The 56,184-nt window shown below is 39.4% G+C and carries 66 protein-coding genes and 4 pseudogenes (1 of these 70 running past the window's edge); 52 read left to right on the top strand and 18 right to left on the bottom strand.

Features of this window, described 5'->3' with window-relative positions:
- The first annotated feature begins 124 nt into the window (after positions 1-124).
- Together ACLHDF_RS01020 and ACLHDF_RS01015 are read left to right on the top strand one after the other, a co-directional pair.
- Positions 125-1,473 (top strand): annotated as a pseudogene (locus ACLHDF_RS01020) (LLM class flavin-dependent oxidoreductase).
- Entirely contained in the window at positions 1,451-2,635 is a 1,185-nt protein-coding gene (locus tag ACLHDF_RS01015) for an amidohydrolase (protein ID WP_413917195.1), read from the top strand. The pseudogene ACLHDF_RS01020 and the gene ACLHDF_RS01015 overlap by 23 nt, the downstream one beginning before the upstream one ends.
- A 195-nt stretch (positions 2,636-2,830) precedes the next feature.
- Here ACLHDF_RS01015 and ACLHDF_RS01010 read toward each other — a convergent pair whose 3' ends face one another.
- Positions 2,831-3,289: a hypothetical protein gene (locus tag ACLHDF_RS01010; RefSeq protein ID WP_413917194.1), complete on the bottom strand. Its 459-nt coding sequence runs from the start codon at positions 3,287-3,289 to the stop codon at positions 2,831-2,833.
- A 93-nt stretch (positions 3,290-3,382) separates the two neighbouring features.
- Here ACLHDF_RS01010 and ACLHDF_RS01005 point away from each other — a divergent pair.
- Positions 3,383-3,925 (top strand): annotated as a pseudogene (locus ACLHDF_RS01005) (GNAT family N-acetyltransferase).
- 102 nt (positions 3,926-4,027) lie between these two features.
- Here the strand turns inward: ACLHDF_RS01005 and ACLHDF_RS01000 are convergent.
- The 5 genes from ACLHDF_RS01000 to ACLHDF_RS00980 are packed head-to-tail and all read right to left on the bottom strand — an operon-like array spanning position 4,028 to position 9,127.
- Entirely contained in the window at positions 4,028-5,458 is a 1,431-nt protein-coding gene (locus tag ACLHDF_RS01000; RefSeq protein ID WP_413917193.1) for an MFS transporter, read from the bottom strand.
- A 31-nt stretch (positions 5,459-5,489) separates the two neighbouring features.
- A complete protein-coding gene (locus tag ACLHDF_RS00995) occupies positions 5,490-6,425 on the bottom strand; it encodes a TauD/TfdA dioxygenase family protein (protein WP_413917192.1) in 936 nt (311 codons plus the stop codon).
- 13 nt (positions 6,426-6,438) lie between these two features.
- Entirely contained in the window at positions 6,439-7,260 is an 822-nt protein-coding gene (locus ACLHDF_RS00990) for an ABC transporter ATP-binding protein (RefSeq protein ID WP_413917191.1), read from the bottom strand.
- A 54-nt stretch (positions 7,261-7,314) separates the two neighbouring features.
- Positions 7,315-8,316 carry an aliphatic sulfonate ABC transporter substrate-binding protein gene (locus ACLHDF_RS00985; protein ID WP_413917190.1) on the bottom strand — a complete coding sequence of 334 codons (1,002 nt, stop codon included), beginning with the start codon at positions 8,314-8,316 and terminating at the stop codon, positions 7,315-7,317.
- A gap of 22 nt (positions 8,317-8,338) precedes the next feature.
- Complete coding sequence (locus ACLHDF_RS00980; RefSeq protein ID WP_413917189.1) at positions 8,339-9,127, bottom strand: ABC transporter permease subunit; 789 nt, start codon at positions 9,125-9,127, stop codon at positions 8,339-8,341.
- A 482-nt stretch (positions 9,128-9,609) separates the two neighbouring features.
- On the opposite strand from ACLHDF_RS00980, the gene ACLHDF_RS00975 reads away from it, so the two are divergent.
- Positions 9,610-11,208, top strand: a complete 1,599-nt coding sequence (locus ACLHDF_RS00975; protein WP_413917188.1) for an FAD-dependent oxidoreductase — start codon at positions 9,610-9,612, stop codon at positions 11,206-11,208.
- Positions 11,208-11,537, top strand: a complete 330-nt coding sequence (locus ACLHDF_RS00970; protein ID WP_413917187.1) for a 4Fe-4S binding protein — start codon at positions 11,208-11,210, stop codon at positions 11,535-11,537. The genes ACLHDF_RS00975 and ACLHDF_RS00970 overlap by 1 nt, the downstream gene beginning before the upstream one ends.
- A gap of 34 nt (positions 11,538-11,571) precedes the next feature.
- Here ACLHDF_RS00970 and ACLHDF_RS00965 read toward each other — a convergent pair whose 3' ends face one another.
- Complete coding sequence (locus ACLHDF_RS00965) at positions 11,572-12,960, bottom strand: alpha/beta fold hydrolase (protein ID WP_413917186.1); 1,389 nt, start codon at positions 12,958-12,960, stop codon at positions 11,572-11,574.
- Between the two features lie 193 nt (positions 12,961-13,153).
- On the opposite strand from ACLHDF_RS00965, the gene ggt reads away from it, so the two are divergent.
- The 22 genes from ggt (at position 13,154) to gvpU (ending at position 27,276) form a co-directional block, all read left to right on the top strand.
- Positions 13,154-14,764, top strand: coding sequence for a gamma-glutamyltransferase (ggt, locus tag ACLHDF_RS00960; RefSeq protein WP_413917185.1), 1,611 nt, complete (start codon positions 13,154-13,156; stop codon positions 14,762-14,764).
- 288 nt (positions 14,765-15,052) lie between these two features.
- Positions 15,053-15,550, top strand: coding sequence for a CBO0543 family protein (locus ACLHDF_RS00955; protein ID WP_413917184.1), 498 nt, complete (start codon positions 15,053-15,055; stop codon positions 15,548-15,550).
- A 41-nt stretch (positions 15,551-15,591) separates the two neighbouring features.
- Entirely contained in the window at positions 15,592-16,125 is a 534-nt protein-coding gene (locus ACLHDF_RS00950; protein ID WP_413917183.1) for a CBO0543 family protein, read from the top strand.
- A 201-nt stretch (positions 16,126-16,326) separates the two neighbouring features.
- Positions 16,327-16,527, top strand: coding sequence for a hypothetical protein (locus tag ACLHDF_RS00945; protein ID WP_413917182.1), 201 nt, complete (start codon positions 16,327-16,329; stop codon positions 16,525-16,527).
- A gap of 92 nt (positions 16,528-16,619) precedes the next feature.
- Entirely contained in the window at positions 16,620-16,958 is a 339-nt protein-coding gene (locus tag ACLHDF_RS00940; RefSeq protein ID WP_413917181.1) for a zinc ribbon domain-containing protein YjdM, read from the top strand.
- 199 nt (positions 16,959-17,157) lie between these two features.
- Positions 17,158-18,402, top strand: a complete 1,245-nt coding sequence (gltP, locus tag ACLHDF_RS00935; protein WP_413917180.1) for a glutamate-aspartate/proton symporter GltP — start codon at positions 17,158-17,160, stop codon at positions 18,400-18,402.
- Positions 18,403-18,665: 263 nt separating this feature from the next.
- A complete protein-coding gene (locus ACLHDF_RS00930) occupies positions 18,666-19,145 on the top strand; it encodes a DUF2798 domain-containing protein (RefSeq protein ID WP_413917179.1) in 480 nt (159 codons plus the stop codon).
- A gap of 230 nt (positions 19,146-19,375) precedes the next feature.
- Positions 19,376-19,861, top strand: coding sequence for a general stress protein (locus ACLHDF_RS00925; RefSeq protein WP_413917178.1), 486 nt, complete (start codon positions 19,376-19,378; stop codon positions 19,859-19,861).
- 447 nt (positions 19,862-20,308) lie between these two features.
- Complete coding sequence (gene gvpA, locus ACLHDF_RS00920) at positions 20,309-20,569, top strand: gas vesicle structural protein GvpA (protein ID WP_413917177.1); 261 nt, start codon at positions 20,309-20,311, stop codon at positions 20,567-20,569.
- Positions 20,570-20,629: 60 nt separating this feature from the next.
- Positions 20,630-21,106, top strand: coding sequence for a GvpT/GvpP family gas vesicle accessory protein (gene gvpT / locus ACLHDF_RS00915; RefSeq protein ID WP_413917176.1), 477 nt, complete (start codon positions 20,630-20,632; stop codon positions 21,104-21,106).
- Between the two features lie 25 nt (positions 21,107-21,131).
- Positions 21,132-21,614 carry a gas vesicle protein GvpQ gene (gene gvpQ, locus ACLHDF_RS00910; protein ID WP_413917175.1) on the top strand — a complete coding sequence of 161 codons (483 nt, stop codon included), beginning with the start codon at positions 21,132-21,134 and terminating at the stop codon, positions 21,612-21,614.
- Positions 21,615-21,633: 19 nt separating this feature from the next.
- On the top strand, positions 21,634-21,900 hold the full coding sequence (gene gvpJ / locus ACLHDF_RS00905; protein ID WP_013057997.1) for a gas vesicle structural protein GvpA: 267 nt from the start codon (positions 21,634-21,636) through the stop codon (positions 21,898-21,900).
- 75 nt (positions 21,901-21,975) lie between these two features.
- Positions 21,976-22,242 carry a gas vesicle protein GvpO gene (gene gvpO, locus ACLHDF_RS00900; RefSeq protein ID WP_413917174.1) on the top strand — a complete coding sequence of 89 codons (267 nt, stop codon included), beginning with the start codon at positions 21,976-21,978 and terminating at the stop codon, positions 22,240-22,242.
- Positions 22,243-22,270: 28 nt separating this feature from the next.
- A complete protein-coding gene (gene gvpN / locus ACLHDF_RS00895; protein ID WP_413917173.1) occupies positions 22,271-23,197 on the top strand; it encodes a gas vesicle protein GvpN in 927 nt (308 codons plus the stop codon).
- Between the two features lie 14 nt (positions 23,198-23,211).
- The gene (locus ACLHDF_RS00890) at positions 23,212-23,979 is read left to right on the top strand and encodes a GvpL/GvpF family gas vesicle protein (protein WP_413917172.1); all 768 of its coding nucleotides are present in this window, start codon (positions 23,212-23,214) and stop codon (positions 23,977-23,979) included.
- Position 23,980: 1 nt separating this feature from the next.
- Positions 23,981-24,247, top strand: a complete 267-nt coding sequence (locus tag ACLHDF_RS00885) for a gas vesicle protein GvpG (protein ID WP_013057993.1) — start codon at positions 23,981-23,983, stop codon at positions 24,245-24,247.
- On the top strand, positions 24,248-25,057 hold the full coding sequence (locus tag ACLHDF_RS00880; protein WP_413917171.1) for a GvpL/GvpF family gas vesicle protein: 810 nt from the start codon (positions 24,248-24,250) through the stop codon (positions 25,055-25,057).
- Positions 25,058-25,074: 17 nt separating this feature from the next.
- Positions 25,075-25,362, top strand: a complete 288-nt coding sequence (locus ACLHDF_RS00875) for a gas vesicle protein (protein WP_413917170.1) — start codon at positions 25,075-25,077, stop codon at positions 25,360-25,362.
- The gene (locus tag ACLHDF_RS00870; RefSeq protein WP_320518599.1) at positions 25,316-25,600 is read left to right on the top strand and encodes a gas vesicle protein K; all 285 of its coding nucleotides are present in this window, start codon (positions 25,316-25,318) and stop codon (positions 25,598-25,600) included. Before ACLHDF_RS00875 ends, ACLHDF_RS00870 begins: the two co-directional genes overlap by 47 nt.
- Positions 25,601-25,621: 21 nt before the next feature.
- Positions 25,622-25,924: a gas vesicle protein GvpJ gene (gvpJ, locus tag ACLHDF_RS00865; protein WP_413917169.1), complete on the top strand. Its 303-nt coding sequence runs from the start codon at positions 25,622-25,624 to the stop codon at positions 25,922-25,924.
- A gap of 36 nt (positions 25,925-25,960) precedes the next feature.
- Positions 25,961-26,836 (top strand): GvpT/GvpP family gas vesicle accessory protein, encoded by an 876-nt coding sequence (gene gvpT, locus ACLHDF_RS00860; RefSeq protein WP_413917168.1) that lies wholly within the window; start codon positions 25,961-25,963, stop codon positions 26,834-26,836.
- 23 nt (positions 26,837-26,859) lie between these two features.
- Complete coding sequence (gene gvpU, locus ACLHDF_RS00855) at positions 26,860-27,276, top strand: gas vesicle accessory protein GvpU (RefSeq protein ID WP_413917167.1); 417 nt, start codon at positions 26,860-26,862, stop codon at positions 27,274-27,276.
- Positions 27,277-27,306: 30 nt separating this feature from the next.
- On the opposite strand, the gene ACLHDF_RS00850 is transcribed toward gvpU, so the two are convergent.
- Positions 27,307-28,206, bottom strand: a complete 900-nt coding sequence (locus ACLHDF_RS00850; protein WP_413917166.1) for an AraC family transcriptional regulator — start codon at positions 28,204-28,206, stop codon at positions 27,307-27,309.
- Positions 28,207-28,314: 108 nt separating this feature from the next.
- On the opposite strand from ACLHDF_RS00850, the gene ACLHDF_RS00845 reads away from it, so the two are divergent.
- Positions 28,315-29,241, top strand: a complete 927-nt coding sequence (locus tag ACLHDF_RS00845; RefSeq protein ID WP_413917165.1) for an EamA family transporter — start codon at positions 28,315-28,317, stop codon at positions 29,239-29,241.
- Positions 29,242-29,275: 34 nt separating this feature from the next.
- On the opposite strand, the gene ACLHDF_RS00840 is transcribed toward ACLHDF_RS00845, so the two are convergent.
- Positions 29,276-29,491, bottom strand: coding sequence for a hypothetical protein (locus ACLHDF_RS00840; RefSeq protein WP_413917164.1), 216 nt, complete (start codon positions 29,489-29,491; stop codon positions 29,276-29,278).
- A 275-nt stretch (positions 29,492-29,766) separates the two neighbouring features.
- On the opposite strand from ACLHDF_RS00840, the gene ACLHDF_RS00835 reads away from it, so the two are divergent.
- The 3 genes from ACLHDF_RS00835 to ACLHDF_RS00825 all read left to right on the top strand — a co-directional run bounded on the left by ACLHDF_RS00835 (position 29,767) and on the right by ACLHDF_RS00825 (position 31,915).
- Complete coding sequence (locus ACLHDF_RS00835) at positions 29,767-30,702, top strand: aldo/keto reductase (RefSeq protein WP_413917163.1); 936 nt, start codon at positions 29,767-29,769, stop codon at positions 30,700-30,702.
- A 362-nt stretch (positions 30,703-31,064) separates the two neighbouring features.
- Positions 31,065-31,448 (top strand): MerR family transcriptional regulator, encoded by a 384-nt coding sequence (locus ACLHDF_RS00830; RefSeq protein ID WP_413917162.1) that lies wholly within the window; start codon positions 31,065-31,067, stop codon positions 31,446-31,448.
- A 20-nt stretch (positions 31,449-31,468) separates the two neighbouring features.
- Complete coding sequence (locus tag ACLHDF_RS00825) at positions 31,469-31,915, top strand: GNAT family N-acetyltransferase (protein WP_413917161.1); 447 nt, start codon at positions 31,469-31,471, stop codon at positions 31,913-31,915.
- 295 nt (positions 31,916-32,210) lie between these two features.
- Here the strand turns inward: ACLHDF_RS00825 and ACLHDF_RS00820 are convergent, their stop codons facing one another.
- The gene (locus tag ACLHDF_RS00820; protein WP_413917160.1) at positions 32,211-32,354 is read right to left on the bottom strand and encodes a YjcZ family sporulation protein; all 144 of its coding nucleotides are present in this window, start codon (positions 32,352-32,354) and stop codon (positions 32,211-32,213) included.
- A gap of 514 nt (positions 32,355-32,868) precedes the next feature.
- Here ACLHDF_RS00820 and ACLHDF_RS00815 point away from each other — a divergent pair.
- The 4 genes from ACLHDF_RS00815 to ACLHDF_RS00800 all read left to right on the top strand — a co-directional run bounded on the left by ACLHDF_RS00815 (position 32,869) and on the right by ACLHDF_RS00800 (position 35,395).
- On the top strand, positions 32,869-33,177 hold the full coding sequence (locus ACLHDF_RS00815; protein WP_280159216.1) for a hypothetical protein: 309 nt from the start codon (positions 32,869-32,871) through the stop codon (positions 33,175-33,177).
- A gap of 162 nt (positions 33,178-33,339) precedes the next feature.
- The gene (locus tag ACLHDF_RS00810) at positions 33,340-33,528 is read left to right on the top strand and encodes a hypothetical protein (protein ID WP_413917159.1); all 189 of its coding nucleotides are present in this window, start codon (positions 33,340-33,342) and stop codon (positions 33,526-33,528) included.
- Between the two features lie 77 nt (positions 33,529-33,605).
- Positions 33,606-34,151, top strand: coding sequence for a GNAT family N-acetyltransferase (locus ACLHDF_RS00805; RefSeq protein WP_413917158.1), 546 nt, complete (start codon positions 33,606-33,608; stop codon positions 34,149-34,151).
- Between the two features lie 107 nt (positions 34,152-34,258).
- Positions 34,259-35,395, top strand: a complete 1,137-nt coding sequence (locus ACLHDF_RS00800) for an ATP-binding protein (RefSeq protein ID WP_413917157.1) — start codon at positions 34,259-34,261, stop codon at positions 35,393-35,395.
- Between the two features lie 53 nt (positions 35,396-35,448).
- Here ACLHDF_RS00800 and ACLHDF_RS00795 read toward each other — a convergent pair whose 3' ends face one another.
- Positions 35,449-36,222 carry a DUF2628 domain-containing protein gene (locus ACLHDF_RS00795; RefSeq protein ID WP_413917156.1) on the bottom strand — a complete coding sequence of 258 codons (774 nt, stop codon included), beginning with the start codon at positions 36,220-36,222 and terminating at the stop codon, positions 35,449-35,451.
- A 190-nt stretch (positions 36,223-36,412) separates the two neighbouring features.
- Between ACLHDF_RS00795 and ACLHDF_RS00790 the strand changes: the two genes are divergently transcribed.
- From ACLHDF_RS00790 to ACLHDF_RS00710, 17 genes and pseudogenes are all read left to right on the top strand, one after another.
- Positions 36,413-36,748: a hypothetical protein gene (locus tag ACLHDF_RS00790; protein WP_413917155.1), complete on the top strand. Its 336-nt coding sequence runs from the start codon at positions 36,413-36,415 to the stop codon at positions 36,746-36,748.
- A gap of 27 nt (positions 36,749-36,775) precedes the next feature.
- Positions 36,776-37,654: a PhzF family phenazine biosynthesis protein gene (locus tag ACLHDF_RS00785; RefSeq protein WP_413917154.1), complete on the top strand. Its 879-nt coding sequence runs from the start codon at positions 36,776-36,778 to the stop codon at positions 37,652-37,654.
- A gap of 163 nt (positions 37,655-37,817) precedes the next feature.
- Entirely contained in the window at positions 37,818-38,492 is a 675-nt protein-coding gene (locus ACLHDF_RS00780; RefSeq protein WP_413917153.1) for a response regulator transcription factor, read from the top strand.
- Positions 38,489-39,871, top strand: a complete 1,383-nt coding sequence (locus ACLHDF_RS00775) for a sensor histidine kinase (protein WP_413917152.1) — start codon at positions 38,489-38,491, stop codon at positions 39,869-39,871. Before ACLHDF_RS00780 ends, ACLHDF_RS00775 begins: the two co-directional genes overlap by 4 nt.
- Positions 39,872-39,943: 72 nt before the next feature.
- Positions 39,944-41,029, top strand: coding sequence for an ABC transporter permease (locus ACLHDF_RS00770; RefSeq protein WP_413917151.1), 1,086 nt, complete (start codon positions 39,944-39,946; stop codon positions 41,027-41,029).
- Complete coding sequence (locus ACLHDF_RS00765) at positions 41,029-41,724, top strand: ABC transporter ATP-binding protein (protein WP_413917150.1); 696 nt, start codon at positions 41,029-41,031, stop codon at positions 41,722-41,724. Before ACLHDF_RS00770 ends, ACLHDF_RS00765 begins: the two co-directional genes overlap by 1 nt.
- 248 nt (positions 41,725-41,972) lie before the next feature.
- On the top strand, positions 41,973-42,188 hold the full coding sequence (locus tag ACLHDF_RS00760; RefSeq protein WP_413917149.1) for a hypothetical protein: 216 nt from the start codon (positions 41,973-41,975) through the stop codon (positions 42,186-42,188).
- 51 nt (positions 42,189-42,239) lie between these two features.
- Positions 42,240-42,791, top strand: coding sequence for a shikimate kinase (locus tag ACLHDF_RS00755; protein WP_413917148.1), 552 nt, complete (start codon positions 42,240-42,242; stop codon positions 42,789-42,791).
- A 14-nt stretch (positions 42,792-42,805) separates the two neighbouring features.
- Complete coding sequence (locus ACLHDF_RS00750) at positions 42,806-43,195, top strand: VOC family protein (RefSeq protein ID WP_413917147.1); 390 nt, start codon at positions 42,806-42,808, stop codon at positions 43,193-43,195.
- An 84-nt stretch (positions 43,196-43,279) separates the two neighbouring features.
- Positions 43,280-43,878 (top strand): annotated as a pseudogene (locus ACLHDF_RS00745) (GNAT family N-acetyltransferase).
- A 169-nt stretch (positions 43,879-44,047) separates the two neighbouring features.
- Entirely contained in the window at positions 44,048-44,413 is a 366-nt protein-coding gene (locus tag ACLHDF_RS00740; RefSeq protein ID WP_413917146.1) for a hypothetical protein, read from the top strand.
- 452 nt (positions 44,414-44,865) lie between these two features.
- Positions 44,866-46,368, top strand: coding sequence for a glucose-6-phosphate dehydrogenase (gene zwf / locus ACLHDF_RS00735; RefSeq protein ID WP_413917145.1), 1,503 nt, complete (start codon positions 44,866-44,868; stop codon positions 46,366-46,368).
- 15 nt (positions 46,369-46,383) lie between these two features.
- Positions 46,384-47,715: pseudogene (locus ACLHDF_RS00730) on the top strand (transketolase-like TK C-terminal-containing protein); the annotation flags it as partial.
- 42 nt (positions 47,716-47,757) lie between these two features.
- A complete protein-coding gene (gene gnd, locus ACLHDF_RS00725) occupies positions 47,758-48,651 on the top strand; it encodes a phosphogluconate dehydrogenase (NAD(+)-dependent, decarboxylating) (RefSeq protein ID WP_413917144.1) in 894 nt (297 codons plus the stop codon).
- Positions 48,652-48,700: 49 nt separating this feature from the next.
- The gene (fsa, locus tag ACLHDF_RS00720) at positions 48,701-49,369 is read left to right on the top strand and encodes a fructose-6-phosphate aldolase (RefSeq protein WP_413917143.1); all 669 of its coding nucleotides are present in this window, start codon (positions 48,701-48,703) and stop codon (positions 49,367-49,369) included.
- A gap of 81 nt (positions 49,370-49,450) precedes the next feature.
- A complete protein-coding gene (locus ACLHDF_RS00715; RefSeq protein ID WP_413917142.1) occupies positions 49,451-49,936 on the top strand; it encodes a hypothetical protein in 486 nt (161 codons plus the stop codon).
- Positions 49,937-50,263: 327 nt separating this feature from the next.
- On the top strand, positions 50,264-50,854 hold the full coding sequence (locus ACLHDF_RS00710) for a hypothetical protein (protein ID WP_413917141.1): 591 nt from the start codon (positions 50,264-50,266) through the stop codon (positions 50,852-50,854).
- A 38-nt stretch (positions 50,855-50,892) separates the two neighbouring features.
- Here the strand turns inward: ACLHDF_RS00710 and ACLHDF_RS00705 are convergent, their stop codons facing one another.
- The 7 genes from ACLHDF_RS00705 to ACLHDF_RS00675 all read right to left on the bottom strand — a co-directional run.
- On the bottom strand, positions 50,893-51,246 hold the full coding sequence (locus ACLHDF_RS00705; RefSeq protein ID WP_413917140.1) for a DUF1516 family protein: 354 nt from the start codon (positions 51,244-51,246) through the stop codon (positions 50,893-50,895).
- A gap of 139 nt (positions 51,247-51,385) precedes the next feature.
- Positions 51,386-51,808 carry a DNA-entry nuclease gene (locus ACLHDF_RS00700; RefSeq protein WP_413917139.1) on the bottom strand — a complete coding sequence of 141 codons (423 nt, stop codon included), beginning with the start codon at positions 51,806-51,808 and terminating at the stop codon, positions 51,386-51,388.
- 139 nt (positions 51,809-51,947) lie between these two features.
- Positions 51,948-52,412: a FixH family protein gene (locus tag ACLHDF_RS00695; RefSeq protein WP_413917138.1), complete on the bottom strand. Its 465-nt coding sequence runs from the start codon at positions 52,410-52,412 to the stop codon at positions 51,948-51,950.
- Between the two features lie 29 nt (positions 52,413-52,441).
- Complete coding sequence (locus ACLHDF_RS00690) at positions 52,442-53,824, bottom strand: PepSY-associated TM helix domain-containing protein (RefSeq protein WP_413917137.1); 1,383 nt, start codon at positions 53,822-53,824, stop codon at positions 52,442-52,444.
- A gap of 157 nt (positions 53,825-53,981) precedes the next feature.
- On the bottom strand, positions 53,982-54,974 hold the full coding sequence (locus ACLHDF_RS00685; protein ID WP_413917136.1) for a glycerophosphodiester phosphodiesterase family protein: 993 nt from the start codon (positions 54,972-54,974) through the stop codon (positions 53,982-53,984).
- Positions 54,975-55,151: 177 nt separating this feature from the next.
- Positions 55,152-55,793, bottom strand: a complete 642-nt coding sequence (locus ACLHDF_RS00680; RefSeq protein ID WP_413917135.1) for a response regulator — start codon at positions 55,791-55,793, stop codon at positions 55,152-55,154.
- Positions 55,794-56,184 carry the 3' portion of a sensor histidine kinase gene (locus ACLHDF_RS00675; protein WP_413917134.1) on the bottom strand. 431 nt of this gene lie beyond the right edge of the window, so 391 of the gene's 822 nt are visible here — the last part of the coding sequence; its start codon lies beyond the right edge, outside the window; it ends in the stop codon at positions 55,794-55,796.

Below are 56,184 nucleotides of genomic sequence, written 5' to 3'. Positions count from 1 at the left end.
AGAAGTAAACAGCTATTTTCTCTAAATAAATAGCCGTTTAAAAACGATCGACCAGACGACTGGAGATGCTTTGAACAATCAAAGCATCTCTTTTTTATTTGTTATAAAAAGGAGGAAGCATACGTTGAGTGAAAAAAGAAAGCTAAAGATAGGAGCAAATATTAAAGGACTTGGAAATACGACGGATGGATGGAGACATCCAGACGTAGAACCTGATGCAAGCATTAATATTGAGTTTTACAAGAAACAAGCGCGTATATTGGAAAAAGGACTGTTCAGCTTTGTTTTTATTGCGGATGGATTAGCGATATCTGAAAAATCCATTCCTCACTTTTTAAATCGTTTTGAGCCAGTTACGCTTTTATCAGCTCTCGCTGCTTCTACGAATTACATTGGGTTAGTTGGGACGGTTTCAACAAGTTTCAGTGAGCCTTTTACAATCGCTCGTCAGCTCATGTCTCTCGATCATATCAGCGGCGGGCGAGCGGGATGGAACTTAGTTACTTCTCCGCAAGAAGGAGCAGCGCGCAATCACAGCAGAGGATATCTTCCTCTTCACAGCGAACGATACGAAATTGCAAAAGAGCATCTCGACGTAGTAAAAGGGCTGTGGGATTCGTGGGAAGATGATGCTTTTACCTATGAAAAAGAAACCGGTCAGTTTTTTAATCCAAAAAAAATGCATACGCTTGGATTTAAAGGCAAGCATTTTCATGTTCAAGGGCCGTTAAATATTGCTCGTTCAAAACAAGCACATCCGGTTGTGTTTCAAGCTGGTTCATCAGAAAGAGGAAGAGGATTCGGAGCAGAAAATGCGGATGCGATTTATACAAATGCACATACATTAGAAGAAGCACAGGCATTCTATCAAGATATGAAAAATAGAGCAAAAAATCACGGCAGAAACCATGAAGAACTTCTCATTTTTCCAAGTATTGATTTAATTATAGGAGATAGCGAGGAAGATGTAGAAAGAAGATATCAAGAGCTTGCCGCTTTAATTCCAATTGATCATGCCATTACATATCTAGCTCGTTTTTTTGATGATTATGACTTTCATCAATTTGACGTAGACGCACCGTTTCCAGAGTTAGGAGATATCGGAGCAAATGCATTTCAAAGCACCACGAATAAAATTAAACAAGCAGCGGCTACTCGAAAGTTAACGTTAAGACAAGTGGCACTTGATACGATTTTACCTCGTTCACCGTTTTCAGGAACGCCGGAGCACGTAGCGGATGAAATGCAAAATATGAGCAGGAAGCAGCGGATGGATTTGTGCTTCGCCCGTTTACGAGCGAGACGTTTCATCAATTTGTGGAAAAAGTGGTGCCTATTTTACAAGAGCGGAGACTTTACGATACTTCGTATAAAAGCGATACGCTGCGCGGAAATTTAAATCTTTCCGTTCCAGCTAATCGGTATAGTGAAACAAAGGAGGAGTATGTGTATGACAGTCAAATTAATCAGTGAATACAGCGTAACAGAAAGCTTAAAGAAGCAAGTAATTGAGTGGAGAAGACATTTTCATCGTTATCCCGAATTGTCGTTTCAAGAGCACCGAACAGCTCAGTTCGTTGAAGATACGCTGCTTTCGTTTGGGAACTTTGTCATTACGCGTCCTACACCAACAAGCGTGGTGGCTAGATTAGCAGGAAAAGAGCTGGGAAGAGTAGTTGCGATTCGAGCGGATATGGACGCGCTGCCAATTGAAGAAGAAAATACGTTTGCGTTTGCTTCGGGTAACAAAGGCGTGATGCATGCATGCGGACATGACGGTCACACGGCTATTTTGTTAGGAGTAGCCTCTGTTCTTTCTCGGTTAGGAAATGAATTTAAAGGAGAAATTCGCTTGATTTTTCAACATGCAGAAGAGCTGTTGCCTGGAGGAGCGCAGGAGCTTGTCAAAGAAGGCGTAATGGAAGATGTGGATTACGTGATTGGCACGCATCTGAATTCTGGTCTTCCGGTTGGAGAAATCGGGGTACTTGCAGGTCCCATGATGGCTTCACCTGATACGTTTAACATATCAATTAAAGGAAAAGGAGGGCACGCCGCAGCGCCTCATGAAGCAGTTGATGCCATTGTTGTAGGAGCGCAAATCGTGACGAATCTCCAAACCATTGTTTCAAGAACGACTAATCCCATAGATAAATTAGTTGTATCGGTTACGCAATTCCACGGAGGAACTACGCATAATGTACTTCCTGATAAAGTGGAGCTTAACGGTACCGTTCGCAGCTTTGACGCAGCGGTACGAGAAAAAGTTCCGGCACAAATTGACCGAATTGTAAAAGGACTAACCGAAGCTTACGGTGCAGAGTACACTTTTACGTATGAAAAAGGCTATCATCCCGTCATTAATTCCGAAAACGTTACGCGTTTAATTGAAGAAACAGCCATCGAAGTATATGGAAAAGAACGTGTTAAAATGCTGTCTCCTAAAATGGGAGGAGAAGATTTTTCAGCTTACCTGCAGGAAACGGAAGGAGCTTTTTTTAACATCGGAGCCCGAAATGAAGAACAGGGCATCGTATACCCTCATCATCATCCGAAGTTTACAATAGATGAAGCCTCGCTTGAAGTCGGAGTAAAGATGTTTTTGTGCGTAACAGAAAAGCTATTGGCGCGTTAAAAAAGAACAAGAACCTGCTTGGTTCTTGTTCTTTTTTATGGAATCTTACTTTGTATCTTTATAATTCGTCGCAAATCCTGCTGCAATTAAACCAATCAGACCCAGCACTCCCACAATAACGGTCATGACCATTATGCTCACCTCAATCGCTCTTAATAACGCGCTTTCATTTGTTTAATTTTACCATGAGTCTTCCTATGAAAGAAGCTTTTCTTTTAAAGGCTCTAGCTTCTTGAATTTTTTATCATAGCTTTGTCGTTTTAACATGTCATTGGTTATTGCCAGCGCATCTTCTTTACGCCCCGTATACAAGTAGGCTTCAATGACTTCGTCGAATCCCTCAGAGTAAGGAAATTTTTCGTATTTTGCTAGCTTGAATGATGCATCGTAGTGTTTCGTTGATTCTTCATATTGCTTTAGTTTTAAAAGCATACGCCCGTTTGCTAAATGTAAATCAGCTCGTTCTAAATCGGTAAGGGTAGGGAGTTCAATCCCTTGGTTGCGTACATCAAGCGCATCTTCATATCGCTTTTTTTCTTCTAGCTCAAACGCTCTCTCATAAAAATGGCCAAACTTCGTTAACGGTCTTTTTGATTTATAGATTTTATAAATGCCGTATAGGACCAAAAGCAGTAACCAAAGCAACTCATTCAACTCTCTTTCTTCTATTTATGTATAATATTTATAATAAAGTAAATAAAACTTAATTAATAGTTTTAATGAAAGAAAGACGTTTGGAGGTATACGATGGTCATCAGCCAGCAGATTTACCATGTGAAAGGACTTCAGTACATCATTCGTTCAGCTGCCACTAGCGATGCAGACGAATTATCTCACCTGAGAGTTCAGCTAGATGGAGAAACGGAAAACTTAGATCGTGAACCAGGAGAAGGGTATATGGATAAAGCGGAGTTTGAAAAGCTTATTCAACGTGATGCAGAAAGTGAACGAAACTTATTCTTAGTAACGGTTGTACAGAATCGGATTATCGGCTACTCAAGATGCGAAGGTAATGAGCTGAAACGATTTTCGCATAAGGTGGAGTTTGGTGTGTGCGTCGTAAAATAATTTTGGGGATATGGCATCAGCAAAGGTCTTTTACAGCAGTCCATATTGCGGGCAGATCGCGTCGGCATGAAGAAAATGACGCTGAATGTGTTAGGGACCAATAAAAAAGCAATTCGTTTATATGAGAGGTTCGGGTTTGAAGTAGAAAGAATATTAAAAAATGACAAGCTGCTGTCAGACGGCAAGTACTATAACACGGTGGTGATGGGTCGTTTTACATAGCTTTTTACTAGCACTTTTTTTATCAACCTTTAAAGAAAAAACACCTTTAAGCAACTATACTTGAAGGTATTTTTCGTGTTGCTTATTTTACTAAAATGATGGTTAGTGATAGACCTCTCTTTTTTCACTAAAGCTTTTGTTGCTTTCAAATCCTTGTTTTTCTTCTTTTTCGACATCTGTGCCAATAGGCTCCCACTTAATAAGAACCGTTGCAATCAATCCAATAACGGGAACAATCGTAAGGACTAGAAACGTCGTATAGATCCCGCCAATTGAAAGTACAACCGGGAATAAGTAAAAACCTAAAATACTGCCGATACGCGTTGTTCCTTGCCCCCATCCAGAGCCTAGCCCTCTCAGTTCCGTCGGGTAAGAAAGAGTGGCCATCGTCATCCCTTGCGCTCCGGGGCCAAAAGATTGACCGAAAATAAACAAAGCAATAAATAAAATTGGCAGCGCAATAAAATGGGTATCGCCTGTAAGCCCCATCAGGACTAAGCTTAAAGAACAAATGGTATAGCCTGTAATCGCAAGTTTTCTTATGCCGACTTGTTCAGTTAGTCGCGATTGTGTAAAGCCACCAATAATCCCGAATAAATTAAAGAAAAGAGTACCAATAATTGCATAAATTATTTCTTTGCCAAAAATAAGCGTAGAAATGGTTGGGATATAGAAGCCAACTGCAAAGTACTGCATACTTTGAGTGGCCGTAATAATGGAAGCTAAAAATGTTCGAGCCCGATACTTCCCTTGGAAAATCGCTTTGTAAGACAGTTTTTTTGAACGAGATAAAGGTTCTTCTTTTGCACTATTGGCTACTGTGACTTCTATGTCATAGGTTTTCTCTAACACTTTGACCGCTTCTTTAAGCGGAAGATGATGAGCGGCCCACATCGGGCTTTCATCCATGTAGCGGTAGCGTAAAATTAACACGATTAGTGCAGCAACTGCTCCAAATCCTACCGACCAGCGCCAAATGTCTTCGTGCTGCCCCAGCAGATAAAAAGGAAGAACAACAAGCCCAGTAACAGTTGCGGCCACGTACCACAGTGGACACCACAAGTTCACGTATTGGCCTTTTTTCTTTAAATTACTGAACTCAGCAATAAAGCTGAGCGCTACGGGAACATCTAGCCCTACACCTACACCCATTAAAAACCGAAAGATAAATAACCAAACTAGATCAGTCGCTAAAGCAGCGCCAAGAGCTGCGAACACCATAAAAAATAGATCAATTAAAAACATTTTGTTGCGGCCGAATTTGTCGGTGTAATATCCACCTACAGTAGCCCCTAACAAAGCGCCAAAGGCCATAATAGCTGTAAGGCTTCCAAGACCCGCAGGAGAAAGGTTAAATTGTTCCTTTAATTGATCAGCTCCAATCCCGAGACTGGTAAAGTCATAGGCGTCGACAAAAATGCCTCCTAAAGCTACCAAAATGATTTTCCAGCTTTTAGACGTAACTGGATTTGAATTGACAAAGTTGATAATGTCTTGACGCGATTGAATTACATGTGTGTTACTGCTTCTCATTTCTTAACCTCCAATCTGCATGTAACTAATGTTAAAAAGGACAATCGCCAATAATAGCCGCGCGCTCAGCTTTTCGGCTATGCGGATAATAATCCGATACAGCATAATGCTGTGCTGCGCGGTTATCCCAAAAGGCAATTGAATTTGCTTCCCAACGAAACCGTACTTGGTATTCTGGAACATGAGCTTGCCTAAACAAATATTGAAGTAACTGTTCGCCTTCAGAATGTTCTAGACCTACAACATGAGTAGTAAAGGATGAATTGACAAAAAGCGTCTTACGACCTGTTTCAGGATGAGTACGTACAATAGGATGTTCAACCGCTGGAAACTCTCGTTGAAAAGCCTCCAATTCATCTGGTTGTAATAAATGAGCAAAAGATGGAGTGAAGTCATGAATAGCCTTCAAATGTTCAATTTGTTTTTTTATGGACTCAGGTAAGTTGTCATATGCTGCAGCCATATCTGCCCAAAGCGTATCGCCGCCCACAGGAGGCACCTCAATCAATCGAAGTACTGAAGCTTTAGCAGGGTTTTCGCGGAATGTGACGTCTGCATGCCAAACATTTTCAGAGCCTCCCTGTTTCTGATTTCTAGAGAATTGTACAATTTCTTTCGCTTGCTCTTGTGAAGCAGGTTTGTAAAAAGGGTGTACTTCAAGATCCCCCCATAGTTTCGCAAAAGCCAGATGTTGTTCGCTTGTAATTGCTTGATTGCGAAAAAAAAGCACTTTCCATTCTAAAAAAGCCCGATTTAATTCTTCTTGCACTTCTTTTGCAAGAGGCTTGGATAAATCTAGACCTTCGATTTCAGCACCGATGATCGGTGTGAGGGGCTTGATGGAAAAGAAAGTATATGGCTTTTCTTCAACACCATCTGGCAACCGTTTTAACAAACGAGGACCTTCTTTTACCTCGCGATTAGGAAACTGAAGAGGCCGTGGGTAGCTAGAAAGATTATTAGACACTGTGTTCATCTCCTTATGCTTGTTCTCTTATCTTTGAAATGAAAAACTGTCGTAGCTCCATGAACTTTTCGTGATATTGAAAAGTTCCTTCTTCGTAACGTTCCGACTGTAATGGATTTTGCGTATCTAAGACGACTCTTCCGGGCTTTGGGTGCATCACAATGATTCGAGTTGCGAGTTTGAGAGCTTCTTCTACATCATGAGTAATAAAAAAGATGCACTTTTTTGTTTGGTTCCAAATAGTTAATAAATGTTTCTGCATCGCTTCCCGCGTTAGCGCATCAAGAGCACTAAAAGGCTCATCCATTAAAATAACTTTAGGGGCTGTCGCGAGTGTTCGAGCAATGGCTGCTCGCTGCTTCATTCCTCCTGACAACTGGTGGGGAAGTTTTTTAGAGGCAGACTTTAGATCAACCAGCCGCAGGTAATTCGCAACAAGCTGTTTACGTTCTTCTTTGGTGACTCTTTGCATCTTCAATCCAAATTCAATGTTTTTTTCAATAGTCAGCCAAGGAAATAGATTAGGATGCTGAAAAACAACGCCAACGTCTGGATTAGGCTTGGTCTGTGCATATCCATGAATCATGACTGTACCTGTTGTAGGCTGTTGAAAGCCTGCTAGAATATTTAAAAGTGAAGATTTGCCACATCCAGATGGTCCTAATACACAAACAAGCTCATGTTCATATAAAGAGAGATTAATATTTTGTAAGATGAGCTGCTCACGTTTTGTTTGAGCATAAGCGAAATCAACGCTTTTTACATCGACGACTTTAGGCTTATGAACACGTTTAGGTCTTTCTTCAACAGCAACACTAGTTTTCAAATGTATCACTCCTTTTGAACGAGAAAGCATCCCTCGACTGACAGCAAGAGATACTTCCCGCTACTATTTAGAAAAATTGTTTAGCAGTGCTTGTTGATACGTTTTTAAATCGGGAGAAGAAGGAATATCTTTTTGAGCTTCTAGAAAATCTCCTGTATCTTTTAACACATGCGCCAATTTGCTATTAGACTGAAAGTATGCTTTTTGATCTGATTTATTTAGCCAGGTTAGCTGTTGCATCGTTTTTAAGCTTTGTTTTGGTGTTAAGTTCAGTTCTTTAGCCAATAATTCTGCAGATTTTTCTGGATTTTTATGATAATAATTAACAGATTCATTTAAGATAGAAATATATCCTTTCACAACATTCGGATATTTTCTGGCGAAATCCTTATGAACAATTCCGAATTCTCCTGTAATGCTTCCTTGCTTGGCTACTTCTTTGGATGAAATCAACACGCTTCCGTCAGCATGGATTAAATTTGTTTGCAGAGGCTGCCATACATACGCACCGTCAATATCACCGCGATTCCAAGCCGCTAAAATATCGGCAGACTGCATGTCTAATAGTGTGATATTTTCTTTTTTAAGATCAATGTTTTTGTTTTTTAACGCACTTAGTAAGCTGTAGTGGGCCGTTGAGCTAAAAGTAGTGGCGATTTTTTTGCCTTTTAAATCATGTAAAGACTTTATTCCCGCATCTTTTTTTACTACTAAGGCCTCGCTTTCGCCGATAATATCATGTAAATAATATACTTTGTAAGGAAGTTTATTAGCCACTCCTATTGCACCAGGAGGTGTTCCAACGAGTCCAAAGTCAAGGCTTCCTCCCGAAATCGCATTGTTGATATCCCGGCCTGACTCAAATTTAATCCAATTAATTTGAGTGTCTGGATATTTCTTTTCCAATGAGCCGCGGGCTTTTGCTAACAACTCCCCATTCGGTGAAGCTTGATAGCCTAAACGTATTTCTTTGGGTAAATCATTTTCAGAACTAGATGTAGTGCTCGAACAGCCGGAAGCGACTACTATAAAGCATAATAATAAACCAAGTATTCCTTTTTTCATCGATGTTCCTCCTAAGTAAGCTCTATTTTCCTACCCATGAAAAGGCTAAGCGCTGGTAAAAGCGAATAATGCTATCGATAAATATAGCGATCAGACCCATGATAATAATGCCCACAAAAACAATATCACTTCGCATATATTTGCTTGCATCAAGTACCATCCAGCCAATTCCTGAAGTAGCTGCAACCATTTCAGCAGCGACTAACGTTGCATATGTGATTCCAATGGACGTGCGCAACCCTGTCACAATGTCAGGCAGAGCAGATGGAAGAATAATGTGGACAAATACACTGAACTTTGATGCACCTAATGTTAGTGCACCGTTAATTCGGTCCTGCGGCACGCGCTGTACGCTTGCAACTGTTGCGATAAACAGTGGAGCGAAGGCACTTAAAAACAGTAGTGCTACTTTAGATCCTTCATCAATTCCTAACCATAAAACAAGAAGTGCATAGTAAGCTAGGGGAGGAAGCGGGCGGTAAAACTCAATGATCGGATCAAAAATTGCTAATATGTACTTAGAATAGCCGCATGCAATTCCCAGTGGAATAGCTGTAACCAAAGCGAGCAGTAGGGCTGTAAATAGCCGGTACAAGCTTGCAGATAAGTGGGTCACGAGAGAAGTACCCTTATACCCTTCTACTACTAAACTAATAAATGAATGCCAAACGCTTTGAGGCGTAGGCAAAAAAATCGGATCTACCCATTTAAGTGTACTTAGAAGCGTCCAAAGCAAGAGGATCATAATTACACTCAAAAAAGACAGTCCTTTTACTTTAAATGATTTAGCTGCCACCTGCGTGTTTTTCACTTTATCCCTCCTTTTAAAGTTTTGCTAAACGAAAAAGACTCTCATCTATTGAAAAGAATGAGAGCCTCCAGTTGTCTGGTCGGTATTTTTTTAATCCTATATGTTTAGTGAGATTAATTTACCAAAAAATTCATAGAGTTGTCAATAAGAGATAAAAAAACAATCGAAATAAATTCCAAGAATAACATAATCATTGACAATCATAGCATAAACTTTTAATATATAATTAAACAAATTGAATTACTTGGTATTTTGATGCTGTATGAAAAAACGCGCCTACTAGGCAACTGGAGGCCAGACCATTGTGGTGAAACAAATGGACTGGTCTCCTTTTTATATTGAATGCCTGTTATGGAAGCGATGAATTCTGAAACGGAATAGTTAGTATAGATTTAGCAATGAGCAAAATAGTCGATTGGATAATAAGTATTTTCTTAATAAGGTTTTTGAGAGCGCAAACATTTTAAGAGGGGGATCCGTATATGACTGCCGACTTTCATGTTCATACAGATGTATTAATTATTGGAGGAGGCCCTGCTGGTGCATGGGCAGCTCTGCAAGCAGTTAAAGAAGGTGCAAAAGCTGTACTTGTCGATAAAGGATATTGCGGAACGAGCGGAGCAACTGCGCCTTCTGGTACAGGAGTTTGGTATGTAAAGCCTACTTCTGATGAACAGATGACAGCGATGAAAAGCAGGGAAGAACTGAGCGGATATTTAGCAGAAAGAAGTTGGATGAAGCGAGTACTTGATTGTACGTTTGAACAAGTAAATGAATTAGCTCATTTTGGCTATCCATTTCCAATAGATGAAAAAGGAATTTCTCAACGAACGACGCTTCAAGGACCTGAATATATGAGGCTAATGCGGCGTCAGCTTCAAAAAGCAGGCGTGCAGATTTTGGACCATAGCCCTGCACTGGAGCTGCTTGCAGATGAACACGGTGTGGCAGGTGCTTGCGGAATCAATAATCAAACAAAAGAAATATGGAGAGTGGATGCTGCTGCAGTTGTGATTGCAACAGGAGGCTGTGCATTTCTGAGCGGGGCACTCGGTACAAATGTTTTAACAGGGGACGGTTACTTATTAGCTACAGAAGCAGGAGCGTCGCTTTCAGGTATGGAGTTTTCAAATGCTTATTCGATTTCGCCAGCTTTTTCTCCAATCACAAAATCTGCATTTTATAAATGGGCTACATTTTATTATGAAGACGGTACAGTGATTGAAGGAGCCAGTTCTCATAAAGGGCGTTCAATCATTGCCAGAACGTTAATGACCCGGCCTGTTTATGCAAAGCTTGACAAAGCTGATGAAAGTATTCAAAAAGCAATGCGCTTATCACAGCCAAATTTCTTCTTATCCTTTGATCGTCTTCATATGAATCCCTTTACTCAAATGTTTCCGATTACCCTGCGTTTTGAAGGAACTGTTAGAGGAACAGGAGGTATTCACATTACAGACGAAACGTGTAGAACCGACATTCCTGGGCTGTATGCAGCTGGAGATGCTGCAACACGCGAATTAATCTGCGGAGGATTTACGGGAGGAGGCAGCCATAATGCAGCATGGGCTATCTCTTCAGGCTGCTGGTCAGGAAAAGCAGCGGCAGCATTTGCTGTTAAGCAAGGGAGAAATGCCGCAAGCCGACATGCAAAAGGCTTATCAGAAGCGTCAGGAATCACCAAGTCAGTGGCTTCTTCTGATTCAGCTGATATAAAGGAAATGATAACATCGATTCAACGTGAAGTCTTTCCATATGATCGAAACTGGTTCCGTTCAGAAGTAAGACTGCAAGATTCTCTTATGAGGTTAAATGCCGTTTGGAATGAGTTGAAGAATGGAGTGTATGATAAAGAAAGAAATATCGTAAGAAGTCGAGAGATTGTGGCAATGACGGCAACGGCGCGATGGATGTATACAAGTGCGTTAGAAAGAAAGGAAACGCGAGGAATGCACCGGCGTGACGATTTTCCATTTATGGATTCCAAGCAAAACGACCGTATTCTAAGCGGAGGCGTGCAGGAAGTCTGGGCGAGACCCTTAGGTACAAAGCCTTCTAGCCGTGTAAAGGGGGTTATTTAATGATTGAGCTCCTTAGTGAAGACCGGTGTATTAACTGCAATCTTTGTGTATCTGTTTGTCCAACAAATGTCTTTGACCGCTCTCGAATGGGAGGAGCTCCTTCCATAGCCCGTCAATCGGATTGTCAAACTTGCTTTATGTGTGAACTGTATTGTCCGGTAGATGCTTTATATGTGACTCCTTTAGCTGAACAAACTGTTGATGTAGATGAACAGAATGTAATTAATCAGCACCTGCTCGGAAGTTACCGAGAAGCTGTAGGCTGGGGAAAAGGAAGAAAATCCACGGCTTCTTCTGATCAGTCGCATATCATCTTAAATAAGAAATAGACAAAAAAGAGCGGGCAAAGCCGCTCTTTTTCACTTACTTTTGCGTTTCACTAACCCATCTCACAATATCATCAATTACATAAGAAGGAATGTTGGCTGAAACAGCATACTCAGCCGGCGTGCTTTTTTCACCGGTTCCTTCCGTGAAAAAGTGGTTGAGCTTTGGATAAAGTTTAAAAGAAGTGTCGGAACGCTGAGACAAACTTTGCTTCCAACCTGCAAAATCTTCGGTCGTTACTTGATAATCACGCGCTCCTTGTAAAAGAAGCAGCGGCGTGTCCTGAGATTTTGCGACTTCTGCGGGATGCCAGTGAGCTAAGTCATACCAAAAATAAGGAGTTCCAAGCAAGAATTCTTTTGGTGGCTGAGCTGGCGAAAAGCTTGGGTCTTGTAAAATAGCAAACTGCTGCTGAAAAAAAGCAAGCTGCTCTTTCGGAAGCTGATTCAGTGATACCAAATAGGCAGATTGTTCAAGCATTAACTCTGGAAGTGTGCGGCTCGGTGCAGCAAGTAAAACAGAGCCCCGCACGCTTTTGTCCGGCGTTTGATTTAAAATTCGAGGCATCATCATGCCACCTTGACTGTGTCCCAATAAAAAAATATTGCCACTGTCAATGCCTTTTTGTTTCGCTATTGCTTTGACTGCGAGTACGGCATCATCCGTTGTTTCGTCGTCGACGCTTATTTTACTTTCACCGGACATTTTAGCTGTATGTTCGTACGTACGCTTGTTGTAGCGTAGAACAGCGATTCCTTGAGAAGCCAGTCCTGAAGCCAGATCTTGAAACGGCTTTAAGCTCATAAACGTTTCATCTTGATCAGAAGGACCTGACCCATGAATTAAAATGACAACGGGTACATTTTGATGCTTTGAACGTGTTGGAAGAGTGAGCGTTGCTGGAAGTTCGTAAGGTGCTTTGCCAATTGAAAGCTGTTTTTCACTGTAATTCTTAGGAGTGTCATAAGGCGGTGTGGAAAACGAAAAATTGCGCTCATCCGGTATGATTCGCCAATCATCAATTTGACGGTTTTGACTAAATCGAACGGTTAAAGTAGCTGATACGTGTTCAAATTCAATTGGAATTTCTATATTTCGATGAACGGCATTAACTTCATCTTGTACAGCTGTACCAATCTTTTTTACAGGGCCAAACTGAGCCGTCAGAGATGTCCACCACGTTTTTAGGTTTTCTTCGCTCATTTTTGATTGCAGGCTGCGGGAAAAGTAGCGCTTAGCTTCTTTTACTTTTCCGTTCGCTACATTCGTTAAAAATGTATTTGCCCGTTTGTACTCAACTTTTGCTGAGTGATGGGCAGCATTCGCCGCTGCTTCAGCTTGAACAGTTGAAGTGGAAATAGGGAGTACTTGAAGCCCGAGTGCTAAAGAAACAGCGAGTGGAAGGGCAGCTTTTACTTTTTTCATACATCATCCTCCTTGGCGATTCTTGTACTCTATTATTATACCAATTTTAGGTAAAAAAGTTATGTCAATCTGAGATAAAAATAAATCTGCTGCATTATAAATATGGTAAAATAAATAAGTCTGATTATTTAGATAATTAAAAATAAATTCAGGTATTTGACGCACCTAACGTTTAAAAGAGGAGGAACTTTTTGTGAACTATGATCCGGATTATCATCCATATCCATCTTGCCGAGTTCCGGTCTATGCTAAAAAAGGAATGGTATCCACATCTCAGCCGCTCGCAGCGCAGGCAGGTCTTGATATCTTAAAAAAAGGCGGCAATGCAATTGATGCAGCAATCGCGACCGCGGCGAGTCTCACAGTATTAGAGCCTGCGTCAAATGGAATTGGAGGAGACGCGTTTGCACTTGTTTGGACAAATAAGCAGCTGTACGGCCTGAACGCTAGCGGACCTTCTCCGCAGTCCATTTCCGTTGGTGCGCTGAAGGAAAAAGGATACAAAGATATCCCTAAGTATGGCATGATTCCCGTTACGGTTCCCGGTGCTCCGGCTGCTTGGGCTGCTTTGTCAAAGCGATTTGGCAAACTGCCTCTTTCTCAAGTGATGCAGCCTGCCATTCAGTACGCCAAAGAAGGATTTCCATTAGCGCCTACACTCGCTAAACAATGGAAACAAGCATACGATACGTTTAAACGAGTACATAAGAGTGAAGAATTTGAATCATGGTTTCAAACATTTGCACCAAGTGGACAAGCACCAAAAGCAGGAGAGATGTGGTCATCCACTGATCATGCTCGTACGCTTCAGCTCATTGGCGACACAAATGCTGAAGCGTTTTATAAAGGTGAGCTTGCGGATCGTATTGATGCATTAAGTAAAAAATACAGCGGCTTTTTATCAAAGGAAGATTTAGCCGCTTACGAACCGGAGTGGGTGACTCCTATTTCTGCTAACTACCGGGGATATGATGTGTGGGAAATTCCTCCGAACGGTCAAGGGCTTATTGCGTTAATGGCATTAAATATCGTAAAAGGCTTTGAGTTTCAAGAAAAAGATGCCGTGGATACGTATCATAAACAAATAGAAGCGATGAAGCTTGCGTTTGCGGATGGAGAAAAATACATTACAGAAGAAGCAAAAATGAGCGTGCCTGTTAGTGAGCTGCTGTCTGATACATATGCAAGCTATCGCCGCAGTCTTATAGAAGAACATGCCCTTCAGCCTCAAGCGGGAGAGCCTGTTGGAAGCGGAACTGTGTATTTAGCAACCGCTGACGAGGAAGGAAACATGGTTTCATTTATTCAAAGTAATTATATGGGCTTCGGTTCTGGAATCGTCGTGCCAGAAACGGGAATTGCTTTGCAAAACCGCGGTCACAATTTTTCAATGAATCTCAATCACGATAACTGCCTTGCTCCTAATAAAAAAACGTTTCATACCATTATTCCAGGCTTTCTCACCAAAAATAATGAGCCCGTAGGACCGTTTGGCGTGATGGGAGGCTTTATGCAGCCGCAGGGACATATGCAAGTTGTAATGAATACAATTGACTTTCAGCTTCATCCTCAAGCCGCTTTAGACGCCCCAAGATGGCAGTGGAAAAAAGATAAAACGGTGATGGTCGAGCCGGCTTTTCCATTGCATGTAGCACAAGCGCTTGAACGGAAAGGCCATAAGATTGAAGTAGCTGTGGATTCTATGGCATTTGGGCGCGGACAGATTATTTGGAGAGATCCTGAGAGCGGGGTGCTATGCGGAGGAAGTGAATCACGAACGGATGGATTTGTAGCTGGATGGTAACGGTCAAAGTAAACAAAATAGGTGGAGAAAGAAGCCCGTACTGATGAGAGTCGGGCTCTTTTCATGTCTGAACCACATGTATAAATCTTTTCAAAGAACTTAAAACTAAAACAAATATGTACGTATGTAAGGAGAACGTGGACTTACGGATTATGGATGGGGAACTTATATTAGCGTACCTTCATGAATTAGCGCAAGCAACAATCGAGCGTGGTGAGAGCAGCTGCCTTAAACCGTAAATCGACGATAGGTATGCTAACAACACTTGGTGAAAGGAGCGAAAAGGTTATGAGAAATAAAAAGTTTGAAGTGAATTTTTTACGTGTAATGCTGATTATCGCCTTGGGGCTTCTCCCTTTTTTATTTAGAAAACCACCGATTAAGGACTGGCTGCTGGCCTATGTATTTAACGCATTAACAAATGGTATTATTGATAAATTTATTATTACTCACGGCCTTCTTCGATATCCAACTCGCTTGCTGAAAAAACAGTTTAGAATTAATGTGTTGTTCGACTTTTTGCTGTATCCCATAATATCCGTCATGATTAATCAGGCTACGTATTACGATAAAGGGCTAAAAGTTTTATATAAAATTGTGCTCTTTACGATTCCCATGTTTCTTATTGAATTATGGGCTGAAAAACGGACGAAGCTTATCGAATGGAAAACCGGCTGGATGTGGTACCACACCTTTACTAGCGTGACGTTAAAATCCTATCTTAATCGGATGCTGATTGGATGGATTCGAAAAATTGAAAAGAAGCAGAAAGAAATGAAAATATAATAATCCAGATTCTAAAAATAACGTTAGAGAGGTGAATAAAGGTGCATATTTGTGTGCTTCTGTGGCTGATTTTTCAAAATATCCAAAAGAGAACGTGGAAAAAAATTCACGAGCTTTATGCAGGGGTTTTATACGTAAGCTTTTTTAATATTTTTTATTATTTTCTATGTAACGATAAATTGCTTTGGGATTTTAGATCTTCTCATCTTTCATTAAAAGGCCTACGCATTTTACACCTTATGTTCATTACGCCTTTCATGATTTTATCATTCTTAGCCACCTATCCGTCTACACTCGTCAAACAGGTGAAGTATATTGCAAAATGGGTATGCACAGCTTCATTTATAGAATGGATTGGACTGAGGTTCAAGGGCATAACATTTAGGCACGGATGGCATTTAGGATGGTCAGCGCTTATTTATGTAATGATGCTTATCTTTTCGAGGTGGTTTCAAAAAAAGCCTTTTGCAGTCTTGCTGCTATCGGTTTTGGCAACGGTGGTTCTCAGCATTGTTTTTAAAGTTCCCGTAAGCAAAGGGATGCTAAAGCATCCGCTGAAACGAATATTGACTTGACCTTTAAAAAATCCTCCCCTTTTTTCTGTATCTAACTTTTATTATACAATAATTAACATCTGTAAAAAGTCTCAAAAATGCTTTTATTGTGATATAATGGTAATAATTGCATAAATAGATAGAAGTCACGAGTTAACGGCTAGTCAGTATACTTATTTTAGCTTCAAACGAAGAAAGTCTTACAAATAGGAGGAATGAAAAATGGAAATTAATTCATACCTCATTCGGTTTTCATGGATGCTGATGCTGATGTTTGGAGGATTATTTATTATTCGGTATGTAAAAACAGGTGACCTTTTTTTAGATCAGCTTCTTGCCTTTAGTGCAGGTTTTGTTTTGTTGATCGGTTCACTTATTTGGAGGAGAAAACATCATCAGCAAGGAAATAGAAAAGCTTGTTAAATCTATAAAACTGTGACAGTATAAAACAGATAAAAAAAACTTAATCTCGTAATCGTGCTGTCGTTTGCGAGCTGCTGCTGGAGGAAAAGAAAATGGATGTACCTAATTGCCCAAGCTGTCAATCACAGTATACATATAAAGATGGAAACCTGTTCGTCTGCCCGGAGTGTGCGCATGAATGGGGGCAAGATGAAAAAACAGAAAGTGCTGAAGAGCAGCTTACTGTAAAAGATGCAAACGGTAATCTTTTAAAAGATGGAGATTCAGTTACCGTCATCAAAGATTTAAAAGTAAAAGGAAGCTCATCGGTTGTAAAAATCGGAACGAAAGTAAAAAGCATTCGTTTAGTAGAAGGCGATCATAACATCGACTGCAAAATTGACGGATTTGGAGCGATGAGCTTAAAGTCTCAGTTTGTAAAAAAAGCATAAAAATGCAAAAAGCCAGGATGAAGAATAACTTCACCTGGCTTTTTTCTATGGATGTTAACAGATAAGGTGGAATATGTAGACCAATTTGTCTATTTTAGAAGGAATTTAGCTAAATGTCCCGAACTTACATAAAGTGTCTGAGGATTTGGATATTAATGGAATGGACGTCCATTAATGAAGTCAAAGGGGAGGTAGAAATGTGAAAAAGTTTTTAGCGTTTCAAATTTTAATTGCATTAGTAATTGGAGCTGTTATTGGACATTTTTTTCCAGATTTCGGGATGGCTTTAAGGCCGGTAGGCGACGGGTTCATCCGCCTTATTAAAATGATCGTGGTGCCGATTGTCTTTTCAACCATCGTCATAGGTGCTGCGGGAAGCGGCAGTATGAAACAAATGGGGAGTCTAGGGTTAAAGACTATTATTTGGTTCGAAGTGATTACTACCCTTGTGTTGGCGCTGGGACTTCTGTTAGTTAATTTGTTAAAACCCGGAGTAGGACTCGATCTTTCTCATCTTGTTAAAAAAGATATCGGTGAACTGTCTCAGTATACCGACAAAGTCGTGGACTTTAAACAAATGATTTTGAACATTATTCCAACGAACATCATAGATGTAATGGCAAAAAATGATTTGCTGGCCGTTATTTTCTTTGCTATTTTATTTGGTGTTGCAGCTTCGGGAGTTGGTAAAGCATCTGAGCCTGCAATGAAATTTTTTGAATCTACCGCTAAAATTATGTTTAAGTTAACGCAAATTGTAATGGTCACAGCGCCTCTTGGGGTACTAGCGCTAATGGCTGCATCTGTCGGGCAATACGGTATTGCGCTTCTGCTCCCAATGCTCAAGCTGATTGGCACGGTCTTTTTAGGTCTATTTATTATCTTATTTGTTTTATTTCCGCTTGTTGGACTTTTATTCAAATTCAACTATTTTGAAGTGTTAAAAATGATATGGGATTTGTTTCTGATTGCGTTTTCGACGACAAGTACAGAAACGGTTTTGCCTCAGCTGATGGATCGAATGGAGAAGTATGGATGTCCTAAACGAGTCGTATCGTTTGTTATTCCGTCGGGCCTGTCGTTAAATTGTGACGGATCCACCTTGTATTTATCCGTTTCATGCGTCTTTCTAGCACAGGCTTTTAACATCGATATGCCATTAACTCAGCAGTTATTTATGATGCTTATACTAGTGATGACGAGTAAAGGAATTGCGGCTGTTCCGTCAGGTTCTCTTGTCGTTCTTTTAGCAACAGCCAATGCAGTAGGTCTGCCGGCTGAAGGAGTGGCAATTATTGCAGGAGTGGACCGCATCATGGATATGGCAAGAACAGGAGTCAACGTTCCAGGCCACGCCATTGCCTGTATCGTCGTCTCAAAATGGGAAAAAGTATTCCGAACCCAAACACCAATTCCGCCAGGATCTCACACGGAATCTCTATAAAACCAAACCCCGCTTTAGCTCATAAAGCGAGGTTTTTCTATTAACGTTCCAAACATTCATTAATGATGTAGACTAGAGTGGTTTGCCATACTCAGCCCTCCACGAAAAAGTGGAAGCAGCGGCTTACGTTTAGAAAATCCACGATGACTGTTTTTTAGTCACCGTGGATTTTCTAAATAAATGTTCACAAAATGTTCACTTACGAAGAAGGAATACAAAAAGCTATACTAAGCCAAGTGAAAAAAATGAAAAGGATGAGGAACGTGCCAACAACTAAAAAAGAAAGTATGTATTTTGGAATGATGATGTGCGGAGGAATGGTGCTTGTCATGACGATTTATAACATGTTAATAAATGACGTCATCGGACATATCACATTTGCAGAAGGTATTTTTAACTTGGTTATAACATTTGTAGTAGCAATGACTATAGAAACTCTTTTAGTCGGTCCAGTAGCGAAAAAGGTAGCATTTTCACTGCCGTTTGATAAATCTAAACAGTTAAAAGTAGTGCTGATTTTGTCATCATGTATGGTTATCGGAATGGTGCTTTGTATGTCTGTATACGGATTAATTACAATGTCCCTTACGAAAGGTTTGCAGGGAGAGCCGCTTCTTTCAAGCTATGCATTGATTGTTGCTAAAAACTTTATCGTGGCATATCCGCTTCAGCTTCTAATTATGGGGCCTTTAGTTCGCGGATTGTTTGTAAAACTTGTTAAAAAGAATCCGGCGGCTGCTTAAGTCAAAACCCTAAGAACACATATTTTCTTAGGGTTTTGTTATGCAAAGCTGTTCAGTAAGAAGAGAAGAAAATTCACGTAAAGCCGCTGATACAAAGGCATCTTGTGCGTGATGAAAAAAGTCGCTAAATGAAAAGTGATTTGGCGTTATCTATTTAGAAATACTTACTCTCTAAAACGTTTCAAAGCCATACTCTTGGGTACACACAACATTAACGAGGAGGAGATAATATGGAAGCAAAAGCCAAGAATGTTGTCGGGATATATGAAACGGAGCAAGAAGCAATTCATGCCGTAGAGAGTTTAAAACAAGAAGGGTATGCATCAGAAGAAATCTCTATCATCGGTAAACATAAAAAGACCAAAAAAGTTCAGAAAGAAACGAATTCAAAAGCAGAAGGAGCAGCAACTGGAGCTCTTGCCGGAGGTACGCTAGGGAGCTTGAGCGGAATTTTGGCTGGTGCTGGAGCTCTTGCAATACCGGGAATAGGCCCAATAGTGGCGGCTGGACCGATTGTAGCTACATTAACAGGTGCAGCAGCTGGTGCGAGCGTAGGAGGACTGTCAGGTATTTTAGCCAGTATGGGAATTCCAAAACAGCAGGCTGAACAATATAATGATTCAGTCAAAGAAGGCAGCTTGCTTGTTCTAGTAGACAAAACAGATTCAGATTATGATGGAAACCCGAAAGCGCCTTTAACCGGAATGATTTTATAGAGCTTATGATATGTAGTGAACATCTGTCGCCATGCGGCAGATTTTTTTATGCATTGACTTTTCTTATGTAAATTCAAATAACGATAATATTCCATAATAGTAAAAAAATATAAACACTTCGTGGTGAACCGAGCGATAATATGCCTAGAATTATAATGTAATATTATTGTAACAATAATGTATTTATTGTTTTATTTTAGGGCTAGATTCTTGATAAAAGCTTTAAAAATAGGGTTTAGTCAAAAGGTTTATCCATAAATTGACTGTTAATTATTATACGTAGTAGAATAATTTTCTAATTTATTTTTAGGAATTACTTTTTAGCAAATTATTCATGTTTGAATGAAGGCTAAAAAGTATATTTCAAAAGTATGTTTACTTAAAAAGTTAAGCAGGTTGATTAGTAGCATCATTCATTTAGCTAAATTTCGAAAGGAGCTGCTAAAAATGAGTATTCAAAAAAGTACAGATAGTTCTAGTTTGGCAGAAGTGATTGATCGAATTCTCGACAAAGGGATTGTCATCGATGCTTTTGCTCGAGTATCACTCGTAGGAATTGAAATTTTAACGATTGAAGCACGAGTGGTTATTGCAAGTGTGGATACGTGGCTGCGCTACGCAGAAGCCGTAGGGTTATTAACAGACAAAGTCGAGGAAGAAGGGATACCTGGCCGAGCAGATGAGCGAGGTGCAGGGCTTAGCTTTTAAGTCTTTTAATCGTAAGAGAATTCATTAAATAAATACTAATAAAAGAAAAGAGGATGGAACATGACAACAACGGATCAAAATGAAAAACAGCAAAATCAGCAGCAAGAAGAAAAAACACAAAATTCTTTAAATCTTGCCATTTTAGGAGGCGTAGTAGGAGCGGGAATTGGACTTCTTTCAAGTCCACAAACGAGTAAAAAAGTACTCAGCCGTTTAGGGCAATCAGAAATTGTACGTGCGACAGGACAAGAGTTAAGAAGAAATGCCCAGGATATTCTAACGCAGCAAGCGATGGGGGCATTAAGACAGACGGCTACAGGCTATCTTGAAAAAGACAATTTAAGCAAGCTGCTGGCACCTAAAAAGAAAAAAGAAGATGCATCAAATGAACAGGCGGATTCGCAGGAAGAAGTAAGAGGGAGTACGGAAATGGAAACGTCTCAGTACGAAGAGTTAAAAGAAGAAAATAAAAATATGAACGATCAGTTGCAGCGCATTGAAGAGATGCTAAACAAACTCATGGACGCTAAAAAGTAAGATATTCGTCCTGAAGGGGAATTTCATGGATAAAAAAGATGTGGAAAAAGCAGCCTTAAAAGCGGGAAAAAAGATAATCGACTATACGCCTGAACCTGTTAAGGAAAAGGTTAAAGAAAAGGTAGAAGAAAAGGTTAAAGAAAAAGCGAAAGAGAAGTTTGTTGAAAAAACCGAAGGAAAACTGCAGGAAAAAGCAAATGAAGCTTCAGAAAAACTGCAGAAAACAAAAGAGAGAAATGCCAGTAAGGTACACAGCAAAGGGGAAGAAGCAAAAGAAAAGCTTCAAGACGTTTTACTATCAGTGAAGGATAAGCTTAGTGATGTGAAAGAAGCCGGAGAGGACTTTCAAGAAAAAATTTCTTCAGACAATAAAGATGAGTCAAAAAATAAGCGGAAAGTAAAAGGCGTAAATCAGATTAAAAAAGCAACTGATATTAAAAGCTCTACTACTATTAAAAGTTCCAATGATATTAAATCATCTACAGATTTAAAAACAATGGGATCATGAGCGAAAGGAGAAATGGAATATGTCTATTCAAAAAAGTACCAATAGTTCGAGTTTAGCAGAAGTAATTGACCGTATTTTGGACAAAGGAATTGTCATTGATGCTTTTGCAAGAGTATCTGTGGTAGGAATTGAAATTTTAACGATTGAAGCACGAGTGGTTATTGCAAGTGTTGATACGTGGCTGCGCTACGCAGAAGCAGTTGGGCTTCTGCGTGACGACGTAGAAGAAAATGGTCTGCCTGAACGATCAAATTCAAGTGAAGGACAGCCGCGTTTTAGTATTTAATATGAAGAAAAATGGAACCTTCCTTTTTTGAGGCTGGTTCCAGCTTTTAGATATAACTATTGGAGGCTACTAAAGATGGAAATTAAAAAAATTATGCAAGCTGTAAACGACTTTTTCGGTGAACACGTAGCTCCTCCTCATAAAATCACCTCGGTGGAAGCTACTGAAGATGAAGGTTGGAGAGTTATTGTTGAAGTGATTGAAGAACGAGAATATATGAAGAAATACGCCAAAGATGAAATGCTCGGAACATACGAGTGCTTTTTAAATAAAGAAAAAGAAGTCATCTCATTCAAACGACTCGACATCAGATATAGAAGCGCCATTGGCATTGAAGCATAAACGATAAGATGGCAGGAGGAACGTAAAAATGACCGTCTTAACAGACAAAAGGAAAAAAGGCAGTGGAGCTTTTATACAAGATGACGAGACCAAAGAGGTTCTTTCAAGAGCGCTGAGCTATTTAAAATCCGGCTATTCCATTCATTTTACAGGTCCTGCCGGCGGAGGAAAAACTTCTTTAGCGCGAGCGCTTGCTAAAAAGAGAAAGCGCCCGGTGATGCTGATGCACGGCAATCACGAGCTCAACAACAAAGATTTAATTGGAGATTTTACGGGCTATACAAGCAAAAAAGTGATCGACCAGTATGTTCGATCTGTTTATAAAAAAGATGAACAAGTGAGTGAAAACTGGCAGGATGGCCGATTGCTTGAAGCTGTAAAAAATGGTTATACGCTGATTTACGACGAATTTACTCGGTCTAAGCCCGCCACGAATAATATCTTTCTATCGATATTAGAAGAAGGGGTGCTGCCGCTGTATGGAGTAAAAATGACCGATCCTTTTGTGCGCGTGCACCCCGATTTTCGCGTCATCTTCACAAGCAATCCAGCCGAGTATGCTGGGGTATATGATACGCAAGATGCGCTTCTTGACAGGTTAATTACCATGTTTATTGATTATAAAGACATCGACAGAGAGACAGCGATTTTAACAGAAAAAACGAATGTAGAAGAAGAAGAAGCGCGCGTAATTGTAACGCTCGTAGCAAACGTGCGAAACCGCTCTGGAGATGAAAGTAGCAGCGGGCTTAGCCTGCGGGCTTCGCTAATGATCGCTACTCTTGCCGCACAGCAAGACATTGCTATCGATGGAAATGACGAAGATTTTCAAACGTTATGTATGGATATTTTGCGTCATCCGCTTACTAGATGTTTGGGCGAAGAAAATGCAAAAAGCAAAGCCGAAAAAATCATTTTAGAAGAGTGTAAGAATATAGAGATTGAAGAAAAGTAAAGGAGCTTGAAAACATGAGTGAACAGAACGAAACAGGTATTTATATTTTTAGCGCGATTCAAACGAATAAAGACGAAGATTTTGGCTCAGTCGAAGTAGAAGGGACAAAGTCAGAAACGTTTTTAATTCGATACAAAGACGCGGCTATGGTAGCAGCTGAAGTACCGATGAAAATCTATCATCCTAATCGTCAAAATTTAATGATGCATCAAAACGCGGTAGCAGCGATCATGGACAAAAATGATACGGTTATTCCAATCAGCTTTGGCAATGTATTCAAATCAAAAGAAGATGTAAAAGTACTTTTGGAAAACCTTTATCCGCAGTTTGAAAAGCTGTTTCCAGCCATCAAAGGAAAAATTGAAGTTGGTTTAAAAGTAATTGGGAAAAAAGAGTGGCTTGAGAAAAAAGTAAACGAGAATCCTGAACTTGAAAAAGTGTCGGCATCCGTAAAAGGAAAATCAGAAGCAGCCGGTTATTATGAGCGTATTCAGCTTGGGGGCCTTGCTCAAAAAATGTTTACTTCCCTGCAAAAAGAAGTCAAGACAGAGGTGTTCTCTCCGCTTGAAGAAGCAGCAGAAGCAGCAAAAGCAAATGAGCCAACAGGCGAAACGATGCTCTTAAACGCGTCTTTTTTAATTAACCGCGAAGATGAAGCGAAGTTTGATGAAAAAGTGAATGAAGCGCATGAAAACTGGAAAGACAAAGCCGATTTTCATTACAGCGGCCCTTGGCCTGCTTATAATTTTGTGAACATTCGCCTAAAAGTAGAAGAGAAATAACGTGCTGCATAAATTAGTAACCGCACCTATTAACCTTGTAGTGAAAATCGGCGAAAAAGTACAGGAAGAAGCTGATAAACAGCTATACGATCTTCCGACGATTCAACAAAAACTCATTCAGCTTCAAATGATGTTTGAGCTTGGTGAAATTCCGGAGGAAGCGTTTCAAGAAAAAGAAGATGAACTGTTAATGAGGTACGAAATAGCGAAACGCAGAGAAATTGAACAATGGGAAGAGCTAACACAAAAAAGAAATGAGGAATCCTAGATGGGAGAATTACTGTATTTATACGGTTTAATTCCAACAAAAGAAGCAGCATCCACAGAGCCTTTTCCATCTTATAAGGGGTTTGATGGAGAACATTCACTGTACCCAATTACGATCGATCAGGTGACGGCTGTAGTTTCTAAGCTAGATGCTGACACCTATTCAGAAGAAGTGATTCAAGAAAAAATGGAGCAGGATATGAGCTGGCTGCAGGAAAAGGCATTTCATCATCACGAAACGGTAGCCGCTCTGTACGAAGAATTTACGATTATTCCATTAAAATTTTGCACTATCTATAAAAGTGAAGAGAGTTTGCAAGCAGCTGTTGAGATCAGCAAAGAAAAGATAGAGAATTCACTGACGCTGCTTCAAGGAAATGAAGAGTGGAATGTAAAAATTTACTGTGATGATAAAGAGCTAAAAAAACAAATCGGCGAAACGAATGCAAGCGTAAAAGCGAAAAAACAAGAAATTAGTCACTTATCACCCGGAAGACAGTTTTTTGAAAAGAAAAAAATAGATCAGCTGATTGAAAAAGAATTAGAGCTTCACAAAAACAAGGTGTGTGAAGAGGTACATGACAAGCTAAAAGAACTATCACTTTATGACTCTGTTAAAAAGAATTGGGGCAAGGACATAACGGGCGCAGCTGAACAGATGGCGTGGAACAGCGTGTTTCTTCTTCCGTCTCTGCAGATCAATCGTTTTGTAGATGAAATTGAAGAGCTGCAGCAAAAGCTTGAAGAAAAAGGTTGGAAGTTTGAAGTGACGGGACCTTGGCCTCCCTATCATTTTTCCAGCTTTGCGTAAAGTGAGGAATCAAACTCATGTCTCTTAAAGAATCCATGGAGAATAAAGATATTGCTCTTATTGATATTTTAGATGTCATTTTAGATAAAGGAGTCGCCATTAAAGGAGACTTGATCATTTCCATAGCTGGCGTCGATTTAGTGTATTTGGATTTGCGAGTGCTTATTTCTTCGGTTGAAACGCTTGTGCAAGCAAAGGAAGGAAATCGCAAACCGATCACTTCTGAACAATTTGATAAGCAAAAGGAGGAATTAATGGATGCAACCGGTCAGTCAAGCAAATGGACGAATTCACTTGGATCCTGATCAAGCTGAACACGGCTTAGCTCAGCTTGTGATGACAGTTATTGAGCTATTGAGGCAAATTGTTGAACGTCATGCCATGAGGCGGGTGGAGGGTGGAACGTTGACGGATGAACAAATTGAAAACTTAGGAATTGCACTAATGAACTTAGAAGAAAAAATGGACGAGTTGAAAGAGGTGTTCGGTCTGGATGCAGAAGATTTAAATATTGATCTTGGACCGCTAGGCAACCTGCTTTAAGCGGTCAATAGGAGGAACAGTATGGCAGTCGAACATAATATGCAGTCAAGTACGATTGTAGATGTGCTCGAAAAGGTTTTGGATAAAGGAGTCGTTATAGCGGGGGACATCACCGTAGGAATCGCGGATGTCGAGCTGCTGACGATAAAAATACGCTTAATTGTGGCTTCGGTTGATAAAGCAAAAGAAATCGGCATGGACTGGTGGGAAAATGATCCGTACCTCAGTTCAAAAGGAGCTAATAGTAAAGCGCTCGAAGAAGAAAATAAAATGCTGCATGAGCGGTTAAAAGTGCTTGAAGAAAGAATAGAAACGGAAGGTTAAAAACTTTACGCTACTTAAAAAATGGAGGGATTTACAATGGCAACTGAAACAAAATTAGATAACGCACAGGTAGAAAACAAGGAAAATAAAAACGAGGAAAATGTTTCAAAAGAAAAGAACGGGTCAAAAGAAAGCAAAACAACAAGCAGCGGCCCAATCAAACGAGCGGTAGCAGGAGGTATCATCGGCGCAACGATTGGATATGTATCTACTCCTGAAAATCGAAAAAGTCTTCTTGACCGCATTGATACGGACGAATTAAAAAGCAAAGCATCGGATTTAGGATCAAAGGTAAAAGAAAAATCAAAAAGCAGTGTAGCCAGCCTGAAAACATCTGCAGGAAGCTTGTTTAAAAAAGAGAAAGATAAGTCAAAAGATGATGAAGAAAACGTCAATTCTTCTAGTAGCGAAACAGAGGACGATAACGTTCAAGAGTACGATGAGTTAAAAGAAGAAAACCAAACTCTTCAAGATCGTTTATCACAGCTTGAAGAAAAAATGAACATGCTTGTTGAGCTTAGCCTCAATAAAAATCAAGATGAAGAAGCGGAAGATACAGATTCCGACGAAGAAGAGAACGATGAGAACGAAGAAAACGGGCAAGATGAAGAAAACGAAGAAGAAACATCTAAGCCTCGTAAAAAAAATCAAAAAGAAAATGAGCAAGAAGAGGAAGAAGAAAGTGACGAAGACAGCGAGGAAGAAAACGAAGATTCTCGCTCAAGCAAAAAGAATAAAAAAGTAAAAACAGAAGAAGAGGAAGACGAAGACGACGAAAGCGAAGAAAAAAAAGAAACTAAACCAAAAAAATCAACAGCTAAAAAATCAAAAAATACAAAAGCAAAGAAAAACACGGACGAAGAAGATGAAGACGCAACATCTCTTTCTAGCGAAGACGATACAACAGCCTAAGGTATAAAGGAGGAAAGAAATACATGAGTACAGGACCTTCTTTTCCAACTAAAGACAATACGCTTGAATACTTTGTGAAAGCTTCTAATAAACACGGCTTTTCACTTGATATTTCATTAAATGTAAACGGCGCTGTGATTTCCGGTACCATGATTTCAGCAAAAGAATACTTTGATTACTTAAGCGAAACGTTTGAAGAAGGCAGTGAAGTGGCTCAGGCGCTAAGCGAACAATTCTCTTTAGCAAGCGAAGCCAGCGAGTCAAACGGAGAAGCAGAAGCTCATTTTATTCATTTGAAAAATACAAAGATCTACTGCGGAGACAGTAAGTCTACTCCTTCTAAAGGAAAAATCTTTTGGAGAGGGAAAATAGCAGAAGTAGACGGTTTTTTCTTAGGGAAGATTTCTGACACAAAAACGACGAGTAAAAAGAGTTCATAAAAGACGGCGGGGTGATTGTCCCGCCGTTTTTTAGTGATGAGATGAGATGTGCAGCTTCTTTTTTCGATACATGAGCGGAGTCATCTTCATTTCTTTTCGAAACTGATTAATAAAATAGCTGGTACTATTAAATCCTACTTGATAGGCAATGTCTGTCACATTTGCTTCTGCTTGCTGCAGCATAACTAAGCTTTGCTGAATTCGATAGTTTAATACATAGGTCAAAGGCGTTTTTTTTAACATTTTCTTAAAATATCGACAGCATTCAGAACGGCTCAATTGACCGGCTTTAGCAATATCGTCGAGCGTAATCTTTTCAGCAAAGTGTAAATGAATCCAATTAAGCATGTGCTTCATTCGCTGATTTTTGATCATTTCTTTTTCATTGTATTTTAGCTGCAAACCGTTAAGAATTAAATTTTTCCAAAGTATAGTGAGCTCTGATGCAATCTCCATTTCATAGTAGCGCGGCTGCTTATGAATCCATACGTATATCTTATGAATAGATTCTAAAATATTTTTCCCCCACTTTTGATTGGAATCAATGAATAGATAAGATAAATTTGTTGCATGAATGTAGGGATAGACGTAATTTGTAAAAAGCTCTTGCGGCACAAGGAAATGAGGAGAAACATTTAAGCAAATGTACATGCAGCCCGATTTGTTTATGTCTTCGGTCATATGAAGACATCCGCTGTTAATAAACAGTCCGTTGCCTTGTTTTACAGTTACTGTCGTTTCGTTTACTTGAAAAGCCGCATCACCTTTTATCACCAGCACAAATTGAAGCTCATCATGCCAATGAAGCGGGATGTAGCCGTTTATGTGATCGCCAATCGTAGTTTGATAACATGCTACTGGCAGCTCAACGGTACGGTGGGTCGTTAGCTCTTTTAAGTTTTTATCAATTTTAAAATGGGCTGCTGGCATACATAGTCACCTCAATATATTTATATTTTTTAATGCAATATGCGTATTTTCTGCCTGATTTTTCATTTATTATAACACTATTCTTATAACAAAAGTGAGGGATAAAAGATGAACAATCTCAGCAGAAAAAAAGGGTTCTTCTTCGTGACAACTGGAGCTATATGTTGGGGGATGGGAGGGACGGTTGCTCAAAAGCTTTTTCAAGAATTTGAAATCAGCGTGGACTGGCTTGTTTCAGTACGTCTGCTCATTGCCGGCTTTTTACTGCTAATGATTTCAATTACGAAAAGCAATCGTTCTCAAGTATTTGGAGTATGGAAGAACCGAAAGTCAGCCTTTCAACTCGTCGTTTTTGCGATATTTGGTATGCTTGCTGTTCAATATACGTATATGGCTTCTATTAAGCATGGAAATGCAGCAGTAGCTACGCTGCTGCAGTATTTATCACCGGTGATGATTATCATTTATTTGGTTTTACGCAAGCAGTCTATATTTACGCGACAAGATGCTATGGCCGTGCTGCTGGCACTGGGAGGGTGCTTTTTTTTATTAACAAACGGCTCTATTTCTCAGCTGTCTGTTTCTGTATCTGCCGCTGTTTGGGGAGTATTGTCCGGCGTAGCGGCAGCATTTTATACGCTGTATGCGGTGCCGCTGATCAAAAAGTACAGTTCGCTTGTCATCGTTGGCTGGGCAATGGTAATTGGGGGAAGTGTAATGAGCTTTATTCATCCTCCGTGGAAACTAGAGATGTCAAGCTTATCACCAATAATCTATGTATATATTTTATTTGTTATTATTTTTGGCACGATGATTGCATTTTGGTTTTATGTAGAAAGTTTGCACAGTCTTTTACCTAAAGAAACGAGTCTGCTGGGCAGTTTAGAACCTTTAGCCGCCGTTGTCACAACCGTTGTTTGGCTGAAAGAGCCCTTTGGTTTTTATCAATGGATGGGTACAATTTGTATTATTGGCTTGGTTTTATTGTTGACGCGAACGAAACAAGCGTCTTCTGAGACTACACTTTCCGCATAAATGGGGGCTTGCTAAAAGAAGAAGCAGATGAATGTCACTTTGCTGCCAAAGCTGTAGAAGCTCGTTTAACTTTTAAGAACTTTACATATTGAATAAACACTCTTTCTTTTGTAGAGATATTTAATTTAGCAAGTCTTGACGCGTCATCTCGGTTTTTAGCAGATTCTATCATAAAAGTTCCTTTAATTTTGGCCTCATCTTTTAGAACGGAATAATGTATTTCAAATCGTTTTGTTTTCGTTTTCTGCATAGTGATAGACTCCTTTGGCTGATAGATTGATATATGGTTTGTTATGAAATAAGCTTCGATAAAAAGGAAGAAAAGAACGTAACATATATTACTAAACGAAATGCGCAGCGGCAGTGACTTTTCTCACACAACACAACCTAGTATTTCATCTTTTTACCAAAAAAGATAGGGGGTTTTACCGTCGCTGCTTATAAAATCTTTTATTCTTTCTGCTTGACCTAGAGTTAACTCTATGGTTTATCTTGTAGTAGTATCATTTCAAGGAGGGGCTTTACATGAAGTATCATACAATTGCTAATACTGACCTGCACGTATCAAATTTAATCATGGGAAACATGCGTTTAACAGAGCTTTCTTTACAAGAAGCAGAGAAGCTAATCTGCACAGCGATGGAAGAAGAAATTAACTTTTTTGACCATGCTGATATTTACGGTCCTGATTATGTAGGACAATGCGAAGAATATTTTGCAAACGCTATACAAATGAATCCAAGTCTTCGTGAAAAAATGGTGATTCAAAGTAAATGCGGCATTAACTCAGCAAAAAATTACTATGACTTTTCAAAGAAGCATATCATAGACTCTGTTAACGGCAGCTTAGAGCGTTTAAAAACAGATTACTTAGATCTTTTATTACTGCATCGTCCAGATCCGCTAATGGACCCTGAAGAAGTAGCAGAAGCATTTAATGAACTTCAAAGCAGCGGAAAGGTACGTCACTTTGGTGTGTCGAACCACAACCCAGCGCAAATTCAGCTGCTTGAGAAATACATCAACCAAAAGCTTGTCGTAAACCAAGTCCAGTTCAGCATCGCACATACGCCAATTATTGATTCTGGTATTTCTTTAAATATGGGAATTGACCAGGCCGTTAACCGCGACAGCAGCGTGCTTGAATATTGCCGCTTAAACGATATAACGCTTCAAGCATGGTCGCCGTTCCAAAACGGATTTTTTGAAGGACCTTTCCTAGATGATAAAGAGAAATTTGGAAAGTTAAACGAAGTGATTGATCGCATCGCAAATAAATATAGCGTGACAAATACAGCGATTGCCGTTGCATGGATTACAACTCATCCTGCAAACATCCAAGTCGTGCTTGGTACTACAAATATTCAGCGTATGAAAGATGCAAGCAAAGGTTCAGAAATCAAGCTAACGCGCGAAGAATGGTACGATATTTATAAAGCCGCTGGCAATATGGTGCCTTAAGCACTTTCGTTCTTAAAATAAAGCAGGTAACTCCGTTCGAACATGGAACGGAGTTACCTGCGTTTTACGATAAGGACCTGCTGGTTAGGATAGAAAAAGATTTAGCAGCAGCTCAATTATTTTTATGACGCCAAGACCTAATAAAAAGGCAATAAAACCGCCAATTACAATTGTAAGCATCATGTGAGCAGTATTCATCGTATCCATCCTTTCTAGTTTAAATATATGTTGCTTGTACAAACAGCCCGCGGCATAAAGAACGCAATGAAGAAAACTATAAAAGAATAAATCCTCGAGATAACTGGAGGTCAAGGTAATTTCACCATGTTTTTCTGAGAAGTTAAGATATAGGAGGAAGCAGTATGACGTATACCATTTCACAAGTTGCGAAGAAATTGAACGTGACAATTTATACCATTCGCTATTATGATAAAGAAGGGCTTTTTCCGTTTTTAGATCGTACAGCGTCAGGTAATCGTATTTTTAAAGAACAAGATATTGAATGGATTGATTTAATTTGCTGCTTAAAAAGCACCGGTATGCAAATCAAGGATATTCGGACGCTTATTGAAAACTGTACGCTTGAAAATGCAGTGCTTGATAAAAGTCTTCAAATGCTGATGAATCATAAAAAAAAGGTGCAAAAAGAAATCGAAGAAATTCATCACAAGCTTGAAACCATTGATTATAAAATTAAGCATCTGCCGGAAATGTACGAGCGAATTGTCAACAAGCCGTCAAACTAAACAAAAAAGGAAGCGTGGAAATGATTGAGAAAGTAGTGCCTTTCACTGCAGAGAATATGCAGCAGTGCATGGACTTGTATATGAATGTATTTACAAAAAAACCTTGGAATGAACCGTGGACGGAAGACTCAGCTAGAGAAAGACTGACTGATTTACTGAACACACCTAAATTTATGGGCTATTTATTTTATGACCAAAGAGATCTAATTGGCATGATTGCAGGTCATGCTAAAAAATCTTACAGCGGTATGACCTTCTATGTTGCTGAGCTTTGCGTAAGCGCAAGTGTACAAGGAAAAGGATACGGTTCAGCTATCTTAAGCCGGTTTGAGAGCGAACTTCAAAAACACGATATCAATAGTTTGTATCTCTTAACGGCGACTGGAGGAGCTGCACAGGCATTTTATGAAAAAAACGGCTATGCTGTAAATGACCAGCGCGTCGTCTTAAAAAAATCCTTTGTATAATTGTTAGCATCTACATAGAGAAGGAAGAGAGTTGCAGAGCAGCGGCTCTCTTTTTTTGTCAGTCAAATCATTCTTTTAATCTATTAATATGTAGAAGAAAGGGAAGTATGAACAAAGAACGATAGATTAAAAAGTCCCAGTTTTTCTCAAAGATGAGTCTCGTTATCATCCGGTTCATAAACACACTAAAAAACAGTGCCCATTATGTGGACACTGCTTTTTCATAATAAAGTGGAAAGCTAGCTTTTGGTAAAAAATTAGTGGAAATGAAGCTGTTCATCATTATTCCTAATGATTAGCAACCGCCAAATCCTCCCCAGCAAGCACAGCCGATGATGATTAATAAAATGAATAATACGATGATTAAAGCAAAGCCGCTGCCATATCCGCAGCCGCCGTAACCGTAACCGCCATAACCACAGCCACCATAGAAGCCCATATATTTCACCTCCAAGTTCTGAGTACATTTTTAACATATGCCCGAAATGCAAAAGTGCTCCAAAAATATCCAATGATTTCAATGAAAATAAAAAAATAAGATGGACACGGTACTTTTTTTCACTTTCTGCATAGGATGAATCATCCCAAGATCTCATATATGAGCCCCCATGTTATAACGAAGCAGGCTAATAGCAATTCCTCCTTAGCCTGCTTACATAATCGAGTAGAAACTGAAGAATTTTTTCTTCAGTTTCTTACTTTTTATCATGAAATAAAAACATTATGACTTTCCGTGTACCCATCTAAGTGATCAGCATCATCCGCTTCTTTTTATATGTATTAGGGACTAAAGAGAAATCAAGCTCATTTTCATATAAGCATAATAATTTACTTTTTTTCGTAATTCTTTTCCCCTATTTTCAGCATAACCAAGATATTTGCCCAAGACAGCGAATAGGTAAATGCATATTCTTGGGTGAAAGTGAAAAAACAAAAAAACGGAGGTTTCTCTTATGAATTCAGAAATGCATTTTTTACCTACTATGTATGCTCAAGATCATCACCAATTTCAACACGCAGATGAAAGGTTTATTGGCAGACCATTTGGCTTTGGCAGACCGTTTGGTTTCGGACGCCCGTTTGGTTTTGGCTTTGGCAGACCATTCGGCTTTGGCTTTGGAGGTCCATTTTTAGGAGGATTAGCAGGAGGATTAGTAGCTGGCTCACTTTTATCACCATATGGCTATGGTGGCTACGGTTACGGTGGTTATCCGTATGGTGGCTTTGGCGGTTACGGCTATGGCTTCGGCGGCTGCTGTTAAACGTAAATAAAAGAAAAAATCTCAGAAAAAATATTTTTCACATCATTCTTTTCTATAAGGAAATCTGTTTTGAAACGCAAGGCTTTATATCCATCCGCAGTTAATCAAAATGTATACCCCATCTAATATAAAAAACCACCTGGTGATTTTTCTAGGTGGTTTTTGCGTGAAGTTTTTTATTTTTCATGCAGTCAAGAAATATATGACAAAATGCCTAACTGTTACTTTCTAAGCGGATATGGGGATAATGGAACGGTGTATAATATGATGCTAGCTAAAATTATAGCAGAACATATCACGACAAAGAAAAGCAGTGATTTAGAACTTTACATTCAAACAAGAAAAGTTTAATATGTGAGAAAATGGAAGATTTTTTAAAAAAGTCTTCTTTTTTTACATATATTCTTGAAGGAGAGGAGAGACCTAGTATGATAGAGGGTCACGCTATTTATTTACGCCCGCTAACTGTCAGCGATGCGCTTGACAGCCTTCAGTTACAAAGCGATAATCGCCAGTTTTTTGAACATTTTTCTATGATTCGAGAGGATTCTTTTTATACGTTGGAAGGCCAAGTAGAAAAAATTAAGCGCCATGAAGAGAACAGGAAAAACGATCAAGAATACTATTTTGGTCTTTTTCAAAAAGAGAATAATAAGTTAATTGGCACCATTAGTCTTTTTCAAGTGATGCGCGGATCTTTACAAAGCGCGTTTATCGGCTATTTTCTAGATCAGAATTATAATGGAAAAGGATATGCAACAGAAGCGGTAAAAGCGCTTGTTGACTACGCGTTTAACAAGTTGCATCTTCACCGCATTGAAGCCGGTGTCATGCCTCGTAATATGTCTTCACAGCGAGTACTTGAAAAAGCAGGGTTTCATAGTGAAGGAATAGCCAGAAAAAATGTAAATATTAACGGTATATGGGAAGACCATCAAGTCTTGGCTATCCTTAACCCTAACGATGAACTATAAGAAATAAACGAGTTCTTAAAATTTTGATATACGTTTTCGAATTTAAAATTTATAATGAGAATAAGAGAATAGAACAGTCTATATTTAAATAGTAGGTGACCAAGGTAATGGAAGAGAGGAACATCAATGAAAAAGCCGTTTGGGATGTATTAGAGATGGCTAGCGAAATAGTTGGAAGCAGGACGCTGTTTGTAGGGGTTTTTGACGAACAATTTTCAGTTATGAAAGCCTTTAATAAAGAAGGGGGAAGCCTTGTAGAAGATGGGCTGACCCTGCCGTTAGAACTTGCGGTATGCAACTTAGTCACATGTGATGAACCCCTTGTTATTCCCGATACAAAACGCGATGTCAGAACGTCTAGTTTAGCCATCATTGATGGTGCCCAGGTAGGTTCTTATTTAGGAACACCTATTGTGCTAGAAGACGGGAGAATGTTTGGTACTTTATGTGCGGTCGATCCGGATCCTTATCAGTTTAGCGAAAGTGAAATTCAAGGATTAAACCGGCTGGCTGGCATTTTGTCTCATATTATTTATAAAAATCAAGCGGCTGTGTTGCCGAAAATTGAAGAGAAAATTCTGCAGCTGGACAAACTAGCACTCGTAGGACAGCTAGCAGCAGGACTAGCGCATGAGATTCGAAACCCCATGCAGTCCGTGCGCGGCTTTATTCAATTTTTATTTAAGGAAAATGAACAGGTGGAGCCCTTTCAAAAAATTGTTCTTGATGAATTAGATCGTATGAATGAACTCATTAATAACTTCTTACTTGTAACGCAGCCAACAGCCCCTAAAAAAGAAATCGTATCGATTGTAGAAGTTATTCATGATACCGTTGCTTTTTTGAAAAGTGAAGCGGCGTTATACAATGTCGAAATGAACGTAAGGGTAGAAGGAGCCATTCCGCTGGTGTCAATCGATCCTGCTCAAATGAAACAAGTGTTTATGAACCTTTTGAAAAACGCCATCGAAGCAATGGAGAAAAAGAAGCGAGGCGAAGTAAATCTGATTATCAAAGAATGGGATGGATGGGTTCTTATTGACATCCAAGATACCGGCTCTGGCATTCCGCTATCCATTATTAACAAAGTAGGAAATCCATTTTTCTCCACAAAAGATGGAACAGGCATGGGGTTAGGACTTTCCATTTGTAAAACTATTATCAATGAGCATAACGGTACACTTGCGATTGAAAGTGATGAGAACGGAACAGTGGTGACGGTGAAGTTGCCTTTGACACTTTAAGATGAAACAAAAAAGAAAGGAGAGTACGTACTCATCCTTTTTTTTTGACCTGTTTAATATGCTGAACTGTCTTCAATCCAATATTCATAGTCTTCAGCATCTTCTTTATTTAATTTTTTGCCGTCGATATAGATTTTGTCCCACTCGTAAATTTGTTTGTCTAAATAAATGTTAAACACAATGCGCACATGCTCTTTTTCTGTATAATCGTAGCCAGTAAATTGTACAACGTGATGACGGCCTTCTTTTTTAATATAGGTCCATTTTGGATGATCGTTGTACGCTTCAAGCGTAAATCCTTCGCCGCTGTAGCGCACTACATCTTTAATATTCGTTTTTGTTGGCAAAAATGATAATCCTATACCAACTCCGGTGGCAATCGCAAGCGCCAAGATGCTTAATCCAATGGCGATGCCAATGTGAGTCCCGCCTTTTATTTGCAAATAAGCTTCTTTCCGATGCTCCGGCTGCGTTTGGGCTTGAGCTGACACGCTTTTAACGTGCTTATAGTACCAGCGGTTGGCACATAACCCTGTAATAAGTGAAGCACCGCCGAACACAATCACATCGGCCCACCCGGATATGTCTACAAAGTACGAAAGAGAAAACCAAATTACTTCAATAAACGATAAAATAAAAAAGTGCTTATACATTTTTCGGTATGCAAACCAAGCGATTGTTAGAAAAAAGGCCGCCCAGTTCCACGTGTTGTTTTTAGCTGGATTAGCTGTTTTTCCCCATTTTAAATCATAATATGACGTATTTGTTTGAACTACTTTATATTCTTCCTCAAAAGAAACGAGTTCATTTACTGCTTGTTCTTCCATTTAAAACACCTTTCATTGATTATAATCTATCATCTAAAATGACTCTATTATTATACATTATTTCTAGTATTTTTCTATTCTTCCTTAAATTATTTTTAAAGTAAGAATATTTGTGCTGTGGATTTTTTAATAAGAAGTTTCATAAAAAAGAATAATATGGTAAATTTGAAGAAAAAGGAGATGCTTGAACATGAATAGTTTAAAAAAAGCCCTGCACCAATCGTGGTCAATTCACTCAAGCACCAAGTGGACAGCTGATACCCCTGCCAAGGGACAGTGCAGCGTGACAGCGCTTGTCGTTCAAGATATCAAAGGAGGAGATATCTTAAAAACTCCTTGTAAAGAAGGATGGCATTTTTACAACAGGCTTAACCAAAAACGCTGTGACTTTACGAAGGAACAATTTCATGAGCCCCTTCATTATGCAGATATTTTATCGAGTCGGGAAGAAGCATTTATGGATACAAATAAGGAGCAATATGAAGCTTTAAAGAAAAAAGTAGTAGCATATTTAACACATACATAAAAATTTGCGTTAGAAAGGAACAGATACATGAAAAGTATTCAGTATTCGATTGTTGATGTATTTGCACAAGGAAAATATACCGGAAATCAGCTCGCTGTTTTTCAAGACGCAGAAAGCCTTTCAGATAAAGACATGCAGCAAATTGCTAAAGAAATTAATTTCTCCGAAACAACATTTATTACGTCTGCTTCTACAAAAGGAGAATATGACGTGCGGATTTTTACGCCTAATGAAGAAGTGCCATTTGCGGGACATCCGACACTTGGAACCGCTTATGTTATTCGAGAGGAACTAGAAGAAAAAGATACAGAAGAGCTTATTCTTCATTATAAAGCAGGTCCTACGCCTATTACATACGATGAACAAAAAGATGTACTGTGGATGAAGCAAAGTCAGCCAACATTTGGGCAAGTATTAGATAAAAAGCATGTGGCGGATGTATTAAACCTTGATCAAACACATATTGATACGCGCTTTCCTGTTCAAGAAGTATCGACTGGTCTGCCGGTCATCCTGGTTCCTTTAACATCATTAGAAGCAGCTAAAGCGATAAACGTAAACAAAGAAAAATATTTTAAACTAATAGAAAACAGGGAAGCTAAAGCGATTATGGTATTTTCACCAGAAACCTATCACGAAGATCATCAGTTAAACGTGCGAGATTTTGCTGATTATTACGGCGTGCCAGAAGATGCAGCAACCGGCAGCGCCAACGGCTGTTTGGCAGCATATTTAGTTAAATACCGTTATTTTAATCAGCATGCTATTGATATACGTGTAGAACAAGGGTATGAAATAGGAAGACGTTCTTTACTGCATGTAAAAGCTAGTTATGACGGAGAGAATTTTCACATTAAAGTAGGCGGCAAAGTAGAGATGATTGCGCGCGGTGAATGGATTTTGTAACAAGCTGTTCATCTGCTGTTCACAATAAATTCTTATCCTAATAAAAACGCAATATGACCACGGCGTTTGGTTACACTAGTAAACATATAGAAACGGAAAGAAGAAATGATGGCGGCCAAAAGGCCGCCATTTTAAATGGTTGATAAAAGGAGTGGCAGAGGAAATGATTCACATTTTACTGGCGGATGATGATGCTCATATGCGGCAACTGGTTCGTCACTATTTGCAGCTTGAAGGCTATGTGGTGCATGAAGCAAAAGACGGAGAGGAAGCTTCGGGCCTACTTGCTAAACAGCACATTCATTTAGCGGTTGTCGATATTATGATGCCTCATAAAGACGGATATCAAGTTTGCGAAGAAATACGCAGCTATTATGATTTCCCAATTATTTTATTAACGGCAAAAGACCAGCTAGAAGACAAAGAAAAAGGTTTTTTAGCAGGAACAGATGACTATGTGACAAAGCCGTTTGAACCAAAGGAATTGATTTTTCGAATCAAAGCGCTGCTTCGCCGGTACGAAGTAGTAAATGAAAAAATGATCGAGCTGAACAACACCTCTATCGACCGAAAAAGCTACGAAGTGCACTGCAACGGACAGCTGTTGATTCTTCCAATGAAAGAGTTTGAGCTCTTAGCTCAGCTTGCAAGCTATCCAGGGAGAATTTTTACAAGAGAAGGATTAATTCATCTGATATGGGGAGCGGATTTTAATGGAGATAACCGGACAATTGATGTCCACGTGAAAAGGCTGCGCGAGCGATTTGAACGTACCGATGATTTTGTGATTACGACGGTTCGAGGAGTTGGCTATAAGCTTGAGGTGAAAGCAAAATGAAGACGCTCTATTTGCGGATCGTCCTGACGACGATTGCTGTGATGGTATTTAGCAGCCTGCTAGCGTTTATTTTAGCAAACGTCTATTATCAGTACAGCTTAAAACCTTACAACGATCAAAAGCTTACGCGTATGGCAAAAGACATTGCGAGCTTTTATGAAAGCAATAGGAGCGTGGATCAACAAGCTTATTTACATCATATCAGTAAATTAGGCTATCAAATGTATGTGGTGGACAGCAGCGGACATGAAACGTTTTACGGACGGGAATTTAGAGATCAGCATTTAAAAAAGAGCGCTGTTCAACAAGTACTAGACGGAAAAATGTATCACGGAATTGCAAACTTTCCTTCACAGGTGTTTGTGACGGGCTTTTTTGATAATGTGTTGGCCAATACCATCGGCGTGCCGCTAAAAGGAGAGAGTAATAAGCAGCAAGCGCTGTTTATTCGCCCTGATATTCAGCTGCAGTTCGGGGAAATGCGCATTTTTTTCTCGGTTATTTTACTGCTGACGATTGTGTTGAGTATTTTATTTGTGCTTATTAGTACGCGTTATTTAGTAAAACCAATCGTCAAGCTAACGGAAGCAACGAAACAAGTGGCAAAAGGAAAATACAGCGTCGAGCTGTACGTCAAGCGTCGAGACGAAATCGGCACACTTGCCGCTCATTTTTCCGAGATGGCGAAAAATTTAGAGCAGCTTGAAGAAATGCGGCAAGAATTTGTATCCAATGTGTCACATGAAATTCAGTCTCCGCTGGCGTCCATTCAAGGATTCTCAAAAACGCTCCGTTCTGCCCATCTTTCTGAGGAACAAAGAAATGAGTATCTGTCTATTATTGAAGAAGAAAGCCGGCGTATATCGTCGCTCAGCAAACAGCTTCTTACGCTTGCTTCACTTGATAAAGAAAGTCAGCATATCGACAAAAGCACGTTTGATGTTGCAGCTCAAATCAAGCAAGTGCTGTTCATGACGGAGTGGAGCTGGCGTGAAAAAGAGTTAGCCATTGAAATGGATCTTCCTCCAACGATGATTTCAGGCGATCAAAAGCTGCTTCATCAAGTGTGGACAAATCTTATTACAAACAGCGTAAAGTTTACTGAAGAAGGAGGAACGATGTCTCTTCGCGTTCGTATGGAAGATACGCATTGCCACGTGGAATTTCAAGATACGGGAATCGGCATGTCAAAAGAAAGCCTTCCACATATTTTTAATCGTTTTTATAAAGAAGATAAAGCAAGAAGTCGTAGTGAAGGAAGCAGCGGTCTTGGATTAGCGATTGTAAAACAAATTGTCGAAATGCATGATGGCTCTATTCACGTTGAAAGTGAAAAAGGAAAAGGCAGCACCTTTCATGTCTATCTTCCGAAATTGTAATGAGCCGTTCATCTTCCATTCATTTTCTATTTTTATACTTTAAATAGAATCAAAAAAGGAGATGAAAGAAAGATGTTTTTGGCTTTACGTGAATTGAAACATGCGAAGCTGCGCTATTTACTCATTGGCGTGATTATGGTGTTAATTGTATGGCTTGTGCTTTTTGTATCAGGCTTAGCGAAGGGGCTTTCCTCTGATAATGCTTCAGCCGTTCAAGAAATGAAAGGAAACTACGTTGTGCTTCAAAAGGAAACGGATCAGCGCCTGACGCGTTCGGTTTTATCAGCAAATAAAACAAACGACATTCAGCAAATAAGCGGCAAGAAAAAAGCTGAGCCGCTCGGCGTTATGATGACGGCTGTTATAAATGAAGGGAAAGAGAAAAAAATAGATTCCTCGTTTTTTGCCGTAAGTACAAACGGTTTTTTAGCTCCGAACGTAACAGAAGGGAAGATGATTACAGACGATTCTAAACATGAAGCCGTAGCGGACTTTTCGCTAAAAGAAGAAGGGGTAAAGCTCGGCGATACGATAAAAGATACCGCTTCAGGAAAAAGCTTTACGATTATTGGCTTTACAAAGAATCAGTCGTTTAGTCATGCGCCTGTTATTCATATTAATTTGAAAGAATGGAATACACTTGGAAGCACAGGTGCTTTTAACGCAGTGGTATTAAATATGAACGACAAAGAAGCAAATGCTCTTCAAAAAAAGGAAGCTGACATTGACGTGATCAGTAAAGATGAAGCGTTAAAAGGAATTCCCGGTTATCAAGAAGAACAAGGCTCGCTTTTAATGATGGTTGCGTTTCTTTTTATTATTGGAGCCTTTGTGTTAGCCGTCTTTTTCTATGTGATGACGCTTCAAAAAATGAATCAGTTTGGCGTGTTAAAAGCCATAGGAGCAAAAACAAGCTATTTAGCGCGGACGATTTTATCTCAAGTGGTTGTCTTAACTTTATGTAGTCTTGTTATTAGTATTGGGCTGACATACGGAGTAGCGGCAGTATTGCCGAACTCGATGCCTTTTAACTTGGACCTGTCACTAATCGCAGGCTGTTCCGCCCTGTTTGTAGCTGTTTCTGTACTGAGCTCATTATTATCACTGTATCGCGTAGCAAAAATAGATGCGGTGGAAGCGATTGGGAGGGCTGTTTAATGAGTGAAGGAAAATTAGTGTTGGAACGTGTTAGTAAGTCTTTTGGAGACGGAGAGAACTCTGTAGTCGTGTTAAATGACGTATCGCTGCGTGTGAAAGCCGGAGAGCTTGTGGCTATTGTCGGGCCTTCTGGTTCTGGAAAAAGCACATTTTTATCCATTGCAGGCGCGCTGCTTTCGCCCTCTAGCGGACGTGTGATCATTGACGGGAGCGAGATTAATAAAATGTCTCCCTCGCAAATGAACAGCATTCGTCTGAAGAAAATCGGCTTTATTTTTCAATCAGCTAATTTAATTCCGTATTTAACGGTTCGCGATCAGCTGCTTCTTGTAACGGAACTAGAAGGAAATCGAGACAAAGAAGCGAAGAGAAGAGCAGCTAATTTGCTTGAAAAACTAGGGCTTGCCCATCGAAAGCATCACTATCCTGAAAGTCTATCGGGCGGAGAACGCCAGCGGGTAGCGATTGCAAGAGCATGGATGAATAACCCTGAAATTATCTTTGCAGACGAGCCGACGGCAAGCTTGGATTCAGAGCGAGGAAGAGCTGTCGTTCAAATGATCGCCGATGAAGTGAAGCTAAGGGCAAAAGCAGCTATAATGGTTACGCATGACCAAAGAATGCTAGATTTATGTGACCGTGTTGTGTGGATGGAAGATGGAAAATTAGTAGAATCAAATAGCCTGAAAGTCTAAAAAAGTGCTGCTCTTGTAAAGAGTAGCACTTTTTTGCGTTCTTCATTGTGCACATATTTGTCATCTCAGTTTGGCGCCTCCATGCGTTCACTCCTTTGTGAGTAGATCAGTTAGTTATTCATATTCCATTCCTTCGAGAAGGGGGTAGCGAAAATAAAGCCATTGGCATATGTAACGTGATTTAAGAAGAAAGAAAATAAGAAACAGGAAATGAAAGAGTAACGAAGAAATAGTAAAAAGGTGATGAAATGATAAAAAAATGGAAAGTAGCTGCATTTGGACTTATCATAGCAAGCTTTACAGGGTATTCAAGCAGTGAATTTCTTGAAGAATCTCCGCCAAAAGCGGATCTCGAAGTAAACAATCACATCTATGAAGCAAAAGTTGGTACATACTGCTGGAATAAGACGTGCGTGGATGCAGCAGGGCCTTTAAAATTGTTAAAAACAAAAAAATATATTTAATGAAGATGCGTTGTACACATTTATGTTAGAAGTGAAATAAGGAGAGAGCATATGCAAACCCCTATTATTTTCATTGGACCTATGTGCGTTGGAAAAACGACCGTCGGCGAAAAAGTAGCAAAAAAACTAAATATTCCTCAGTGTTCAATGGATGAAGTGCGGTTTTCCTATTACAGTGAAATAGGATTCAGCAAAGAAATACAGCAAAACATTCGAGAAGAACAAGGGTTTCAAGGCATGTACGCCTATTGGAAGCCGTTTGAAGCCTATGCTGTTAAAAGAATACTAGAAGAGTACAAACATGCCGTTATTGATTTTGGCGCAGGCCACTCAGTGTATGAAGACATAAAGCTGTTTCAAGAAGTGGAAAAGACACTAAAACCTTACGAGTCTCTGTTTTTGTTGCTTCCGAGTGCTGATAGGGAAGAGTCGATACAGATATTACATCAAAGATTGCATCAACTAACGGATGATAAAGATGTCTTTGAGCTTAACAAACATTTTGTAACGCATCCATCAAATTACAAACTAGCAAAGCAAATGATATATACAAAGGGAAAGTCGGCAGATACAATAGCGGAAGAAATTATTTCATATGTATAAAAGGAGTGAAAGCAATGATTAAAAAAGTTGGTCAAATTATGGTATATGTACACGATCAAGATCAAGCGGTAAAGTTTTGGAAGGACAAAATGGAATTTCACGTTATTTCTGAACATGATAATGGACAAGGCATGAAGTGGATTGAGCTAGCACCAGCAGCTGGTGCAGAAACAACAATTATCCTTCATGACAAACAGCTAATAGCAAAAATGCAGCCAGAATTAAATGTCGGGACCCCTTCTCTGCTGTTTTTTACAGAGGATTTGGATGAATTATACAGTGATTTAAAAGCTAAAGACGTAACGGTGGGAGAAATTGTATCTATGCCTTCAGGACGGGTTTTTAACTTTTCAGACAGTGAAGATAACTATTTTGCAGTTATGGAAAACGCGAATAATAAATAGAGAAGAAACAAAGAACACCGGAAGAATGTATATTCTTTCGGTGTTTTACAGGTAAATTACGCTAATCAAGGAGTGATGTTTCTCATGATAAAACTAATAGGAGAAAAGTTGTTACTCAGAGAAGCGATACAAGAAGATGTTAACGAACTTTATTATTGGAAATACGAAGAAAAAAACCAAGAAGCAAAAAAGTGGAACGCTCCGTACGTACCAGACAGAAAGCTTATGAAAGAAGAGTATATGAACTCATAGAAAAAGAGTATGAGCTTTTTCCGTCAGTTCCCCGAATACTTGCGGTTATTATTAATGAAAAAGCGCTGGGAACAGTGAGCTGTTACTGGGTGGACAAACATACAAACTGGCTAGAAACCGGAATTGTCATTTACGACTCAGACTATTGGAGCGGGGGATATGGAACGGAAGCTTATAGCATGTGGATTGATTTTTTATTTGAGTCTACACCTTTGAATAGACTCGGCATGTCCACGTGGTCAGGAAATATCAGAATGATGAAAACAGCTGCGAAAATAGGCATGAAAGAAGAAGCAAGAATTAGAGAAGCTCGTATTGTAAACGGTGAATATTTTGACAGCATCAAAATGGGAATTCTGCGAAGGGAATGGGAAAGTAATTATAGTAAAAGGTTTGATATGAAAGAATACAGAGATAAATCAAGGCGCTAATATACATTGTTGAATCATTTAAAGCTTCTTCCTTTATAAATGGAAGAAGCTTTTCTTATGTGCAATTGTGTCATCTGTCAAATTCAGCGTGTATAAAATAAAAATGAGAAAAGTTTGTATATGGCTGCTGAAGCTGTTTGTTGTGTAAAAAAACATCAGGGGGGAAATCATGCGAGTAAACTTGAAGCGGTCCATACGACCGAATGTGAATATGAAAAAGGAGAGAACACTTCAGTTCACGTTAAATGTAATAGGAATACTTATGTTTATGGGGATTTTAATAAGATGGTGGACTGTGCCGTTCGCTGTTAGCAAGGAGCTTAGAATTTACTACAATCAAGATTTTCAAATGACGCTGGTTGAGTGCAAGGAGTTTCTGGTGTTTGCTTTATGTACGGCAGGCCTTTATTTTGCTTTAGCGAACGTTTACTTTTTGGGCAGAACAGGCAAAAAAGTAGTTTATACCGTTCTTGTTTTACTTGCTGTTTTTAACCTTTATTTGATGCTTACGCGCCTTGTTGCAGGCATGCATTAAAGTTAGAGCTAAAGCGTGCATGTAGTTTAAAAGAAAGGGAGTAACGCTTTCTTTTTTCCTTTGAATCGTCTACGATTTTTTCTATGGGAAAAACAGATCGGTCTTCAAACGTATTCGTTAATTGAGCTTTCATACTACTCCCGCCCATTGCTGTTTTTACCTAACACATTTGTAAACATTATTTATGTTCTTAATCTAATACATCCCTATCAAACTTATTAAAGCGGTTTTATTTTCTAAATTCAATCAAAAAGTATTTGTGTTATTTTCCATAAACTATCTAACATCAGCTCTTATCAAGTTTAAGATAAAAAAATAAATTTGAAATGATTTTTTACAAGTCTAATATCTTGACGAAAAAAAATTTCAGGATTAAGATACGTTACATAAAGTAACGAGTGAAAAAAAAGTTACTTTTAAAGATTATATTTTTCCTAACGGGAGGAAGAGATATGGAAGCGATGACTTTTGTTTTATTCGGTTCAACAGGTGATTTAGCGAAACGCAAAATTTACCCTGCACTCTATAATTTGTTTATAGACGGGAAAATTCCTAAATCAATTTCTGTTGTTGGACTAGGCAGAAGGGCGATGTCCGATGCTGATTTTCAAGAAAAAGTAAAAGAATCTATTCATACTTTTTCACGTCGCGTCGAAAAGGATTCTTCTCTTATAGAGCATTTTCTCTCAGCCTTTCGCTACAGCCAATTGGATGCAACGAATGTTGAAGACTATAAAAGCCTATTGAATCTGGTAGAAGTACGCGAAGCGGAACTAAACATTCCAAGCAATCGAATGTTTTATCTATCCGTTGCACCAGAATTTTTCGGTACGATTGCCGAGCATATTAAAGACAGTGGCTTAGGTGCTACAAAGGGTTGGAAACGGTTAATTATTGAAAAACCATTTGGACATGATTTACAGTCAGCTCAACAGTTAAACGAGAACTTAAGCGAAGCGTTTAAAGAAGAAGAGATTTATCGCATTGACCACTATCTTGGAAAGTCGATGGTTCAAAATTTAGAGGCGCTAGAATTTGCTAATCCTATTCTTCAATCATTATGGAATAACGAACATATTGCGAATATACAAATTACAGCAAGTGAAACGGTCGGAGTAGAGGAAAGAGCAAGCTATTATGACCATTCAGGAGCCATTCGAGATATGGTTCAAAATCACATGCTGCAAATGCTGATGATGACGGCCATGCACTTACCGGCTCGCATTAGCGCTGATGATATTCGGAATGAAAAAATAAATGTGTTAAAAGCACTTCGTCCACTTGTAAAAGAAGATATGGACCTGGACATCGTTCGCGGTCAATATGAGGCGGGAGAAATAAATGGAGCTTCAGTGGCGAGTTACATAAACGAGCCCGGTGTTTCACCATCTTCGCAAACGGACACGTTTTTAGCAGCCAGATTATATGTCGATAATTCGCTTTGGAAAGGCGTTCCTTTCTACATTCGTACAGGGAAAAGAATGGCGGAAAAAGCAACGCGAATTGTCATTGAATTCAAAGACTCGTTAAAAGAGCTTTACTTAGAAAAAGGAGAAAAAACGTCTCCAAACCTTTTAATTATTGAAATTAATCCGCATGAAAATATTACGTTGCAATTAAACAGTAAAAACCCATTTAATCATGGTCATCTTGAGCCTGTACAAATTAATTTTTCAGGTCAGCAAGAAGGAGCGCCGGAAGCATATGAGCGTCTCATTGCAGATGCATGTGCCGGAGATTCTACATTTTTTGCTCATTGGAAAGAAGTAGAGCTAGCTTGGGAATGGGTTCAGCCACTTCTTGAGGCATTTGAGGAAAATACAGTGCCGCTTCATAGATATGCCGCTGGCTCACAAGGGCCGGATGCAGCAAATGCACTTTTAGAGAAAGACGGTTTTAAATGGTGGTTGGATGCTGAAACAGCGGGTAAATCACACGAAGTGCAGCCAGTTTAATCAAAGAGAAAGAAGGATGTAGATGAAGTCACAAAAGCAATCAAAAAAGCTAAGCAGCACACCGAACTGCCAACACTCATCGAAGTGAGAACTATTATTGGATACGGAAGTCCAAAAGTAGCAGGGACAAATAAAGCACATGGCAATCCGCTTGGAGCAGAAGAAGCAAAAACAACAAAACAAGCCTATGGCTGGGTATCTGAAGAAAACTTCTATGTTCCTGAAGAAGTAAAAGAACACTTTGAAAATTTGGCAGAAAAAGGGATGAAAAAAGAAGCTGAGTGGAACAAACTATTTGCTTCTTACAAAAAAGAATATCCTTCACTTGCAGATGAATTAGAACGTGCCATCACAGGCGAAGCGTTAATCGAAGTCAACGATATTTTAACATTTCCGTCAAAAAAAGAGGTTTCGACTCGTGTTGCAAGCGGAGAAGCCATTAATTATTTCATTAAATCTGTACCATCTATTTTTGGAGGAAGCGCTGATTTATCGCATTCCACGATGACAGACATTAAAGAAGAAGGCCTTTATGCACCTAAATATTTCGATAACCGAAATATTTACTTCGGCGTACGTGAACATGCAATGGGAGCGGCCGGTAATGGGATTTCTCTTCACGGCGGAGTGAAGCCGTTTGTCAGCACATTTTTTGTGTTTAATGATTACTTGCGTCCGGCGATTCGCTTAGCTGCGCTGCAAAAACTGCCGGTCACATATGTATTTACCCACGATTCGATTGCAGTAGGAGAAGATGGGCCAACTCATGAGCCCGTTGAACATTTAGCTTCTCTTCGGGCAATGCCTGGACTTACAGTTATCCGTCCGTCTGATGCAAACGAAAGAGCAAGCGCTTGGGCTTACGCGCTTCAGCAAATGGAAGGCCCTGTAGCTTTAGTGCTTAGCCGTCAAAACTTGCCTGTATTTGAAGAGACAAAAAGAAATATCAAAAACCTTTCCAAAGGAGCCTACGTGTTAACGGAAACAAACGATAAGCCGGAGCTGATTTTCATCGCTACAGGTTCTGAAGTAAGACTAGCGGTCAATGCTAAAGCACAGCTAGAACGTGAAAATGTATCTGTTCGTGTGGCAGCAATGCCTAGCTGGGAGCTTTTTAACAAGCAGTCAAAAGAGTATCAAGAGCGCGTCTTGCCTGAGTCCGTTTCAAAACGAATATCGCTAGAAATGGGGATTTCACTTGGTTGGGAACGTTTTGTGGGACCAAAAGGAAAAGTGTTAGCAATTGACACATTTGGCGCTTCAGGAACCGGAGCTGATGTTATGGAGCTGTTTGGGTTTACAGAAGAAAACGTGGTAGCACAAGCGAAAGAACTGCTAAATGCTTAAACAAGAAGATAAAAAGATAAATAAATATAAGGAGCTGTGAACATGAAAGTAGGATTAGTTGGTTTAGGAAAAATGGGGATTAACTTAGGACAAAATTTATTGGATCAGCGTCATGACGTCGTAGCGTTTGACGTAAATTCAAAAGCAGTGGAACAAATGAAAGAGTACGGAGCTTCAGGGGTATCAAGCTTACAGGAGCTTGTGCAGTCATTAGAAACACCAAGAGTCCTATGGCTGATGGTTCCTCATACGGTTGTTGATTCTGTTATTAGTGAAATTACGCCTCTTTTAGCTGAAGGAGACATTGTAATTGAAGCTGGAAACTCTCATTATAAAGAATCTATTCGACGCTATAACGAGTTAAAAGAAAACAAAATCCGCTTTATGGATGTTGGAACATCTGGCGGAATGGAAGGCGCTCGTAACGGAGCTTGCTATATGATTGGCGGAGATCGTGAAGCATGGGAATTTGTTGAGCCTATTTTTCGCGATACAGCAGTAGAAAACGGATATCTATACGCTGGAGGTACAGGCAGCGGCCACTTTTTAAAAATGGTTCATAACGGAATCGAATACGGCATGATGGCTGCAATCGGTGAAGGGTTTGAAGTGCTTGAAAAAAGTCAGTTTGACTATGATTACGGAAAAGTGGCTAGAGTATGGAACAATGGATCTGTTATTCGTTCATGGCTAATGGAATTAACTGAAAATGCATTCTCGAAAGATGCCAAGCTAAATGACATCAAAGGAGTTATGAATTCTTCTGGTGAAGGAAAATGGACGGTAGAAACAGCTCTAGACCTTCAAACAGCTACGCCGGTTATTGCAATGTCTTTACTGATGCGCTATCGCTCTCTTGAAGACGATACGTTTACAGGAAAAGTAGTTTCCGCGCTTCGAAACGAATTTGGCGGTCATGCTGTAGAAAAGAAATAACAAATGAAATAGTGGGTATAGTAAAAAAAACTAATGGAGGAATGAAAAAATGAAATTCTTTATTGATACTGCAAACCTTGAAGATATTAAAAAAGCATACAAATTAGGCGTTTTATCTGGAGTCACAACAAACCCTTCTCTTGTTGCAAAAGAAGGAGTAAAGTTTGAAGATCGTATTGAAGAAATTTTAAAAACAGTCCCAGAAGTAGAGTCCGTTTCAGCAGAAGTAACGCCGGATGCTGAAACAGCAGAGGAAATGATTGCGCAAGCAGAAGAATTAATTAAAATCAACGGCGGCGATCAAAACATTACGATTAAGCTTCCAATGACAATCGCTGGACTAGAAGCAACTCGCTACCTTGCTAAAAAAGGTGTGAAAACAAACGTAACGCTTATTTTCACTGTAAACCAAGCGCTTTTAGCAGCTCGTGCAGGTGCAACATATGTATCTCCGTTCCTTGGTCGCCTTGATGATATTTCAGAAGACGGCGTACGGCTTGTGGCTAAAATTGCAGAGCTGTTCCGCATTCAAAACATCGATTCTCAAATCATTGCGGCTTCTGTAAGACATCCGGATCACGTTACGCGCGTAGCTCTTGCCGGAGCTCATATTGCAACCATTCCATATTCAGTAATCGAGCAGCTTGTTAAACACCCTTTAACAGAACAAGGAATTGAAAAGTTTGCAGCTGATTGGAAAAATGCTGTTCAAAAATAAGCAAAAGATAGAGAACGTGCGCATTCTAGAGAGAAGATGCTCACGTTCTTTGAAGCTAATATCCCTAAAGAGGTAAACATCATGAATACAGTAGACGCTAAGATTATTAAAACCCAATACGGTTCAGAGCTTTACGTAGATGACATAGAACATATTAACTTTAAAAGCCTTCATGCGCCGGAAGCAAATCAGCCGCTTTATCGCATTGAATTTGAGATTGGCTACTTTTTATTAAAAGAACATAGATATTATGAATATGAGCAAAACTATTTTTGGCTTGCAGTAAGCGAAGACTTTAGTAAGCTGATTATTCAAGAGCCTGATATGGAAAGCTTATTCGGTGCTAAAAGCGAAGAGGAAAGAAAGGCGACGAAAGAGCTGTTAAGTCAGTGGCTTATTCATACGGAAGCTTATAAAAATCGATTAAATCAGCATATTAATGACTGCAAAAAAAGTGATGAAACAAACGAGGGCATAACGGCTGTTTTAGAAAAATTACTGAGTGTATCAGCAGAAGACATCGAACAAGCGCCAATTGAGAAATTAACTGCTTCACGAGCAGTTTAACTTAAAAAAGTGAGCTAAGAGTAATAACTATGAGAGAAAAAAGATGCTTCGTTGAACATACGAAGCATTTTTTTGTTGTCATCAAAAGAGGGTTTCTTCGTGAAAAATGAATGGATGAAAAGTTTAGTAACAACTATGCTGTTTTTATATTGAGGAATTTATTTTAACTTATATAAATTATTCTTGTTCGTTCAGCCATTCAGTGAATCGGTGTATTTAAGTAAGCATAGAAGAAAAAAGATGTTATAACGCCTCCATTTCCTCTGAATAGTTTTGCAAAAATTAAGCATAATACGACTGCAAACTATATTTAAGGAGATGGAAAAAATGAAAAAAGGATTTATCATTGCTTCTTCAGTTCTTTTCCTTTCAGGCTTAGCTGCATGTGGAGGAAATAAAGACAATAATGCAATGGATGACACTCAAAATGGATTACGCAACACTTCTACAAACGACGGGGTTGATAACAATATACCAATGGATAACACTGATCAGCCGACCAAGTCAGTTAAAGCAGCACAAAATGTAGAAGATATGAAGGAAGTCGATGATGCGTATGTGCTTCGCGATAATAATAACGCTTATGTAACTGTAGACTTAGCTGGAAATGACGCAGCGGACAATAATGATAACCGCAAGGTCAACAACGTAACGTTTAACGGCGACAATTATCATGAAGTTTCAACTGATTTTGAACAAAAAATTGCAGACCGTGTGAGAGAAGCAGATAATAAAATTGAAAAAGTATATGTAGCGTTTGTAAACACAGGTTTAGATAACATGAACAACAATAACGTACCTGGTGTAGATAAAAATGACAAGATGTATAGAGATGATGAAAAAGATAACAACCGTGATCCGGAAGATATTGTAGAAGATCCAAAAGATATGATGGACCGCAACAACAAAGATCAATAATCTAAAAAGGCCTCTGATTATCAGGGGCCTTCATTTCATTAATTAACTTCAAGTAAAGAGATAAAAATCGGAAGAACACAGCAAGAAACGGCTGAAATAAAATCAAGCTCGTTCTGCTTTTTAGCAGAAAGCGTGAATTCCATCAAAATAATTGTCAGGATACTCATAAAAAGCGTTGCATAAAAAAGAAAATCGCGCTGACTTTCCAGTAAAAACAACACCGCATTTAAAATCAAAATAACGGCATAAAGAAACTTGAGCAGCAAGTGAAGCTGCATGCTGAATTTATTCTCTTGCTTATAGCGCAAGATATAGACAAAAAAGAAAATAAATAAAGTTAATTGCCATGAGGCAGGAAGTAACTGCTGCCATAGATTGTCCAAGAAACTCATTCCTCCTATAAAACGATGATGCATATATGTAAAGCTCATATTTTTTATTTTAAAAGTGAAGAGTATCTTTAGGCAAGAACAATTCTTCTTTTTTATAGACTTTTAATATAAAAAAGAACGGTCGGCATGACCATTCTTTCTACTTCACTTCAATTAAAACCTTCGTGCCGTCAGGAAACTCATCCACTTGATGAGAAACCCAAGACCCGGCTCCTCGATTGTCTGAAGGCTTTACATATTCAATATCTGCTCCGCTTCCGCCTTCTTCGCAAAAGGCCATTGGAAACTCATCTCGATCATAGCCGCTTTTAGTCGGAATGCCATTTAAAGATTCACGGCGGTTTTCTTCAGCACCGTCTCGGTCGATTGTACAAACAGCCGATTTTCCTTTATCGATTGCATGTTGAATGTGTGCTGCAGTTTCAGGGTAACGATCAGCAGGGAAGGTTATTACTTCATCGTAGGAGGTATTCGTTGAAGAGTTCTGCTCTAACGGATTTCCTTCAATCATAACAATAATGGCTAATACTAAAATTAAAATACCAGAAACAACTTTTTTCAATCTGTAAAACTCCTTTATAAAATGTTTATCACTTTCATTTTAAATCAATATGAAAAAAATGTAAAAACATATAATGGAACTAGTAGAGGCGATAAAGGAAAAACAAGCTCACGTTCAGCAGCTGAACGTGAGCTTGTTTCTAATGATGAGAATGATGATTATGCGTTTCGTTTTTGGATGGCTGCAGCGAACGTAAATCTTCTTTAGATAATTTTCCCACAGCGACTTGCTGAGTAGGGAGGATATGCTCACCGTGCGCACTAATATCCGTTTTAATATAGTAAACACCATCATCTTCAAACTTTGCTTTGGTTATATACATACCACCGTTGTAGTGTGCTTTGGCTCTTTGAACTTTCTCGGGCTCATCTTTTTTCCAGACTTTAAACTGAACGTTTTTTGCGTCATCCACCGTTTTATTTCCTTGCATTACATGTACTTCTAGTACTTGTGTGCTCTGTGGTTCTATGGTTTCAGGAAGCATCACATGCGCAGACAGAGGTTTTGGCTGCTTGTAGAGCTTGTCTGCGTCACTGTTTACTGAGCACGCAGAAAGTACAATCGCACTGAGTATGACTAGTCCAGGTATTTTCCATTTGTTCATTGTTACTGCACCTCTCATCATTTCATGAATCATGCGTTTAAAAAACGCTGTAGCGGTGGAATTCGTTTGATGAAAAAGAAATCTAAAAGCCACACGAGAATCAATGAAAGCCCAACTAAAGGAAAGACGAGACCAAACACCACGATTATGCATGTTACTATTCGCATCGCATTTCCTTCAGGAACTTTGGGAGCGCCCATGTTTTTAGCGGGTTTCCGCTTCCACCACAGTAAAGCTCCGCTAATAACAATACCAGCAATTCCGATACAAATAACAAGGCCAATAAGCTGATTCATAAATCCAAACTGTGTACCTTTATGAAGCGTAATGCCAAGTGCAATCAATTTGCCCATAAACCCATAATTATCGTACCGATAATCTGCTAAAACGGCTCCGGTATATTGATCAAGGTGAATCGTTGCTTCATCCTGTGCTTTTGGTGAAAAAACAGAGAGCGTATACACGCCTTGAGGTTCTTGCGGAATAGAAATCGTATAGCCGTCGTGAATATGCCGTTCTTTTGCAATCGCGACAATGTCATCCAGCGATACTTGTGTATATTGCTGAGCCGTGGAGTTTGGAACTTCTAACGTTTCAGCTCCCCAAGGTACGTCGGCTACGTCTTTCGTTTGTACGGTTGACGTAGGAGCACTCCCTATCCAAATAGACGGAGGGTATCCAACGCCAGCGTTTGTGGCAATTTGCTGAAACGCATTCCCCCACAGTCCTGACCACGGAAGTCCGGTTAGGACGAGAAAAAGCATCCCCGCAGAAATCCAAAAGGCCGGTACCGCATGAAGATCACGTATCAGTACGTTTTTACCTTTTGAAAAACGAGGAATTAATACGCCTTTGATTTTGTCTTTTTTTCGCGGCCACCATAAAAAGGCGCCTGTCACAATTAAAACAATTGCCCAGCAGGCCGCAAGTTCTACAATACGATCGCCGGCCGTTCCTGCCATCAGTTCGCCATGAAATTCTTCAATTTGGTTCATTAAGCGACTCGAATCATCCAGTTTTCCTACGATGTGACCGTTATGAGGATTAACAAAAATCGTATATGTACGGTCTTTTAATGTAATTCCTACTTCTGAAGAACGAGTAGAGCGATCACTTGGCTTATAGGTCAACACATTAGCATTTGGATACTTTTCTTTTACAGCCTGTACTTGTACTGAAGGGGATACGGATTGTGACTGGGCTTGTACATGATACAAATCGTGATACAGTCTTTCTTCAATCTGAGGTTTGAATAAGTACATGCCGCCAGTAACAGCTAATATAAGAAGAAACGGAGTAAACAGCAATCCTGCATAAAAATGCCAGCGCCATATGACTTTATATAGACCTTGAGAACGCGCCGTATTTTTTTTATTTATACTCGTTGATACGTCGCGCTTTTCCTGCGTCATTCTTTTCTTCTCCTCCTTTTTACTAGATAACTTGCTTATATTATAGAAGGAAAGGGGAGATTAGCCATCACCCTTAAGAGTGATTGTTGGGGTTAGAAGAGAGAACGCGAATAAAAAAAGCATCTGCTTCACGTAGAAAGCACAGATGCTTTTTCATTCATTTCTCTTTCTTTTGATAATAAGGACCTAGCCGGTCAATACGATTTGTCCAAATTCCACCTGAATAATTAGCAGGAAGGCGTTTTGTGTCTTCGGTAGAATCAAATCCAGTGGAAAATTCGCTTCCGTTTCCGCCTACAATAATAGTTCGAGTATTAATGTGATCCATTCGATTTAAAAAGCGATTTGGCCATCCCCATAGAAAAGGGCCGATTCTTTCAGGTATATGTAGTTCAGTGTTTTCGCATGCCTTAGGCACATATCCCGTCCATCCGGTTGCTATATATGGAATAAGACAAGATTTCATCGTTGCTTTTGACATAACTTTTAGGTAGGGCATGTGTTTTTTTAGCGAATCAATGGGTTCGTCTCCTCCGTACACAGTGATGTTTTTTAAATGTTCTTTAGAGAACTGTGAGAAGTACTTCGCTAGTTTTTTTCCTTCTTCAGGATCATTGCTTTTTACGTGAATAAGAAAAGATTCTTGCGGAAAGTATTCCATTACTTCATCTAGAGATGGCATAAGGTTGACTCCTTTTCCGCGAAAAGGATGCGTTTTTCCGCCATCCGCCGTATAGCCGTATCCAATATCAAGCTTTTTTAATTCGGCCATGGTATAATCTCGTGTTACGCCTGTTCCGTTCGTCCGACAATCGAGAGTCCAATCATGGAACACAGCAAACTGATTGTCTTTTGTAATGTGAACGTCAAGCTCAACAATGTCAGCTCCGTCTTTAAAGGCCTCTTTTATGGAAGGAATCGTATTTTCTAAAAAAGAATGCTCAGGTTTGTAGATGCGTTCCGCTGTACACGTATCATTTTGAAGGTCTTTTATGTTAAACGTTTGAGCTACGCCTCTATGAGCAAGAAGAAGAGGTTGTCCGCTTCTTTTTGTCAATGAAGAGCTATTGTTTATGTATATAAAAACAGCGATTCCTATTAAAACAAACCATACAGATTTCCGTTTGAAAAGCATTTTCAAAAAGTTCATAGGGTCCCCCGAGTAGTTGTTCCATTTTAATTCTTACTTCTACAAAATCCTATAAGAATCCGTTCTAGTTTTCAATATCCAGAAACTAATAACTTCATTATAATTTACAGATAATTTATAAAGGAATAGAATGTTTTTACACCTACTAAGAAACAAAAAAACAGCTCGTGAAAGCTGTTAGTTCATCAATCCATTTTGAAACGCATAGCTTGTCAGCTGCACGCGATTTTCTAAATGAAGCTTGCTTAAAATATTTTTTAAATGACTTTTTACCGTGTGCTCAGAGATGAATAACTGCGCGGAGATATCGCGATTTGACAGTCCTTTAGCTACTAATTGAAGCACTTCAAGCTCTCGTGCAGAAAGGGGCGTGTCAGGTTTTGTATTCGATGTTTCCTGTGGAAACTCTTTTAAAATTTGAAACGCAATTTCTTTTGACATAGGAACTTCATCTAAAGCGAACGCGCGCAAATAGTCATACCATACTTCAGACTGCAGGTTTTTTAACAAATAACCCTGTGCGCCTTTTTTCAGCGCATCAAATAAATCCGTAATATCGTCTGAAACGGTAATGACAACAATTTTAACGTATGGAAATGTAAGCTTAATTTGTTTTGTCGCTTCTAATCCATTCATCACGGGCATTCCAATGTCCATTAAAACAATATCAGGCATTAATTTTTCGGTCAGCTCAATTGCTTCTTGCCCGTTGGTTCCTTCACCCACAATAATAAAATCTTCATATTCTTCTAAAATATCGCGAATGCCTTCTCTAGCATGAGCGTGATCATCTACAATCAAAATACGAAACGGCTGCATTTACATACCCTCCTTTTTAATACTGACAGTTGTTTGGTTCTGTTTTCGCTGTATGGAAAAGTGCCAGTTCATATCTTTTGCACGATCTTTCATAATTTGCAGGCCAAGGCCAGTTTTGGGAGATTCGGACGTAAAACCTACACCAAAATCTGTGATTTCACAAATCCATCCGCCGGCAGTTTCACTGGCTGTAATCCAAATTTTATTCGTTTTTGCATGTTTGATTACGTTCATAGCAGCTTCTTTCACACAAGCAAACAGCTCATTTTTTTCTTTTCTCGACAGCGTTGTTTCTGAAAGTTGCCAATCCAAATTTACATTCAGCAAGTGAGTATGCGTTAAATCATCTACGTATTGATGAATACTTTCTGTCCAGCTTTCCGAAGAATCG

Source organism: Priestia megaterium (assembly GCF_046599315.1).
GTDB classification, from domain to species: domain Bacteria; phylum Bacillota; class Bacilli; order Bacillales; family Bacillaceae_H; genus Priestia; species Priestia megaterium_F.
This window is presented reverse-complemented; position numbering and strand designations above follow the sequence as displayed.

Coding starts and splice junctions, on each gene's coding strand:
- ACLHDF_RS01015 (WP_413917195.1), top strand. CDS start 1,451: ATGACAGTCAAATTAATCAGTGAATACAGCGTAACAGAAAGCTTAAAG.
- ACLHDF_RS01000 (WP_413917193.1), bottom strand. CDS start 5,458: ATGAGAAGCAGTAACACACATGTAATTCAATCGCGTCAAGACATTATC.
- ACLHDF_RS00985 (WP_413917190.1), bottom strand. CDS start 8,316: ATGAAAAAAGGAATACTTGGTTTATTATTATGCTTTATAGTAGTCGCT.
- ACLHDF_RS00975 (WP_413917188.1), top strand. CDS start 9,610: ATGACTGCCGACTTTCATGTTCATACAGATGTATTAATTATTGGAGGA.
- ACLHDF_RS00970 (WP_413917187.1), top strand. CDS start 11,208: ATGATTGAGCTCCTTAGTGAAGACCGGTGTATTAACTGCAATCTTTGT.
- ACLHDF_RS00965 (WP_413917186.1), bottom strand. CDS start 12,960: ATGAAAAAAGTAAAAGCTGCCCTTCCACTCGCTGTTTCTTTAGCACTC.
- ACLHDF_RS00955 (WP_413917184.1), top strand. CDS start 15,053: ATGAGAAATAAAAAGTTTGAAGTGAATTTTTTACGTGTAATGCTGATT.
- ACLHDF_RS00945 (WP_413917182.1), top strand. CDS start 16,327: ATGGAAATTAATTCATACCTCATTCGGTTTTCATGGATGCTGATGCTG.
- ACLHDF_RS00940 (WP_413917181.1), top strand. CDS start 16,620: ATGGATGTACCTAATTGCCCAAGCTGTCAATCACAGTATACATATAAA.
- ACLHDF_RS00925 (WP_413917178.1), top strand. CDS start 19,376: ATGGAAGCAAAAGCCAAGAATGTTGTCGGGATATATGAAACGGAGCAA.
- gvpA (WP_413917177.1), top strand. CDS start 20,309: ATGAGTATTCAAAAAAGTACAGATAGTTCTAGTTTGGCAGAAGTGATT.
- gvpT (WP_413917176.1), top strand. CDS start 20,630: ATGACAACAACGGATCAAAATGAAAAACAGCAAAATCAGCAGCAAGAA.
- gvpQ (WP_413917175.1), top strand. CDS start 21,132: ATGGATAAAAAAGATGTGGAAAAAGCAGCCTTAAAAGCGGGAAAAAAG.
- gvpJ (WP_013057997.1), top strand. CDS start 21,634: ATGTCTATTCAAAAAAGTACCAATAGTTCGAGTTTAGCAGAAGTAATT.
- gvpO (WP_413917174.1), top strand. CDS start 21,976: ATGGAAATTAAAAAAATTATGCAAGCTGTAAACGACTTTTTCGGTGAA.
- gvpN (WP_413917173.1), top strand. CDS start 22,271: ATGACCGTCTTAACAGACAAAAGGAAAAAAGGCAGTGGAGCTTTTATA.
- ACLHDF_RS00890 (WP_413917172.1), top strand. CDS start 23,212: ATGAGTGAACAGAACGAAACAGGTATTTATATTTTTAGCGCGATTCAA.
- ACLHDF_RS00880 (WP_413917171.1), top strand. CDS start 24,248: ATGGGAGAATTACTGTATTTATACGGTTTAATTCCAACAAAAGAAGCA.
- ACLHDF_RS00875 (WP_413917170.1), top strand. CDS start 25,075: ATGTCTCTTAAAGAATCCATGGAGAATAAAGATATTGCTCTTATTGAT.
- ACLHDF_RS00870 (WP_320518599.1), top strand. CDS start 25,316: ATGCAACCGGTCAGTCAAGCAAATGGACGAATTCACTTGGATCCTGAT.
- gvpJ (WP_413917169.1), top strand. CDS start 25,622: ATGGCAGTCGAACATAATATGCAGTCAAGTACGATTGTAGATGTGCTC.
- gvpT (WP_413917168.1), top strand. CDS start 25,961: ATGGCAACTGAAACAAAATTAGATAACGCACAGGTAGAAAACAAGGAA.
- gvpU (WP_413917167.1), top strand. CDS start 26,860: ATGAGTACAGGACCTTCTTTTCCAACTAAAGACAATACGCTTGAATAC.
- ACLHDF_RS00850 (WP_413917166.1), bottom strand. CDS start 28,206: ATGCCAGCAGCCCATTTTAAAATTGATAAAAACTTAAAAGAGCTAACG.
- ACLHDF_RS00845 (WP_413917165.1), top strand. CDS start 28,315: ATGAACAATCTCAGCAGAAAAAAAGGGTTCTTCTTCGTGACAACTGGA.
- ACLHDF_RS00840 (WP_413917164.1), bottom strand. CDS start 29,491: ATGCAGAAAACGAAAACAAAACGATTTGAAATACATTATTCCGTTCTA.
- ACLHDF_RS00835 (WP_413917163.1), top strand. CDS start 29,767: ATGAAGTATCATACAATTGCTAATACTGACCTGCACGTATCAAATTTA.
- ACLHDF_RS00830 (WP_413917162.1), top strand. CDS start 31,065: ATGACGTATACCATTTCACAAGTTGCGAAGAAATTGAACGTGACAATT.
- ACLHDF_RS00825 (WP_413917161.1), top strand. CDS start 31,469: ATGATTGAGAAAGTAGTGCCTTTCACTGCAGAGAATATGCAGCAGTGC.
- ACLHDF_RS00820 (WP_413917160.1), bottom strand. CDS start 32,354: ATGGGCTTCTATGGTGGCTGTGGTTATGGCGGTTACGGTTACGGCGGC.
- ACLHDF_RS00815 (WP_280159216.1), top strand. CDS start 32,869: ATGAATTCAGAAATGCATTTTTTACCTACTATGTATGCTCAAGATCAT.
- ACLHDF_RS00805 (WP_413917158.1), top strand. CDS start 33,606: ATGATAGAGGGTCACGCTATTTATTTACGCCCGCTAACTGTCAGCGAT.
- ACLHDF_RS00800 (WP_413917157.1), top strand. CDS start 34,259: ATGGAAGAGAGGAACATCAATGAAAAAGCCGTTTGGGATGTATTAGAG.
- ACLHDF_RS00795 (WP_413917156.1), bottom strand. CDS start 36,222: ATGGAAGAACAAGCAGTAAATGAACTCGTTTCTTTTGAGGAAGAATAT.
- ACLHDF_RS00790 (WP_413917155.1), top strand. CDS start 36,413: ATGAATAGTTTAAAAAAAGCCCTGCACCAATCGTGGTCAATTCACTCA.
- ACLHDF_RS00785 (WP_413917154.1), top strand. CDS start 36,776: ATGAAAAGTATTCAGTATTCGATTGTTGATGTATTTGCACAAGGAAAA.
- ACLHDF_RS00780 (WP_413917153.1), top strand. CDS start 37,818: ATGATTCACATTTTACTGGCGGATGATGATGCTCATATGCGGCAACTG.
- ACLHDF_RS00775 (WP_413917152.1), top strand. CDS start 38,489: ATGAAGACGCTCTATTTGCGGATCGTCCTGACGACGATTGCTGTGATG.
- ACLHDF_RS00770 (WP_413917151.1), top strand. CDS start 39,944: ATGTTTTTGGCTTTACGTGAATTGAAACATGCGAAGCTGCGCTATTTA.
- ACLHDF_RS00765 (WP_413917150.1), top strand. CDS start 41,029: ATGAGTGAAGGAAAATTAGTGTTGGAACGTGTTAGTAAGTCTTTTGGA.
- ACLHDF_RS00760 (WP_413917149.1), top strand. CDS start 41,973: ATGATAAAAAAATGGAAAGTAGCTGCATTTGGACTTATCATAGCAAGC.
- ACLHDF_RS00755 (WP_413917148.1), top strand. CDS start 42,240: ATGCAAACCCCTATTATTTTCATTGGACCTATGTGCGTTGGAAAAACG.
- ACLHDF_RS00750 (WP_413917147.1), top strand. CDS start 42,806: ATGATTAAAAAAGTTGGTCAAATTATGGTATATGTACACGATCAAGAT.
- ACLHDF_RS00740 (WP_413917146.1), top strand. CDS start 44,048: ATGCGAGTAAACTTGAAGCGGTCCATACGACCGAATGTGAATATGAAA.
- zwf (WP_413917145.1), top strand. CDS start 44,866: ATGGAAGCGATGACTTTTGTTTTATTCGGTTCAACAGGTGATTTAGCG.
- gnd (WP_413917144.1), top strand. CDS start 47,758: ATGAAAGTAGGATTAGTTGGTTTAGGAAAAATGGGGATTAACTTAGGA.
- fsa (WP_413917143.1), top strand. CDS start 48,701: ATGAAATTCTTTATTGATACTGCAAACCTTGAAGATATTAAAAAAGCA.
- ACLHDF_RS00715 (WP_413917142.1), top strand. CDS start 49,451: ATGAATACAGTAGACGCTAAGATTATTAAAACCCAATACGGTTCAGAG.
- ACLHDF_RS00710 (WP_413917141.1), top strand. CDS start 50,264: ATGAAAAAAGGATTTATCATTGCTTCTTCAGTTCTTTTCCTTTCAGGC.
- ACLHDF_RS00705 (WP_413917140.1), bottom strand. CDS start 51,246: ATGAGTTTCTTGGACAATCTATGGCAGCAGTTACTTCCTGCCTCATGG.
- ACLHDF_RS00695 (WP_413917138.1), bottom strand. CDS start 52,412: ATGAACAAATGGAAAATACCTGGACTAGTCATACTCAGTGCGATTGTA.
- ACLHDF_RS00690 (WP_413917137.1), bottom strand. CDS start 53,824: ATGACGCAGGAAAAGCGCGACGTATCAACGAGTATAAATAAAAAAAAT.
- ACLHDF_RS00685 (WP_413917136.1), bottom strand. CDS start 54,974: ATGAACTTTTTGAAAATGCTTTTCAAACGGAAATCTGTATGGTTTGTT.
- ACLHDF_RS00680 (WP_413917135.1), bottom strand. CDS start 55,793: ATGCAGCCGTTTCGTATTTTGATTGTAGATGATCACGCTCATGCTAGA.